The following is a 56,060-nucleotide window of genomic DNA, read 5'->3' as shown; positions in this document are numbered from 1 at the left end:
ACTTGCCAACGAGAGGACTTCATGACTGACGCCGACGTGTCGCGCCGACGCAGGTTGGAGCCCGACGCGCGACGTGAGGAAATCCTCGAATGCGCGATCACCATGTTCGGTCAACGACCGTACGCCGCGGTCTCCACCTCCGAACTCGCACAAGAAGCGGGTGTCGCTCGTGGGCTGATCAACCACTATTTCGGGACCAAGCGCGACCTCTACCTCGAAGTTGTGAAGCGAATGGTCGGCATCCCCGCCGTCGATTCGGTGGAGCCGTACCGGGGGTCACTCCGTGAGCGGGTCGAGCAGGGTGTCGACTGGTTGTTGGATTCCATCGAGGCGCACGGCGCGACCTGGGTTGCAGTGACGGGCTCCGAAGGCATCGGCGACGACCCCGAGGTACAGCACATCCTCGACGCCGCAGACACCGACGCTGCTGAACGTGTGCTGATGATTCTCGGCATGAATTCGGGGGAGCGGACCGAGCACACCCGAGCGATGGTCCGCGCGTACGGAGGCATGGTGAAAGCCGCCGGGCGAGAGTGGATTCAGCGTGGCACGCTTACCCGCCCGCAGGTCGCGGCGCTGCTCACCGACTGCCTGGTGACGTTGGCGCAGGAGACTTTTCCGAGGATCGCCGCGATCTGAGGTCGTGGCTACAGTGGAACTGTGGCCGCGCTGATTTGGCTGGTGGCCGGTGTATTGCTTGCTTCGGCAGAGGCGCTGACCGGCGATTTCTTCCTGCTCATGCTGGCGGGCGGAGCGCTCGCGACTGCAGGGGTCAGTGCGTTGACCGACTTTCCACTCTGGCTCGACGCCGTCGTCTTCGGCGTGTTGTCCGTGGCGTTACTAGCCGTGGTCCGGCCAGTTCTGTTGCGCCGCTTCGCCTCCGCAGCCCCTGTTGCGACCAACGCTGCGGCGTTGAGCGGCAAGCATGCCCTGGTGCTGGAGCTGGTCGGTGAACACGGCGGGCGGGTGAAGCTCGACGGCGAGATCTGGACGGCGCGTCCGCTCGACGCCGCGGATGTCTACGAGCCCGGCACGACGGTGACCGTGTTGGAGATCGACGGCGCAACCGCCGTTGTGTGGAAGGGGCTGTGATGGAGGCGCTTATCGCGTTGGGTGTGATCGTCTTGTTCGTCTGTGTCGTGGTCTTCAAGTCGATCGCGCTTGTGCCACAGGCGGAAGCGGCCGTGATCGAGCGGCTCGGCAGGTACGCGCGGACCGCGTCGGGGCAACTGACCTTTCTTATTCCGTTCGCCGATCGGATCCGCGCGAAGGTCGATCTGCGCGAGCGTGTCGTGTCCTTTCCGCCGCAACCCGTGATCACTCAGGACAACCTGACCCTGCACATCGATACCGTCGTGTACTTCCAGGTCACGAACCCGAAGGCTGCGGTGTACGAGATCAGCGACTACATCGCCGCCGTCGAGCAGCTGACCGTGACGACCTTGCGCAACGTCGTCGGCGGCATGACGTTGGAGGAGACGTTGACGTCGCGTGATTCGATCAACGGCCAGCTGCGCGGGGTCTTGGACGAGGCCACGGGACGGTGGGGTCTGCGGGTGGCTCGTGTCGAGTTGAAGAGTATCGATCCGCCTCATTCCATCCAGGAATCGATGGAGAAGCAGATGAAGGCGGACCGGGAGAAGCGTGCCGTGATCCTCAACTCCGAGGGCGTTCGCGAGGCGTCGATCAAGACCGCGGAAGGAAATAAGCAGAGCCAGATCCTAGCCGCGGAGGGTGCCAAACAGGCCGCGATCCTGTCCGCCGAAGGTGAGCGTCAGTCCGCGATTCTGCGTGCGCAAGGCGAACGTGCCGCGCGGTACCTCGAGGCGCAGGGTGAGGCGAAAGCTATCGAAAAGGTTTTCGCCGCAATCAAAGCCGGCAAGCCGACGCCGGAACTGCTCGCCTATCAATACCTGCAGACCTTGCCGACGATGGCCCAGGGTGACGCGAACAAGGTGTGGCTGGTGCCCAGCGATTTCGGTGATGCACTCAAGGGGTTCGCCAAGACCCTGGGCAAACAGGGCGACGACGGGATTTTCCGTTACGAGTCCAGCCGCACCGACGAGGACGTGCCGAAGGTCGACGACGACGAGGTTGCGGACTGGTTCAACACGCGGACCGACCCCGACATCGCCCAAGCGGTCCGGGAGGCGGAAGCGGCGGCGAGGAAGCCGGTGGAACCGAGCCCTGTCACGAACACGCACGAGGTCGGCTGGGCGCCGCACGGGGAGTTGACCGAATAGTCGTCCCATCGCGGTGATCACGGACATAAGTACCGAAAACCGGCCGATTTTGGGTACTTTTCCCCGTGATCAACAAGGTGGGGGGTCAGCGGGGGTCAGCTGAACATCCCCCGACCGATACCGGCGGCGGCGCAGGCCCAGAGGACGCTGGCGAAGGTGCCGATGATGAATTGCTCGGAGGCCGTGGGTTCGCGGAGTTCGGGGTAGCGGGCGAGGCCTTTGACCGCCATGACGATGGCGATGCCTTCGGGACCTTTGGCGGTCAGGATGGCTGCGGCGACTGCGGCGCGTTCGAGGATGCCGATGATGAGGCCACCGCGCAGCGGGCCGCTACCGACCGGGCCAGAGGTGGATCCCGCCGTTCCTTGGCGCCGCGCGATCCGGAAAGCCAATGGGGGAATGGATATTCCACCGGTTGCCGCAGCGCCGACAGCAAGGACCGCTGTGGCGGCCACGCCGAACCCCTTCACCGGTTGGCCGGCTGCTGCGAAGACGGCTGCGGCGGCGAGAGCGGTGATGGCAACGGCGGGCGCCAGCCATTGCGGAAGCTTTTTCCAACTCAACGCGGGCGGCACGATCGCGGCTATTCCGAGAAACACCAATGCGGCAACGCTCATTCTTCGTCTGCCTCACCCAAGAGTCGTGCAGCGAGCGCCCTTGCGGGACCCTCTGCCTGCCAGCCGGCTGCGGAGAGCCGTTGTGACACGGCCTGTTTGCTGATTCCGAGCTTATCGGCAGCCTCCGACTGACTCAGTCCTTGCCGGACTTGCGCGACCGCGGCGTGTCCTTCGCGGGAGCGGCGCGCGACGAGCATGGCGAGCAGCGTCATTATCGCCTCGGCATCAGCAGCCGCCTGCTCGTCGACGCCGTCGACCGCGATGCCCGCAGGCGTGTTCTTGGCTCGCGTCACCGCAGTGCGGGCCGCCTCGAATGCCGGGCCCCGGCCTGCGCGGGTGGTTTCCGGTAGCGGCTCGTCGACCGGCCCGATGCCGATGCCGACGCTCCAATGACCGTCGCGGACGAGTTCCAATGCGATGTCGACGACCACGCTGGGGTCGTCGGCGACGCCCTGGATCTCGTCGCCTGCGGTCCGCTCGAACCGGCGGACGAGGGGGTGCTGCGCGAGGTCGGCAATCAGTCCGTCGACACGATCGACATCGCGTCGACTGTGTCGCTGATCGACCGTCATGACGTACATCAGTCAAGGTTAAAGAATTGACTCTTAAGAATCAAGTGCTCAAGCTTGTCTAGCCGTTATCAAGTTCTATCGCTTGACGCGACTGGCATGCGTGCATCGAGTACCAAACCGATGATGCCGAGGGTGACACCAACTCCGGACACGATGAGCAATGCGGGGTTCGTTTGCCCCGTCAGCGCATCGCCGAGGATCACGACGGAGACTGTGCCCGGAATCACACCGACGACTGTGGCCAGGGTGTACGGGAGCGTCCGAACGGCCGAAATCCCACTGCAGTAGTTGATGACGGAGAAGGGCAACGGCGCGATCAGGCGCAGCGAGCCGACCGCCAGCCACCCGCGCCGTTCGAGCCTGGCATCGATCGATCGAACCGCCGGGTGGGTCATTCGCTCTGCGAACCATTCACGGCCGATCGCGCGGACCGCCAGAAACGCGAGCACCGCACTGACCGTCGTAGCGGAAATCGCAATAACGATGCCGGTCAGAGACCCGAAAAGCACGCCGCAACTCAACGTGAAGAAGGTCCTCGGGATGGGAAAGACGGTAATCAGCGCATACGCCAGAAAGAACAAGAATGGGAACGTCGGTCCCACCGAGTCGGCCCAGGCGCGGACCTGATCGATGCTCGGCAGCGGCAGCAACGTTGCGGCGACGAAAATGGCGACACATGCGAGACCGACGGCGAGCAATCGTGGATCTCGAAGGCGCCTGCTCACAAGGTCAAAGGCTACCCGCCAGTAGCCCGTTCCGCGGTCAAGGCCGTCCGCGACGGCAGTTAGCATCATGTCAACAGTGACCGGCTCGATCATCGATTTGCTCGAGCGAAAGAGGACGTCAGACGTGTCGAATACAGCAGAAACCGGCTACACCGAGTGGCAGCGCGGGGTCGCGGGTGTGTTGGCCAAGGCCCGGCGAGTTGATCCGAGCGAGCTCCCTGCCAACCCTGAGACCTTGCTCGGTGCCGCGACCTACGACGGGATCACCATCTCGCCGTTGTACAGCAGTCGTGACGATCTGCCTGAGTCGACGTTGCCCGGCGAATTTCCGTTCGTCCGTGGTCGCGATGCGGGTCGAGACGTCAACAGAGGCTGGCTCGTCAGCGGGCGGTTCGGTGGCACCGATGCGGCGCAGACGAATGCGTCGATCCTCGACGGGCTCGAGAACGGCGTCGGCGCGATTTGGCTGACGGTCGGTACGAGTGGCGTCGCAGCGGCCGCGATCCCGGCCGCGCTCGATGGCGTCCTACTCGATCTCGCGCCATTGACCCTCGATGCTGGCACGGACGTCGTCGCTGCCGCCGACGAACTGTTCTCGATCCTCGACGCACGTCCCGCAGACAGTCCTGACGTCACGATCAACCTGGGCGCCGCTGCGCTCACGAGCCGCTTTTCGGGCAAGGCCGATCTCGACTTGGCCGGAACGGTCGAACTCGCCGGACGCGCGGTCCAGCGCGCGGAGACCGTGCGGGCCATCACCGTCGACGGGACCGCGTTTCACAACGCTGGTGCGAGCGATTCCGAGGAACTCGGTGCGGCGGTCGCAGCCGGACTGGAGTACCTCCGCGCCTTGACCGGTGCGGGTGTGGCGATTACCGCGGCGCTGCGGCAGATCGAGTTCAGGTTCGCTGCCACCGACGACCAGTTCCAGACGATCGCGAAGTTCCGTGCAGCACGCACCGTCTGGGCGCGCGTCGCGCAGGTATGCGGCGCATCGGAATTCGGTGGCGCACCACAACACGCGGTCACGTCGGAAGCCATGCTCGCGCAACGTGATCCATGGGTGAACATGCTCCGCACCACGTTGGCAGCCTTCGGCGCAGGTGTCGGTGGAGCCGATTACGTGACGGTCCTGCCGTTCGACGCATCACTGCCTGCCGACGCCGTCGAGGCTTCCCCGGCCTTCAAGGCACGCATGGCGCGGAACACGCAGTTGCTGCTGCTGGAGGAATCGCACCTCGGTCGAGTCCTCGATCCTGGCGCGGGCTCCTGGTACATCGAAAACCTCACTGCCGCAATCGCGGAGAAGGCATGGGAGTTCTTCCAGAAGATCGAGGCGGACGGCGGCTACGTCGCCGCGCTGGAGGCAGGTTCGATCGCAGACGCTATCGCTGCAACGAAGGCGCAGCGCGATTCCGATGTGGCGCATCGACGTAAGTCGATCACCGGCGTGAACGAATTCCCGAACCTGGCGGAGAAGCCGTTGAACACGGTGGGCAGCAACGACGTTGCACGGTACGGCGCCGCGTTCGAGGCGCTGCGCGATCGTTCCGATGCCTACCTCGCAGCGAAGGGTGTGCGGCCGCGGGTGCTGATCGCCGCGCTCGGTCCGGTTGCCGAGCACAACGTTCGCACGACGTTCGCGTCGAACCTGTTGGCGTCGGGCGGAATCGAGACGGTCGTCGACGATTCGGACGCCACTGTCGCCATCTTGTGCGGTACCGACGCTCGCTACACAAGCGAAGGCGAAGCAAAGGTCACCGAATTGCGAGCGGCCGGCATCACGACTGTCCTCGCTGCCGGACCCGAGAAGGCATTCACCGGCGAAACACGGCCGGACCACTACTTCACTGCACGAATCGACGCCGTTGCGGCGTTGTCGCAGTTGCTCGAGACATTGGGAGCGTGACGTGACCACTGACGGCATCAAACACGTGATCGGCAGTTTCGCCGACGTACCGCTGGTCGATTCCAGTTATGCGACGCCGCCGCCGCCGAGCGAAGAGCAGGTGCGCAAACACGTCGAAGCTGGTGCGGCAGCGAACAATTACGCACCGGACCAGGTTGTGTGGCATACGCCGGAGGGCATCGATGTTCGCCCCGTCTACACCGGTGCCGATCGCGCGGAGGTCGTGAAAGAGGGCTACCCCCTCGATTCGTTCCCCGGCGCGGCGCCGTTCGTTCGCGGACCGTACCCGACAATGTACGTCAACCAGCCGTGGACGATTCGTCAGTACGCCGGGTTCTCGACCGCAGCGGATTCGAACGCCTTCTACCGCCGAAACCTGGCCGGTGGGCAGAAGGGTCTGTCGGTCGCATTCGACCTCGCCACCCACCGCGGTTACGACTCCGACCACCCCCGCGTGCAGGGTGACGTCGGAATGGCCGGTGTAGCAATCGATTCCATCCTCGACATGCGCCAGCTGTTCGACCACATTCCGCTCGACCAGGTCAGTGTGTCGATGACGATGAACGGCGCCGTACTGCCGATTCTCGCGCTGTACGTCGTCGCGGCCGAGGAGCAGGGCGTACCGCCGGAAAAGCTGGCGGGGACCATTCAGAACGACATTCTCAAAGAGTTCATGGTCCGCAACACCTACATCTATCCGCCGAAGCCGTCGATGCGCATCATCTCCGACATCTTCGCCTTCACCAGCGCGAAAATGCCCAAGTTCAACTCGATTTCGATCTCGGGCTACCACATCCAGGAAGCCGGAGCGACAGCCGACCTCGAGCTGGCGTACACCCTCGCCGACGGCGTCGAATATCTTCGCGCGGGCATCGAGGCCGGCATGGAGGTCGACAAATTCGCCCCGCGACTGTCCTTCTTCTGGGCGATCGGGATGAACTTCTTCATGGAGGTCGCCAAGCTGCGTGCGGGTCGGTTGTTGTGGGCCGAGCTGGTGGCCAAGTTCGAGCCGAAGAGCGCCAAGTCGCTGTCGCTGCGTACCCATTCGCAGACCTCGGGATGGTCACTCACCGCGCAGGACGCGTTCAACAACGTCGCGCGCACCTGCATCGAGGCGATGGCAGCAACACAGGGTCACACCCAGTCGTTGCACACCAACGCACTCGACGAGGCGCTCGCCCTGCCGACGGACTTCTCCGCCCGCATCGCGCGCAACACCCAGCTGCTGCTGCAGCAGGAGTCGAACACCACGAGGCCGATCGATCCATGGGGCGGTTCGTACTACGTCGAATGGCTGACCCATCAGCTGGCGAATCGGGCGCGCGCGCACATTGCCGAGGTCGAAGAAGCCGGTGGTATGGCTCAAGCCATCGGTGAGGGTATTCCGAAGCTGCGCATCGAGGAGGCCGCGGCGCGGACGCAGGCCCGAATCGACTCGGGCAGGCAGCCGGTCATCGGCGTCAACAAGTATCAGGTCGCCGAGGATCACGAGATCGAGGTCCTCAAGGTCGAGAATTCGCGGGTGCGCAAAGAGCAGATCGACAAGCTCGTGCAGCTGCGCGCGGACCGTGATCCTGCCGCGGTGGAGGGTGCGCTCGCCGAGTTGACCAGGGCCGCAGCGTCATCCGACGGCGGGATGGAAAACAACCTGCTCGCCCTCGCGATCGACGCCGCCCGCGCGAAGGCTACGGTCGGGGAAATTTCCGATGCCCTGGAGAAGGTGTACGGCCGGCACAAGGCCGAGATCCGTACTCTTGCAGGCGTGTACCGGGACGAGGCAGGTGACGTGAGGAATATCAAATCTGCGTCGGAGTTGGTCGAGAAGTTCGCCGAGGACGAGGGTCGTCGCCCCCGCGTCTTGGTCGCGAAGATGGGCCAGGACGGTCACGACCGCGGCCAGAAGGTGATCGCAACGGCGTTCGCCGACATCGGCTTCGACGTCGACGTCGGCCCGCTCTTCCAGACGCCCGAGGAGGTCGCCCAGCAGGCGGCGGACAACGACGTGCACGTCGTCGGTGTGTCCTCGCTGGCGGCGGGTCACCTCACGTTGGTGCCGGCCTTGCGGCAGGCGCTGGCCGATGCCGGCAGGCCCGACATCATGGTGATCGTCGGTGGCGTGATCCCGCCCGGTGACTTCGACGAGTTGTACGCGGCCGGTGCTGCGGCAATCTTCCCGCCGGGCACCGTGATTGCCGATGCTGCGATCGACTTGCTCGGCAAGCTCAGTGCACAGCTGGGCCATGACCGCACCTGACGTCGGAGCCCTCGCGGAGTCGATTCGTCGTAACGAGCGCGCGGCACTCGCGCGCGCCATCACATTGGTCGAGTCGACGCGAGCCGATCACCGCGATGCGGCGCAGCAGTTGCTGCTCGACCTGTTGCCCGATGCGGGCGGCTCGCACCGTGTCGGTATCACCGGCGTTCCGGGCGTGGGGAAGTCGACGTTCATCGATTCGCTCGGGATGCGGCTGATCGATCAGGGGCATCGGGTCGCGGTTCTGGCGGTCGATCCGTCGTCCACGCGGACCGGCGGCTCGATTCTCGGTGACAAGACGCGAATGTCTCGTCTCGCCGTCGAACCCAACGCCTACATTCGGCCGTCTCCGACGTCGGGAACCCTTGGGGGAGTGGCGAAAGCGACACGGGAGACGATCGTGCTCCTGGAAGCTGCGGGCTACGACGTGATCCTCGTCGAGACCGTCGGTGTCGGGCAGTCCGAAGTGACCGTGGCGAACATGGTCGACTGCTTCTGCTTCCTGACTCTGGCACGGACCGGAGATCAGTTGCAGGGCATCAAGAAAGGTGTGCTCGAGCTCGCCGACGTCGTCGCCGTGAACAAGGCCGACGGCAAGCACCTGACCGAGGCCCGCAGTGCGGCAAGGGAACTCCAGGGTGCGTTGCGGCTGATCTATCCGCACGACGCGCTGTGGAAGCCGACAGTGCTGACGATGAGCGGCCTGGAGGAGTCGGGTCTCGACGAGTTCTGGGACACGGTCCTGCGGCACCAGAAGGTGCTCACCGAGGCGGGTGAGTTCGAGGAGAAGCGGCGTCGTCAGCAGATCGACTGGATGTGGACGATGGTCAACGACCAACTGCTGCGCCGACTCGCCGCCAACCCAGAGGTCAAATCGATCCGAAAGTCCGTCGAACAGCAGGTCCGGGAGGGTTCGCTGACTGCCGCCCTTGCGGCGGAACAGATTTTGAAGGCCTTCGACTCCTAGAACTGTGCGCGAGTTTCACCCCTGGCGGGGTAAGACGCGCGCACGGGCGTTGTTGTACAGCACACCGCGCAGCCAGTCGTCACCCAGGTCGAGGCGCGTAAGCGATTCCAGCGCATGGAGATAGCGATGGGGGATGTTCGGGAAGTCGCTACCGAAGACGATGCGGTCACCCAATGCGCGCAGCCGCGGCAACTCGGACCGAGGGAACGGCGTCTTTTCCTCGGTGAAGTCGGTGAACGCCATGGTGGTGTCGAGGCTGATGCCGTCGAATTCTTCGGCGAGGTCGAGGAATTCGGAGTACTCGGGCATGCCCATGTGCGCGACGATCAGCGGCAGTCGCGGGTACCGCAGCAAAACCTCACGGACCGGCCCCGGACCGGTATAGGTTCCCGGCGCCGGTCCGGATCCACAGTGGATGACGGTGGGGATGCCGGAATCCTCCAACATGCCCCAGACCGGATGCAGCAGTGGATCGTTCGGGTGGTAGTCACCGACCTGAATATGTGCCTTGAAGATCTGCGCACCCGATTGGATCGCTTGATCGACGTAGCTGTCCACGAACTCTTCAGGGTAGAACGTGGCTGTGTGCAGGCAATCCGGTGTGCGCGAGGCGAAATCGGCCGCCCACTCGTTCAGCCACGCCGCCATGTCCGGCTTGTGTGGATACACGAGCGACGTGAACGCGCGAACACCGAAGGCGCGCAATTGGTCCAGCCGGGTCTGCTCGTCGGCTCGATACTCGATCGGCCACGCCCGGCCGAGCAGCGGACCGGCGGAATCGAAGTAGTCCCACACTTTGTCCATGACGCGCTTCGGCATGAAATGCGTATGGACGTCGATGATTCCAGGCAGCCCGAGTTCGCGCCAGAACCCTGTGACCTCGTCGGCTTCAGCGCTCACTGCGCGTCGGCCGGGTAGGTATTGCGGGCAAACGTTCCGACGCGCTCGATGAGCCGGTCGAAGAAAACGGCTGGCTCGGTCGTCGTCGCGATCTCGACATTCGGTGGCCTGCCCCACATTCCGGTGAGATCGGCGACTGTCATGCCGCGCGTGAGCGTCCCTGCCAATTCGACGTCGACGGTCGCGGGTCGCGTCGTCACCAGCGACGGGTCGAGCGCCACCGCGGCCGCGAACGGATCGTGCATGTGCGCGATGTAGCCCTGGTTGTGGTCGCGGTGAAATTCCATGTAGAAGCGGATCGCGTCGGATAGATAGCCCACCAACGGATTCGACGCACCACCAGCAATTTCGGCAAGCCGGTCGACGTGCGCGGGGTGCATTTCGATCGTTTCGGTGATGTCGAGTGCGCACACGATCGGTCGGCGATCGGGTGGCGCCGCGGAGAAGGCGTCGAACACGACCTTGGCTGCTTCGGGGTCGACCGAGACGTTCCACTCCGCGGTCGGGGTGGTGTTTCCGGCGTAGTTGAACGCACCGCCCATGATGACCAGACGCTGAAGTAGTTGGGGAAGTGCAGGTTCGCGACGCAACGCGAGAGCGAGGTTGGTCAGGGGCGCGGTACAGAGGCCGATCACCTCGCCGGGGAACTCACGCACGAGGTCGACCCACATGTCACTCGCGGGCCGGACGGACAGTTCGCGCGCCGACTCGGGTAGCACGGCATACCCGATGCCTTGCGGTCCGTGCGTGTCCTCGGTCGTGCGCAACGGAATGACAAGGGGCGCTTCCGATCCCAGCGAGACCTCGATCGGACCTGCCTTGCACACGTCGAGCCAGGCAAGGTTGTTGGCCGCGACCTGCGGCGCAGGCACGTTGCCCGCCGTGCTCGCGATGCCCACAATCTCTGCCTCGGGGCTCGCCAGTAGGTAGAGGAGGGCGAGCGAGTCGTCGATACCGGTATCGACGTCCATGATCAACCGTTGCCGCATGCCACCATCCAACCAGGCTCGTCGCGGCCCCATGGTCGGGCAGGGAACGAGTAGTCGTCGTAGTCGGCCAATGCCGGTCGGGCGGTGACGAGGGTGCCGCGCGTGACGGCGCAGTCGGGTCCGGGTTGGGTGAGTGCGGCGTGGTCCGGGGTGCGTCCGGGCGCCGACAACAACCATGCAGCCGTCCGGGCAAGCGACGCGGTGACCGTGGTGCCGAACCGGTCCGCGACGCGTGCGGCGAGTGCCTCGACAATGCCTGCCGCGAGGTAGTAGCCCGTCGCGTGGTCGAGGGCTTGCGCAGGCAACGCTCCCGGTGTTGCCCCGCCCTCGATGAGCGAGATCCCCGACGCGGCTTGGACGATGCTGTCGAAACCGCGCCGCTTCGCCCACGGACCGCGTTCGCTCCACGCACAGACGCGCGCCCAGACGATGCCCGCAGGCAGTGCGTCGACGTCGATGAACCGCTCCACGGCGCCCGGCCGGTAGCCGCTGACCAATACATCGGCCTTGCTCAGCAGCCCGCGAAAAGCCTCGCTGTCGGTCCGCAGATCCAGCAGCGCGGACCGTTTGCCCTGACCGTTCTCGACGTGCTGCGCCTCGATCTCGGGTAGGTGCGGCGGGTCGATTCGCAGCACGTCGGCGCCGAGCAAGCCCAACGCGCGCGTTGCCGTCGGACCTGCGATGACGCGGGTGAGGTCGAGTACCCGAACGCCGGTCAACGGCCGCGTGCTCGTGGCATCGGCATCCGGCGCCGCCCGGACCCAGTCGCTGCGAACATCGAAACCCACGATCGGACCATCGGCCGCCGCGATTCCTTGCGCGCTCGTCGACCACTCGGATTCGGTCCGTACGCGGACCGCGATGGCGCCGACGTCGTTCGCCCGCTCTTCCACATCCGCGGCGGCGAGCGAACGCATTCGTGCCACGACGGCGTCGCGGTCGGCTGACTCGGGTAGTTCCAACGCCCCCAGCAACCGCTCCCGATGATGGGGATAGTTGCCATGCGTACGGACCCAGCCATCGGCAGCCTCGAAAAACCCTGACAGCTCGGCGAATCCGGAGATCGGCTGCCCATCGATCCGCAGGATCCGGTCACCGGTGAACGAGGCGGCGATCCTGCCGGGGCGCAGTGCCACAGCCTTTTCGGCCAACCCGACCTCGTACCGATACCGGTTGGCTGCCGACGCAAACCGGCCGACCGAATCCTCGGCGAGCGACATGACCGGCAACGTCGCGGCGAGGTAGGTCATGCGGCGACGCGGTTGGCCGACCTACGCGTGACGATTACGCCATAACCAACCCACGAGACGACGACAGCCACCGCGACCAGCAGCCGGACCAGCCCGACTGCGTTTTCGGGGTAGATGACACCGGTCAGGTAGTGGTCGATGAAACCGCTCGACGGCAGCCCTTGCTCACCCGCGCGCAGCCGCGCCCAGTTTTCCAAATGCGTGAGCGGGCATTCGATTCCGACGAGGACTGCGCTGAAACCCCAGGCGACGGCGGCTAGGTGCAGCACGATCGTTTTGCGCCATCGCCACGCGATGTAGCCGCCAACGACGACATACGCGACGAACAGCAGATGCACCACGACGGTGACGTCGGCCAAGATCCGGTATTGCACGCCTTCCATCGTAGGCGCGATTCACCAGGTCCAGGTGTGTGCGGGTTCGCCCTCGTGCATGCGCGTCAGGTAGTCGGCCAACATGCCGGCCAGAGCTTGTTCACGGTCCTCGCCCGCCTTCTCCCGCGCGACGACGGCTTCGCGTTGCCAGCCCGCGCCGGACCGTCGGCTCAGGCAACGACCTTCGATGACACCGAGGTAGCGATCGCGGACGTCGGATTCGACGCCGTACGCGGCCAGGCCTGCGTCGGCAAGCGGGAGAAGCCGGCGCAGCACCAACTCCTGTGGGCTGACCCAGCCGACCTCTGGCCAATACAGATGGGATTCGAAACCGTTGCGCGCGGCAGCGTGCAGGTTCTCTTCGGCGGCGTCGAACGACATCTGCGTCCAGACTGGACGATCAGCATCGACGAACGCCCGGACGACGCCGTAGTAGAACGCTGAATCCGCGAGTATGTCGATGATCGTCGGACCCGCGGGGAGCACGCGATTTTCCAGCCGTAGGTGGTAGCGACCGTCCGCGATGTCATAGATCGGTCGGTTCCAGCGATACACGGTCCCGTTGTGCAGCTTCAGCTCCGACAACGACGGCGCCTCGCCGCGGGCGAGCATCGCGTGCGGATCTTCGTCCGAGCACACCGGAAGCAGCGACGGGAAATACCGCGAGTTCTCTTCGAACAGATCGAAGATCGACGTGATCCACCGTTCGCCGAACCAGACTCGCGGACGCACGCCCTGGTTCTTCAGCTCCAGCGGTCGAGTATCGGTTGCCTGCTCGAACATCGGAATGCGAGTCTCGTGCCACAACGCGCGGCCGGCGAAGAACGGCGAGTTCGCCGCGAGCGCGACCTGCACGCCTGCCAACGCTTGCGCCGCATTCCAATGCGCCGCAAACGCTTCCGGCGCAATTTGGAGATGGAGCTGAACCGACGTGCACGCGGCCTCGGGCAGAATCGTGTCGCAGATGGTATTCAAGTCGTCGCGAGTGTCGTACCCGGGCAACGGCACACCGGAAATCTGTAACTCGATGTCCTCGCCGCGCGCGGCGAAAATCTGCTGGCTGAGCAGGTCGTAACGAGGGTTGGCAGAGATCCATTTCTGTTCGAATTGCTGCTCGGTCAGTGTCGGCAGCATCCCGATCATCGCGAGGCGGCTACCGACCGAGCGTGCCCGTTCGTCTGCCGAATCGAGAGACGCTCGTAGATCTGTTTCGAGTTCGCGAATGTGCCTGCCGCGCAACGGTCGTGGCGCAACGTTGATCTCGATGTTGAACTGGCCCAGCTCGGTCTGGAAGTCCGGATCTGCAATCGCTTCCAGCACTTCCGCATTGGCCATCGCCGGCTGCATCGCCCCGTCGACGAGATTGAGCTCGACTTCCATGCCGATCTTGGGCTCGGAAACCTCGAACTGACCGCCCGCCAACATCTCGGCGAGGGCGTCGAGACAAGCGTGGACTTTCGCGCGGAACCGCTGGCGGTCCTGGCGAGTGAACTTACGTTCCTCGACGTCCTGTCCCATATGTCGACGTTACTGCAACGGCGGCGTCTCGTCCGTAGCGCGTCGGCCGCGTCCGATCCACCGGATCCAGCTGGGCCGAACCCGCTTCTTGATCGAGAACGGCAGCTTCTTCTCGGGTTTGCGGGGTCCGAACTCGTAGGCCAGCAGATACACCCAGATCGCGAACCCGACTGGGATCACGATCCACCAGAACTTCAGGATGAATCCGGTGACGCGAAAGAACTCGAAGATGCCGGCGAGGATCGCGGCGGCTGCGAGTGCGGCGAGAGCGACCATCAGCGAACCCTTCGGTCGAGAAACGGGATACCGGAACGTTACTTGATGTCACAGGTACACCGGATGGGTATCACCAAGGTGACGGCGCGAAATCCTTGAGGAAGCAGCCGTACAGGTCGGTGCCGCGTTCGCCCTGGACGATCGGGTCGTAGACCCGGGCAGCGCCGTCGACGAGGTCGAGCGGAGCATGGAATCCTTCGTCGGCCAAGCGAAGTTTCGTCGGATGGGGGCGCTCGTCGGTGATCCACCCGGTATCGACGGCGGTCATGAGGATGCCATCGGACTCGAGCATCTCCTTCGCGCTGGTTCGGGTCAGCATGTTCAACGCTGCCTTCGCCATGTTGGTGTGCGGATGGCCCGGCCCCTTGTAGGCGCGGCTGAACTGGCCTTCCATCGCCGATACGTTGACGATGTACTTACGATGCGCCTGAGCGGCAGCCATCGTCGGCCGCAATCGGGAGACGAGGATGAACGGCGCGACCGAGTTGCAGAGCTGCACCTCGAGCAATTCGATCGGGTCGACCTCGCCGACCGTCTGGACCCAGCTGTTCGTCTCGGCGAGGTCGGGGACCAGGCCACCGGCGTCGATGGCGATTCCTTGCGAGATACGTTGTGGCGTCGCCGATCCCGCGACGAGTGCCAGGTCGGTGACATCGAGAACAGAAGACAGCGAGCCGGTCAACGAGGTGGGGTGGGCCGCCATCGTCTTGCCGAAGGTCAGCACGTCCGGCAGCGCGCCGATCGGCAGCGGACCGCTCTCGGCGTCGACGAGCGCGCTGTAGGAACCCGCCGACCGCTTCACCGTCTGCGCGGCATTGTTGATCAAGATATCCAGCGGTCCGTGTGCGGCAACAGAATCGGCGAGTGCGACGACCTGTGCTGGATCACGGAGATCGATGCCGACGATGTGGAGCCGGTGAATCCACTCGTCGCTATCGTCCATCGCCTTGAACCGGCGGACCGCGTCGTTCGGGAACCGGGTCGTGATCGTCGTGTGCGCACCGTCGCGCAACAGGCGCAATGCGATGTACATGCCGATTTTCGCGCGACCACCGGTGAGCAACGCTCGACGGCCCGTCAGGTCGGTGCGGGCGTCGCGCTTGTCGTGGCTCTTGGCTGCACAGTCCGGGCAGAGCTGGTGATAGAAGGCGTCGACGTGGGTGTACTTGTTCTTGCAGATGTAGCAAGGCCGGGGGCGGAGCAGTTTCCCCGCGATCGCGCCCGCCGCGTTCGACGACAACGGAATGCCGACGGTTTCGTCGTCTATGCGGTCCGGCGAGCCCGTCGCCGTCGCCGCGACGACCGCGCGGTCCGCAGCGGAGATCGCATCGCGAGCCGCGATTCGGCGACTCCTTTTCAACTTTTTGAACATGTGCCCGACGGCGCGCTGGACGACCTTGGAATCGGGATCGTCAGCGTCGAGTTGACCTGCTTCCTCCAGCACTTTGATGCATATGGCGAGGTCGTCGGGGTCGATAGGCACCCACTAGTTTCTCACGAGCTGCTTGTCGATCAGTGCGGCGACCTCGGGGAGGTGGTCGTCGAGATAAAAATGACCGCCGGTGAACGTGGCCGTGTCGAAACCGCCCGACGTGAACTCGCTCCACTCGGCGGCTTGTTCGGCGCTGACTGTCGGGTCCGCGTCGGAGTACATCGCGACGATCGGCGACTTCAACTCGTGGCCAGGCTGATGGCGATAAGTTTCCACCGCCTTGTAGTCGCTACGGACGAACGGCAGCACCATCTCGGCGAGATCGGGATTCTCGACCAGCATGTCGATCGTCTTCGAATCGGGCCCGCCGAGCAGGCGCATGTCTGCCAGCAATGCCTGATCGTCCTCCAGATGCAGCGTCTTGGGTTCGATGAACGACGGAGACGGTCTGCCCGACACGAACAATGCCGCCACCTCGGTGCCGCGTTGTTCCAATCGCCGAGCCGTCTCATACGCCACCGTTGCGCCCATGCTGTGGCCGAAGACGCCGATTCGGCGAGCGCCAGTAGGCGGGAGACTGGCCGCCACTGCATCCGCGATCGCGGTCATGACGTCGATCATCGGATCGCCGAAGCGGTCCTGCCTGCCTGGGTACTGGACGGCCAGCACCTCGACGCGCGGTGCAAGCACCTCGGACAACGCCTTGTAGGCGGTCGCGGTGCCGCCTGCGTGCGGCAAGCACACCAGGGTGGCCTTTGCAGACGGCGCGGAGTGGAAACGTCGAAGCCACGGCGAGACACGGGTAGGAGCGGTCATGGCTCGAAAGTACCGTTCGAATATGCCGATCATCGATCTCACCCACACCCTGCACCCCGGGTTTCCTCGCTGGCCGGGTGACGAGCCGTTCAGGATGGTCGCGGTCGAGAGGGTCGCCGCCGATGGATTCGCCATCAACGAGCTCCGGTACTGGGAGCACGTCGGCACACACATCGACGCGCCGGCGCACAAGGTGGACGGCGGCGTGACCGTCGAGTTGTTGGATGTCGACGATCTCGTCGCACCGTTGGTCGTGATCGACATAAGAACGCGAGCCGCCCTGACGGTCGATGACATCGCTGCTTGGGAGCAGGTGAACGGCCGGATTCCCGAGCGTGCTTTCGTGGCCATGCTGTCGGGGTCCGAGCAGCGGCTCGGCGAGCCGGATGCTCCGGGATTCGACAGGGGCGCGGTGCAATTCCTCGTCGGCGAACGCAACATCGTCGGAATCGGCGTCGACACGCTCAGCGTGGATCCGGCCGCCAGCACCGACTACGCGGCGCACACGGCGTTGCTCGAGGCAGGGCGTTACGGCGTCGAGGCGCTGGCCAATCTGGGTGCAGTGCCGCCCGCCGGCGCGACGGTCTTCGTGGGCGCACCCAAGCATCGCGGCGGTTCTGGCGGTCCGTGCCGGGTGCTGGCAATCGTGTAGCGCAAGATTGATTCATGTGTTTAGTGCTGACGGCCTGGAAGGCCCACCCCGAGTACGTCCTTGTGGTGGCTGCGAATCGGGACGAGTTCTACAAGCGCGAGTCGTCGCCGATCGGTTGGTGGGCCGACAAACCGGAAATCCTGGCGGGGCGCGACGTGTCGCCGCAGGGTGGCGGCACCTGGCTGGGCGTGTCGATGCAGGGCCGTTTCGCCGCGGTCACCAACGTTCGCGAGCCTGGCAAGGTAATCGAAGGTGCGCGGTCACGTGGTGAGTTGCCCGTGAACTTCGTCGCGGGTGCCGAATCTCCGAGCGAGTACCTTCGGGGTGTCAGCGCACTCGCCGACCGCTACAACGGCTTCAACGTGCTGGTGTCCGACCTGAACGAATTATGGTGGTACAGCAACAGAGCCGGTGAACCCAGTGCGCTCGACCCCGGGCTGCACGGGCTGTCGAACGCGTCGGTCGATACGCAGTGGCCGAAGGTCAGCAACGGAGTCGACGGCCTCGGCAAGCTGTTGGAGGCCGATGCCGACGTCGAGAGCTATCTCGAGTTGCTGGCCGACACCACCCAAGCGCCGGATGAGCTTCTCCCGGCCACCGGGCTGCCCATCGAAATGGAACGGATCGCGTCGGCGGCGTTCTGTGTTTCGCCGGAGTACGGCACTACCGCATCGACGGTGCTGCGGATCAGGCGCGACGGCTCCTTCGACATGACCGAGCGTCGATTCGACGCCGATGGTTCTATCGGAACGACTGAATTACACGGCCAATTCGCTCGATAGGCGCTGGATCGGTCAGGTTCGGGAGACGGACGATCGCCTCGGCGGCGCCGGCGTCGGCGAGTTCGCGAAACCGGCCGATGTGGTCGTCCACCGTGCCGGCGTTCACCGAGGCGGCATAGCGACCGGTCGACCACCTGCGAGGGCGCATTCGCTCGACGATGTCGGTCAAATCGGCGTGGTTGTCGGCGATCAGCGCTGTCGAAAGATGGGTCAGTTCGACGGTGTCGGAGTGTCTGCGCAGGAATTCCGCTTTCGCGCGGACGTTCGCGGCATCGCCGAAGACGTTCGCAGCGTCTGCGTACTTGGCGGCAAGGCGGAGAGTTCGTTCGCCCGACCCGCCGACGATGATCGGCACGTGGTCCTGGAGCGGACGTGGGTAGCACGAGGTGTCGGGCAGGTTCAGCCGCTGGCCGACGAATGGTTTCGCTCCAGGTCCCCAGAGCCGCGGCAAGGTCTGCAGCGCGTCCTCTAGCAGTGCATATCGGTCGCTGACCGGCGGAAAGTCCCACCCGTACGCGTCGTGCTCTTCCTTCCACCACCCGAGCCCGAGCCCGCAGACCGCCCGTCCGCCGCTGAGCACGTCCAAGGTCGCGACGATCTTGCCCAGATGGCCGACGTTGCGATAGGTAATTCCGGTGACCAGTGCGCCGAGCCGTACTCGTTCGGTGTGCGCAGCGAGGTACGCCAGCGTCGTGTAGCTCTCGAGGAAGTCTTCCCACGGCCTCCCGATGAGCGGAATCTGGCGGAAATGGTCCATGACGTAGATCGCGTCGAAACCCGCGGTCTCCGCCGCGCGCGCGATGTCGCGAATGCTTGCGGCGGCGTTCGACGTTGGGAATGTGAACTCGGTCAGGTGCAGTCCGAATCGCAGGCCGGTGGGGTCGGCGCGCTGCCGCTGGGCTGATGAGACGGCGTTGACGAACTGCTTGGCGACAACCCTGACCGGTTCGGGCTCGAGGACTGCGTCGAACCCTTCACCGGCGAGTGCATCGCGGACCGACCGCCAACTGCGCAGCTGCGCGGTCAAGGCTTCCGCGGGGATCCGTTTGTCACGTTCGCGATTGCGGTGGCGCGCCTCGTCGGCGTTGATGTCGAACGCGACTGCGACGCATGGTAATCCGGCTTTGCGCGCGGCTTCACGCCAGATTCTGCGACGGTCCGCGTCGAGCCCGAGGGTGTCGATCACGGTCGTGAGTCGACGCTTGATTCTTTGTGCGACAACGGTATCCAACAGCGCGAACGCATCCGCGCTGGCCGTGATGTCGTCTTGGCCCGCGCCGACGAGGGCGCGTAGTTGATCGCTGGAAACGATCGTGGCAGCCGGGAAATGCGTGGCCGCCCAGGTCGACTTACCTGCGGCTCCGGGCCCGACGAGGACGATGACGCACGGATCTGGCAGGTTTATGGCCTCCATCACCGGATCTTGGCACTAATTCCGGCTCCACACCCGTGATCTCGGCGACCAAGTGCTTCTCGACGTGGCGAATGGCGACCGCGACCGCCGGGTCGATGATCGCCTTGAGCATCTTGCCCGCGATCCCTGGCGGCAAAACGTAATCGACGTCGACGGAAATCGCCGTCGTCTCGTCGTCGATTGCGTCGAAACGCCAGGTCATCGTGCCTTCGACCCCTTGGATCGACTTCATCGAAATCTGCTCGTCCTCGACCCAGTCGGTGATCAAGGAGCGCAGGTAGATGGTCTTGGGTCCGAGGTTGACGGCGACATCGAAGGTCGCACCGACACCCTGGTCCAATTCGCCGATCGGGTCGAACTGGGTGACTCCCCACATCCAGCTGGGAACGTTGCGATGATCGGCAACATAGGCGAACGAATTACCAACGGATGCTTCGCATTTCGTGACATGTGCGATCCGACCGTCAGTCATTCGAGCGCACCTCCAACTTTTTCGACCGATTTGAGTATGAAGTTTCCGATTCTACAGGCGAGTCGGCCTCGACGCCGACTTGGAAACTGTGATTACGCATACGATGGACGCATGCCGACGCTGGGGCCCTTGGGGAAGTTCGTCGTCGTTTTCGCGGTGGTTTCGGCTCTGACCAGCGGTTGCGCAGACACAACGACAACGCCGACAACTACGACCACGGCGGCCACGACCACCGCCGAAGCATTGCCGGATACCCCGGCCGGGACGCAGTTGACCTGGGCACTGCAGCACGGGGGCACCGCCACCGATGACGAACTGCGGCAACACTTTTCTGCCGACGCCCTCGCGGCAATTGCACCGGACAAACTTCGCGAAGTGTTGCAGGGTGGGCCGGACACCACGATCGTGAAGGTCACCAAGTCCGAAGACACCAGCCTCGACGCCATCGTGAAAACCAAGGACGAGACCCAGTTCCGGGTGAGCATCACGGTCGACCCGACGTCGCATCTGATCACCGGGCTTCTGTTCCGTCCAGCCGAGCTGCCTGCCTCGCCGACGACGTGGGACGAGGTCGACCAACGTTTGGCGGAGCTTGCACCGACGACTGCGTTCCTCGCGGCAGAGGTCGGGGCGGACAAGCCGGTGCGGTCGAGCAATGCCGGCGATGCAGGACCCTTGGGGTCGGCTTTCAAGCTGTATGTGCTCGGCGCTGTGGCGAAGGCGGTCCGGGATGGCACGCTCTCGTGGACCGACACGCTCACCATTCGGCCCGATCTGAAGAGTCTGCCGTCGGGGGAGCTGCAGGAACGGGCCGACAATTCGACCGTGACCGTGACTGAGGCGGCGGAGAAGATGATCTCCATCTCCGACAACACCGCCACCGACATACTCATCGATCGCGTCGGCAAGCCTGCTGTCGAAGCCATGTTCACGGAAATGGGGATGTCGCCGAGTTCGCAACAACGCACCTTGCCGCTGCTGACGACTCGTGAGCTCTTCATTCTGAAATGGGGAGTCCCTGCGTCGGTTCGTGACGAGTACGCCACCGGTTCGGTCGATCGGCGCCGCGAACTGCTGGCCGAACACCGCAATGATCCGTTGCCGGACATATCGGCGGTCGACCCGAAGGTTCCTGTCGCGCCCGAGACCGTGGAGTGGTTCGCATCGCCCGAGGAGTTGGCGAAAGCGCATGAATCGCTGGATCCGTTGCAGCTCACGAACATTCTCGGCATCAACCCCGGCATCCCGCTCGACAAAGAGACCTGGCCGTCGGTCAGCTTCAAGGGTGGCAGCGAGCCGGGTGTGTTGACGTTGAGCTGGCTCGCGCATCGCAAGGACGGGCGCGTATTCGTTGTCGTCGTGATGGCTGAAGACGGCGACCACCCACTGGACGAGCTTGACGCAGCGTCGATCGGCAAGGGAATCTTCGCCCTCCTGGCCAACTGATGCTCGCCCTCGTGAGTCTTTTTGGAGTCCAGGGACTCCAAAAAGACTCACGAGCATCAGGTTTTCTTCGCCCGACTGGGGGCGACGCGGGGAGGTTCGTTAGGCATTTTGGGGTACACGGGCGGCCAGGGGGCGTCCATCATGCCGTTGGCCATGTCGCGTTCCGACATCTCCAGAAGCTTTGCGATCGACTGGGGGTTGTCGGCGATACCGGCCCAGGGGTCGCCCAGCTTGGCGACGCGGTCGGGGACTGTGGTGATAGTAAGTTCCTCGGGCACGACGTCTGCTAGTTCGTCCCAACTGATCGGCATCGAGACTTGGGGGTTGACCTTCGGCCGGACGCACCACGCGCCGAAAACCGTTTTGTGCGGAGCGTTCTGGTTGAAGTCGACGAACACCCGTGAGCCGCGCTCTTCCTTCCACCAGGCGGCGGTCATTTTCGTCGGATGCCGACGTTCGAGTTCGCGCGCCAGTGCGACCGCCGCAGCCCGGACCTCGAAGCCATCCCAATTCGGTTGCAGCGTCGCGTAAATGTGCAGACCGCGCGAACCCGACGTCTTGATGTGACTCTGAATGCCCAGCTCGTCCAACAGTTCCCGCGTCAGGACCGCACCCTCGCGGAGTTGTTCGAAGTCGATGCCGGGGGAGGGGTCGAGGTCGATGCGGAGTTCGTCGACGAACTCCGGCGTTTTTGCGTGGTAGGGCCACACGTGAAAACCGATGCAGCCCTGGTTGACTCCCCACACGATGTGGGCGAGATCGGCAGCGACCAACGCGTCGCTGGTGGTGCCATTGGGCGTCTCGACCACAGTCGTTTCGAGCCACGACGGAGCCGTCTTCGGCACCCGTTTCTGAAAGAACGACTTACCGCCTGCCCCTTCGGGGTAGCGCTCGAGCAGTAACGGCCTGCCACCCAGCGCCGCAAGCAGCGGTTCGGCCACGGACTCGTAGTACCGGACCACGTCGAGCTTCGTGTGACCGGTCTTGGGGAAGAAGATCTTGTCCGGACTGGTGACCGTGACGGAATTGCCGCCATCTTCGATGACGACCGGCTCGGTCATTTCGCTTCCTCGAAGATGGTCGCCAACTCGGCGGGCGCGACCTCTTCCAGCTGGCCGTAGGTACACGAATCCGGCTGCCGATCGGGGCGGAAACGTACGAGCCGGCCGCCGTGGCGGAACCGCCCGGACTGCACATGCTCGTACCGAACTTCGGCGACCAACTCCGCTCGAAGTGCTTCCCACGAAAGGTCTTTGGTGCCAGTCCAGCGGCTGACGCCACCGGGCATCTTGCCCTCGGACTTCGCTTGGGCAGCCGCGTCGGCCCATTCTCGCCATGGGTGATTCGCCAAGGCGTTCTCGCGCAGCGGCGCCAGTTCGGTGACCAGTGACTTGCGTTTCGCCGCCGTGAAACTGCTCGCGACACCGACGTGGTGCAGGTTGCCTTCGTCGTCGAACAGCCCGAGCAGCAGGGACCCGACGCCCTCGCCGTCCTTGTGCCAGCGAAAGCCGGCGACGACGCAGTCTGCGGTGCGCTCGTGCTTCACCTTGAGCATCACCCGTTTGTCCTGCATGTAGGCCAAATCGGACGGCTTCACCATCACGCCGTCGAAACCGGCACCCTCGAAGCGCGTGAACCAATCCACGGCGACGTCGGGGTCGTCGGTGACGGGCGTGAGATGAACGCGAGCGAGCTTGGTGTCGACGATCGTCTCCAGCACGCGTCTGCGTTCGCTGAACGGCTCAGGGGTGAGATCGCGATCGCCAAGCGCAAGCAGGTCGAACGCAACGAAGCTGGCGGGAGTCTCTTTGGCCAGCTTGCGAACTCGCGAATCCGCCGGGTGAAGGCGCTGCTGCAAGGTGTCGAAATCGAGGCCGTTGTCGGTGACGATCACGATCTCGCCGTCGACGACACAACGCTCCGGCAGCGCCTCCCGCAGCAGCTCGACGAGCTCCGGAAAGTACCGCGTCAATGGGCGATCGTTGCGCGAGCCGAGCTCGATCTCGTCCCCGTCGCGGAACACGATGCAACGGAAGCCGTCCCACTTCGGCTCGTAACTGAAGCCCGGACCGCGCGGCACTTCAGGGCTGGCTTTGGCGAGCATCGGCTTGACAGGGGGCATCACGGGGAGGTCCACAAGATCGATCGTAGGTCAGTGGTCCGACACTCGGGGGAACCTAGCTTTTCGCTTTCGTCGGCTGGTCGGGCACTGTCAATCCGCGTTCGGCCATCCCGCGCTCCATCGCCTCGACGACCGAGTCGATGACTTTCACTCTCGCCCAACGTTTGTCGTCGGCCTCGACCAGGACCCACGGACCTGCGGGGTGGTCGGTGCGTTCCAGCATCTCTTCGACAGCGGCGTCGTACAGGTCGCGCTTCTCGCGGTTTCGCCAATCCTCGGCGGTCAGTTTCCAGTTCTTCAACGGATCGGCCTCACGCGCCTTGAATCGCTTCAACTGCTCGTCCGGTGAGACATTGAGCCAGAACTTGACGATGATCATGCCTTCGGCCGCCAAGGTCTGTTCGAATTCGACGATCTCGTTGTATGCGCGTTGCCACTGCTCGTCGGTAGCGAAACCTTCGACCCGTTCGACGAGAACACGGCCGTACCAAGACCTGTCGAACACCGCCATCCCGCCCCACCCGGGGAGCCACCGCCAGAATCGCCACAGGAAGTGGTGCCGCTTCTCGTCGTGGGTCGGCGCCGCAAACTGCACGACGCGCACGTGGCGAGCATCGAGTGGGGCGACCAGGCGTTTGATCGCGCCGCCCTTGCCTGCGGCGTCGCTGCCCTCCAGCACAACGCACAGCGGCGGTCCGAGCGTGCCGTCCGGATCCAGTTGACCACCCAGTGCGAGTCGAAGATGGAGGAGGCGGGCCTGCCCGGCTTTGAGGCGCTTCTTCTCTTCCGATTTCGACAGTTTCAACGTCAGGTCGAGGTTGTCGAGTCGGGTGTTCGGCTTCGTCTCGGTCATGCATAACCGCCTTCGGTTCCAGGAACGAGCTACGTCACACCGCGATCGGTCGCATCGCAGTATCAGCTTCAGTTTGGACCCGCAGCACATCCGCCGAGTCCGGAACGGATCGATGTGCCGCTGCGAGAACTCCTTGGATCTGCTCGGCGACACACGCGCGCCGGTCGTCGGTGGTGACGAGTGTGCCGAGGTTTCGCAGCATTCCAGCCAAGGCGCTCAGGACGACGGGTTCGTTGGCGCCGCGGCGGCGAATCTGCCCGACCGCCAGATCGACGTAATCCTCGAACCGTTTGGCAGGAACGACCACCCGGACCGTCCCCTCGGCGTCGGCGTAGGTCTCGGTTCCGAGCGGCTTCGTGCCCAGTTTCGCCAGAATGACCGCCAATTCATTCGTCGACTGGACCGCCGTATGGAAGTCGAAGTTGTGCATCGAGAGCAATGCGATGTCGACGATCTGCTCCATGCCGACTGCGACGTCCTGCCGCATTGTCCGCTCGAATCCGACGCTCACGGCTCGATGAATAGTCGACGACAGCAACTCGGCGTCGACCGCCCGACCCGCCTCGTTCGACCACGCCCACGCCAGTGGCAGCCCGGACACGAGGTGGTCGCCTGCTGCCACCGCGACGCGAATGGTGAGGTTCTGGGCCGTTGCCACCGGCAGGATCAGTTCGGGGTGCACGAACTGCACGTACCCGCAGGCCAGTGCATCGATTTGCACTGCGCTCTCCGGGGGAGTTTCCAGCGACGGCTCGATCGGTTCGCCGGAATTCCCGCCGATTCCGGGCGGCTCCATGGCGATCGTGCGGGTCGTGATGGAGCCGATCTTCCTGAGGACGGTGTCGATCTGGATCGAGTGGACCATGTGGTCGACGTAGTAGATCAACGCCCCGATGCATGCGAACAGCGACGCGAGGCCGGCAGTCACCGCGAGCCGCTGATACTCGCCCGGTTCGATCCCGACGGTGTACAGCCCCGCGGCGTTGTAGGTGAAGCCGCCGACGAAGACGCCGAGCACGAATTGCGTTGGCCGGTCACGCAAGAAGTTGCGCAGCAACCGAGGGGAGTAGCGGTTCGTCGCCATTTGCAGGGCCACCATCGTCAGGCCCACGACCAGCGCGAAGATCCCGACGATGGAGGTCGCGACCGTGAGCAGGAGGCGCCGAGCCTCGTCCGGCGAGCCTTTGAACAACACCGGCGAAAGCCACGAATCGGGCGGTATTTTCACGAGCGAGAACACCGTGCCGCTGACCAGCGCGATGACCATGAAACTCACCGGGAAAACCCAGAGGGCGCCACCAAGATGCTCGCGCCGTTTCTCCCACTGCGCGGCCCGCTTTTGAGCCGAGTCGACTGACAACACACCAACCGTTCATCCGGCATTCATCCGATGTACAGATTGTGCATCGCCGTGGTGACAGTTGCTCGAAGAAGCGACAGATTTACCTCAGCCGCGCGAATCCGAGCGCGCGGTCGAACCTGGCGCGGATGCGGGTGCCCGATTTCGCGAAGCCGAGGACCGCCATGAACTCGCGGTAGAGATCGTCGTCGTCGGGCAGCCTGCGATCGGCCGTCATCCATTGCAACAACGCCACCAACTCGCCGTCGCGGTACTCGGTGATCGGGCGGCCCGGCTCGACCGGGATCGCACTCGGATCGACTGCGATTGCGCGGTAGTACGCAGCCTGGGCTCTGGCAATGCAGCCTGCGGAATCGTTGAACCAGTCGGTCGCCCAAATTCGGTGAAACGACCACCCGAGTCGCCCGAGTTGCTCTTGCCGCAGCCGGTCGCGGTCGCGGGCGGTGGGGGCGGAGTGATAGCTCGGACCGTCGACTTCGATCGCCAGCACCATGCGCGTGAGATCGTCGGGATGGGACGCCGCGAAATCGATCCAGTGCCCGGCGACGCCGTATTTCGCGACGACCGGAATACCCGCGGCGACCAGACGATCACGGACCGAAATGTCGAACGGGGTGAGCGCCGGCCTGCCGACGGCTTCGCCGAGGACCTCGCCACGGCTTGCCGCGTAGTGCAGATAGGCGCGCAACATCGCGACGCCGGGCGCAGTCGACCGCTCGGGATCCATGTCACGATGGCTGAAGGAGCTGACGATCGTCATTCGGCTGCGCGCTCGTGTGATTGCGACATTGAGGCGACGATGGCCGCCCTCTTGGTTGAGCGGTCCGAAGTTGTGACTCAACGTTCCGTCGGGACGTTTGGCGTAGCCGATCGACAGGATGATCGAGTCGCGCTCGTCCCCCTGCACGCGTTCGAGGTTCTTGACGAAAAAGGGTTCGCCCGTAGTCGATTCGTCGAAGAATTCGCGCAGTCGAGGCTTGGCGCGCAGCCGTTCACGCAGCCGGCGGTCGATCCGCTCCATGTGATTGATGCCCATGGTGATGACGCCCAACGACTCGCCAGGCCGATTCGCTGCGTGGTCGAGCACCTTCGCGACGACGCGGTCCACCTCGGCATTCGTGCTTTCTTCCTCCGCCGACTGGTTCCGTGGTTGCCGAACCAGGTCCAGGGACAGGCAATTTCCGCCTGCGACACCAGGAAATGTCGTGAGTGAGTTGTCGTACACCCACGCATTGGAGAAGGCGATCAACCGTTCGTCGCGGCTGCGGTAATGCCACGTCAGCGACCGCGTTCGGTCGCTGCGCAACGCCGCTGTCAGGACGTCGAGGATCGATTCGAAACCGGTGGTGAGCGCGAGGTTTATGCTGCCGTCGTCGTTGACGACGTGCTCGCCCTTGTCGTCGGCATCGACGGCAAAGAATTGCGTGGGCGGCAACTGTTTACGGTCGCCCGCGACGATGACGCGGCGTGCCCGGGAGATGGCCGCAATCGCGTCGGCGGGCACGATCTGGCTGGCCTCGTCGAACACGACGACGTCGAAATAGGGCCGGTCGCCGGGCAGAATGTGGCTCACCACCAGCGGGCTCATCGCCCAGCACGGTTTGAGCGCCGTCATCAGATCCGGTGCGACGGAAAACAATTGGCGCAAGGGCAGGTGGCCGCGTTTGCGCGCAGCTTGTGCGGCGACGATGCGGCTCTGCTCGGGATTCGCTGCGCCGACCGCGGTGAGCCGGTCCGCGACGGCGCTCAGCACACGATCGCGGGTGCGTCGAATGTGTTCGGCGTCGACCGAACGGAATTCTTCGGTGTGACCGTCGTGGAGTACGCCGTCGAAGTTGGCGATCACCGGGTCGTCGAACGCGATCCGGTCCAGCACCGAGCGGTACCAACAGGTTTCGAACATCGCGGCGGCGAGCTCGGGATCGACTCTACGGGATCGCATTTCGGTCAGCAGCGGATCGAGGCCCAAGCGGGCGAAGGTCGCCGCAAGTTCGTTGATGCGGGGGAGTTTGCGCAGGCCGCGCTCGTCGCGCGCGAGCGCTTCCAGTGTTTGCAGCAACTGCGGTCGCGGCATGGCGGCGAAGTCGATCCAGGGCAGTTGGGCGCCGAGCGCAGTGAGGTCAGCGGTCAACCGTTGCAGGCGCGCGCTGATACCTGGCAGGCTCGCCGGTACCCGCGGTGCACCGCCGTCGACGGCGGACTCGGTCCAGGCTTCGCGGACTTCGAGTGCCTTGCGTAACACGGCATTCAGCTGCTTGAGCTTCGGTTTCTCGGTGCCGATCCACAGTTTCCGCGCGGCGGTGCGGGTTTCGCTGCGTAACGTCCGGGGAGCGGTCGCTGCGATCAGATTCTCCAACGGAGCGTCGAACACCGACGGGTCGAGCTTGCTCGCAACATCGCCGACCGCCTCGAGCAGCGACAGCCGGACCGCCCACCCCGCAAGGGTTTTCGGGCCGACCAGGCCGGTCTGCGCACCGATTTCGTCGAGCGCGCGCCACGTCTCCGGTGCTGCCTTGGTGTGCAGCCGCGCCGCGATGATCAGTGCTTCTTCCGCCTGGGGTGCGGTCGTGATGACCGCGCCGACCCACGGGCTGTCGGAGAAGCTCGACGTGAGACCGCCGAGCCCTGCGTATTCGGTGAGCTCTTCGCGCACTCGTCGCATCGTCGCCGCGTCGAGTGCGGCAACTTCCGCGCCGCCGAGACGCACCGAACTCTCTGCCGCCGTGCCGAATCGCGCCGTCAGACCCAGCAGCGCGCTCTGCACCTGAAACACACTCAACGACCAGGGTTCGCGGGATCGGTTCATCGCGGCGTCGTGGGCGTTGAGCTGATCCCGACGGACTGCCAGGCGTTCGAGCAGGACCGTGTCGTCCGGACCGCGCGCGTCGGGGTCGGCCCGAAGTCCGCTGGTCAGCGTCTGGATCAGCGCTGCTCGAGAACCGCCGCCGTCGTGAACGTCGAAGACGAGGTCGCCAAGTCCGAGCTTGGTGAGCCGGTCGAGCACAGCCGAGATGGCCGCGCGCTTCTCCGCGACGAACAAGACGCTTTCGCCCCGCGCCACGAGTGTCGTGATCATGTTCGCGATCGTTTGGCTCTTGCCCGTACCGGGCGGTCCCGAAATGACCATCGACTGGCCTGCCGCAGCTGCGTTGATCGCATAACTCTGCGACGAATCCGCATCCAGCACAAGAAATTCGTCACTCGGGGGGTGCAGGTCCGGATCGGTCATCGCCACGTCGGCACCCGCTGTGGCGAGTGCGAGAGCGGCAGGCTGATGCCCCGCGATAGCAGCGACGACGTCGTGACGCGTCAGAGCCTCGACGTTCGCTGCAAGGTCTTCGACCATGGGCAGCTTCGTGTACGAGAACGTGCCGAGAACCCGACGGTTGGCGATCGAGAACCCTGGAATGGCAGCACATTTGGCAGTCAGACGGTCGTAGACGGTTTGCGGGTCGACGACGGTGCCCTCCATCGACGACACCAACTCGTCACCGTCGACATCGACTCTGAACTGCTCCGCCAGCAGGTGCAACAACGCTGGGTTCACCACTGAATCGCCGGTGAGGGACAGCTCGAAATCGTCTTCGGCGGCGCCGGTCGCATCGATGACAGCTTCGTGCAGCAGGACCGGCGCGGCGGGTGTCGCAGCACCCTGGGCGTTGCGCCACGTGCAGATGCCGAGCGCGACAAAGCAAATGGCGATACCACGCTCTTCGGATGCCTCGCGCGCCTTGTTCCGGATGGCGCGGACGCGTTTCATCCGATCAGGAAGCAGGGTCTTTCGATACAACCGCGACAGCCGGACCGCCCGTTTGGCGAACAGCGCCTCGACCGCAAGGTAGTCGGCGTCGGCGAAATCGAGGGTGCCGAAGCGCAGGTCACGGTAGAAGAGCAGCTGGTTTCGCCAGCTGAGGTCGATGAGTTGTCCGCGCCACGTGTCGACCGCACTCTTGACCTGGCGTGAACGTTGGACTGCCACATCGGCATCACTCGCCACCCGATTACCGTACGGTGCGTCGATGGCCTAGGCGATCGATTCAGCTGTGACGGGGTGTTCGCGGGCAGGTTCAGCCACGGTCGCAGGCTCTTGCCGTTCGGCTTTGGCGGCGAAGAAATCGCCACCTTTCGTCAGCGGATTGTCGGTGCCCCACGCCCGTTGGCGCGGCGCAGGGACCATCCGCGGAATGTGCTTGCGGCAGTGAATGTATGCCTCTTCGACATGCACGAGCACCCAGCGTTCCGGCGTGCGACCGACTGGGCTGTCACCCGCAGTGTTCCCGACGATCTCGGCGGTTCCGTTGATGTGCAGACCGATGAGATCGGACACGAAGTCGATCAACAGAATCGCGACGTGAGGATTCTCACTGATGTTGCCGAGGCTGGCGAGGACGCCGTTGCCGCGGTACTCGGGATAGGCCACCGTGCGCTCGTCGATGACCTGAATGAACCCTGGCGTTCCCGCGCGAAAGGTGGAATCGCACTCGCCTGCGGCATCGGCGGTGGCAATGAACGCCATGTCCTGGCGGCCGACGAACTCGATCATTCGGTCGTTGAGGTGGTCGAGCAACTGGTCGGCGTAGAAGCGGTCTGCGCGCTCGGTGGTCCCGAAGCTGTTTTGGAGGTGATGCTCGCCGGCGCTGCCGGGGCGTAGGTCTGCCGTGGGGGACGATCGCTCGGTCATTTCGCGCTTGCGGTGTGCGATCCGGTTTCGTTCGCCGCGGTAGCGCCGATCATCTGCGCCGACGACGTCTGTGCTCAACCTCTTCCACCACGCCATGACAAATCCTCGAATTTCGGTCCATCGCGAATGGCTGCGCCTGCAGAGTAGTGTGACACGCCCGTGATTGCAATGTGATCAAACCGAGACATATCGCGCGGTGGTAGATTTTCCCACTGGGGACGAACGCGGGATGGAACCGATACGTGCGCTGGGGCGTCCAAGCATTCGAGGGCGAGCGCAGTTTCGAAGAGCGAGCACAGCAGGGGGAATTCGATGACCGGTGCAATCGATGTGACGGCGCTTGCACAGCCGATCGTGCAACTACTGAACAGTTTCGGGGACGGCACGTTTCCGACGGACGGTCCGGCAGCCGTGCTGAAGGCAACCTCTGCGACGCTCGAGTCGGTGCATGCACTCGGGAAAACCGGCCTCGGTGTGCTGGAAAGCGCATGGAGCGGTCGAACTGCCGACAACGCGACGAATGTTGCGGTCGAGGCACAGAACTCGACTGCCAACATCTCCGATCGGGGCAACTCCATTGCCGACGTCGTCACCACCGCCGCTGCTGACGTCACCGCCGGAATGGCGGAAATCGAGGGGATCTTGCAGTCGTTCGTCTCGATAGCCGTTGCCTCGGCACCGACGCTGACCACTCCGACAGGGGTGGCGATGATCGTCGAGGTCGCGACCGAGCACCTGGGGCGCGCGCTCGCGGTGGTGGCCAAGGTGCGGGCCCAGCTCACGACCCATGCGACGCAGATGGCCGAACTCACCCCGCAGGTCAGCGTGCCGACCGCCCTCGCGTCGGCGGTCACCGCGCCGGCCATGTCGAACATTGCCGACACGACCACCACCCAGCCGGCGAAGATTTCGACCGAAAATCCGGTGAGTAGCGCGGTTCCCATCACCACCAGCCGTCCCACGACGAGCAGCCGTCCGCACATTCAAAACGCCGTCAGCGCGAGTCACGGCACCACCAACTCGGCGCCGAGCGGTCCGGCGCCGACGGGTGAGGTTGCCGACTGGATTCAGCAAGCACTCGCGGTGTTGCGCGAGAACGGTGTCGACACGAGTCAGATCGACCCGAGTCACCTCGCAGCCATCATCGCGCACGAATCTGCCGGTGATCCGCACGCGATCAACCTGTGGGATTCGAACTGCGAGGCCGGCCACCCGTCGAAGGGCATCATGCAGACCATCGACAGCACGTTCAACGCGTACTCGGTCGCTGGTCACGGCGATATCTGGAACCCGGTCGACAACATCGTCGCCGCTACCCGGTATGCGATCGATACCTACGGTTCGGTCGCCAATGTGCCGGGCATTCAGGGAGTGCAAAGCGGAACGGGATACGTCGGATACTGAGTGAACTCGACCTTCCTCGGCGACGTATCCCCATGTATGACTGATTTCATGCCGCTTGCTGTCGGAGTAACGCCACTCGAGACACGGCGCGACGTGATAGTTCACGTCGCGACCAGGGCCGAGGAACTGGGCTATTCGTCGTTCTCCGCGGCGGAGGGTTGGGGCCACGATGTGACGGTTCTGCTCGCCGAAGTGGCATTGAAGACCAGTCGAATCCGGATCGGCACCGGCGTGCTGAATGTGTGGGGGAGAAGCGCAGGCACCATCGCGATGGCGGCGACGAGCCTTGCCGAGTTGTCGAACGGTCGATTCTCCCTCGGACTCGGTGCAGGTAGCCCCTCCCTTGCGGAAGGCTTGCACGACAAGGCATTCCGTGATCCGATCGCCCAGCTCGGCGCTATCACCCGTCAGGTCCGCGGCCTGCTCGCAGGTGAGCGCATGACGCCGTCGGAGCCGTTCGAGACTCGCCCGCTCAAGTTGGCCGTTCGGCCGGCCGCGCCGGTGCCGATCAATATCGCCGGGCTCGGTCCGCGATCGATCCGGTTGACCGGTGAGCTCGCCGACGCCTGGTACCCATTCCTCATGCCGCGGTCAGGCCTTACCGACGGCGTCCTTCTGCTGAAAGAGGGTGCCGGGCGGGTGCCGGGTGGTCGGTCGCTGCCGACCATCAGCCCAGGAATTCCGGTCGGGATCAGCCCGGACCCGGCCGTGGCCCGGACGGTCGCGGCGTGGTGGGTGTCGTTCTATTTGACGAGCATGGGGCCGCTGTACGCCGGCGAGTTGCGCAAGCGCGGGTTCGGTGCCGCGGTCGACGACGTACTCGCCGCGAATCCAGGCCGCGGGACCGCCGAGGTCCCCGCATCGGCGCAGGTGTTGATCGACGAGCTCACGCTGTGCGGCGACGCCGAGACCGCCCGGGCCGGCCTCGACAGCTGGTACGCCGCTGGCGCGGACGAGCCGACCCTCGTGCTGCCGCCGAATCGGCCGGTCGAAGAACTCGACTACATCTTGGAAGGCATGCGACCGACGGCTCGATAGGCGACGATATCGCGGTGACGTCGTCGAAAGATCACCTATCCGCAGAGCATTCGCGTCTGGCGGAATCGCCGAAGCCAGGCAGTCCGTGGCGGCGGTGGGGTCCGTACGTGTCCTCGCGGCAATGGGGAACCGTCCGCGAGGACTACTCCGCGACCGGCGATGCGTGGTCGTACCTGCCGTTCGAGCAATCGCACCTGCGCGCATACCGCTGGGGTGAAGACGGAATCGGCGGCGTGTGCGACCGGTACGGGTTTCTCAACCTGGCCGTCGCGGTGTGGAACGGCAAGGACCCGATCATCAAGGAACGCCTCTTCGGCCTGGCCAACGAACAAGGCAACCATGGTGAGGATGCCAAAGAGTATTGGTGGGCATTGGATTCCACGCCGACGCACGCTTGGATGCAATTGCTCTACCGCTATCCGCAGGGCGAGTTTCCCTACGCCAAGTTGCGCGAGGAGAACGCGCGCCGCGGCAAAGACGAGCGGGAATACGAGCTCGCCGACACCGGAATCTTCGACGAGGACCGGTTCTTCGACGTCACGGTGAGTTACGCCAAGGCCGGGCCAGACGACCTCTGCATGATCATCGAGGCGACCAACCACGGTCCGGAGGCTGCGCCGCTGCATCTGTTGCCGCAGGTCTGGTTTCGCAACACCTGGACCTGGGGCCGGGACCCGCGCAAGCCGACCTTGCGCTGCTTGGATCCGACCGAACTGCAGTCCACGAATCTGCGCGCCGTCGAGTGCGTGCACGACTACCTCGGCAGGCTCTACGTTTCAGCCGAAGGTGTCGCCTACCGCCCGCCCGAAGTATTGGTGTGCGAGAACGAATCCAACGCCGCAGTCCTCTGGAACGCCGAGAACAAGACGGCCACAACGAAAGACGGCATCAATGCGCGCGTCGTGCACGGTGACGAATCGGCGGTGGCCAGCGATGGTGCGGGAACCAAGGCAGCGTTTTGGTATTCGTTCGACTCCGTTGCGCCGGGGGAGACGGTCCGGGTGCGGCTCCGTATGTCGACCCATGTACCGGACGAGACGACCTTCGACACCGGTTACGACGCGGTCCTCGCCGACCGTCGCGCGGAGGCGGACGAGTTCTATGCGCAGGTCATTCCGCCACGGCTCGACGACGAGGACCGTCTCATCGCCCGTCGTGCGTTCGCAGGTCTGTTGTGGGGCAAGCAGATCTACCGCTACAGCATCGAAAGCTGGATCGGTGGCGACCCCGACGAGCCGCTGCCGCCTGCCGAGCGCGCCGACCGGCACGCGCGAAACGCGACGTGGCGGCACCTCTCGCTCGCCGACGTCATCTCGATGCCCGACGACTGGGAGTACCCCTGGTTCGCCGCCTGGGACTTGGCCTTTCACTGCGTTGCGCTCGCGCACGTCGACCCGGACTTCGCGAAAGAACAGCTGTTGCTGCTGTGTCGGGAATGGGCGATGCACCCCAATGGTCAACTGCCCGCATACGAATGGTCGTTCGGCGATGCGAACCCGCCGGTCCATGCGTGGGCGGCGTGGCAGGTCTACGTCATCGACGGGCTACGCGACCGCGACTTCCTCATCCGAATTTTCACCAAGCTGCTCCTCAATTTCGGCTGGTGGGTCAACCGGAAAGACCTCGACGGGTCCTCGGTATTCGAGGGCGGTTTCCTCGGGATGGACAACGTCGGACTATTCGACCGGTCCGCACCGCTGCCCGTCGGCTTCCGGCTCGAACAATCGGACGCGACGAGTTGGATGGCGTTCTATTGCCTGCAGATGCTGAAGATTTCGGTTGCATTGGCGATCGAAGTCAAGGCGTGGGACGAGTGCGCGACCAAATTCCTGGAACATTTCCTGTCCATCGCGCAGGCGATGCGCCGGTTCGGCAGCAACGACGTCGTGCTGTGGGACGAGGAGGACGGCTTCTTCTACGACGTTCTGTTGCGGCCCGACGGTTCATACCAACGGCTGCGGGTGCGGTCGATGGTCGGGCTACTGCCGCTGCTGGCGGTCGCCCATGCCCCGGCGTGGACGGCCGACCATCTTCCCGACTTCACCGCGAGGCTGCGCTGGCTGCAGTCGCGTCGGCCCGACCTCGTCGAAGGACTGCTGGACCGGGATACCGAGGATGGCAACCATGCCTTGCTCTCGCTCATGGATCCCGCGCGTGTGACGCGGGTGCTGTCGCGGATGTTCGATGAGGACGAGTTTCTGTCCCCGAACGGAATTCGCTCGCTGTCGGCCTCCTACCGCGAGCCGTACGCGACCGAAATCGACGGGCAATGGATGGAAATCGACTATGAGCCGGGCGAATCACACAGCGGACTGTTCGGCGGAAACTCCAACTGGCGTGGGCCGATCTGGTTCCCCGTCAACGTCCTGCTCGCCGACTCGCTTCGCATCTATGCCGACTACCTCGGCGCCACAACGACGTTCGAGGTGCCGACCGGCTCGGGCAATTCCATGACCGCCGCCGAGGCCGCCGACGACATCGACCGCCGACTGATCGACCTCTTCCGCAAAGGTCCCGACGGCAAGCGACCCAGCGACGGCGATCGCATCGAATCCACCGGCGCTCCGCATTGGGACCACATCACCTTTTCCGAATACTTCGACGGCGACACCGGCGAGGGGCTCGGCGCAACTCACCAAACCGGCTGGACCGCCCTGGTCGCCCACCTCCTCTGCCGTCGCAGGTCGGGTGACCCTTCCCGCCACCCGCCGCGGGTGTGAACGGCTCGCTCCGCTCGCGGGCGGCCGCATGAATGTCACATTCAGCCGCTTAGATCGGTTGAATGTCGCATTGATGTGGGACTGAGCGGCGGATTCACCGTATGGCACCCTTGGTCCGTGAACCTCGTGTACGACCTTTTCGTGATTGCGCATCTGCTCGGCATGGCTGCGATTGTCGGCGGCTATGGTGCCGTCTACTTCGGGAGCGGTGAGGCGCGAGTGTCAGAGGTGATGGTGTGGGGCGCCCGCGCCCAGATCATCACCGGCATCATTCTCGTCGGGATGGCCGAGTCGATCGATTCGCTCGGCAAGGATCCCGACCACGCCAAGCTTGGCGTCAAACTCGTTGTCGCCCTTGCGGTTGCGGCGGCGGCCGAGATAGGGCGCGGAAAAGCGAAGCGTGGCGAATTCGTCCCCGCGCTGACTCATGTCGCGGGCTTGCTCGCCATCCTCAACGTCGTCGTCGCAGCGGCCTGGAACTGACCGCGACTACCACGTCACGACGACGGGGTCGCCGTAGTGGGAGTTGTTGAAGTACCACTGCGCGTTGCTCGGGCTGAGATTGATGCAGCCGTGGCTGACGTTCTCGTAGCCCTGCGAGTCGACGGACCACGGTGCGGAGTGCACGAAGATGCCACCGATAATCCGCTGCGCCCAATCGACATTGAGCTTGTAGCCCTCCGGCGAATTGACCGGCACACCATAGGTGGACGAATCCATCACGATGGTGCGGTATTTGTCGATGATCGAGAACTGCCCGGTCGGTGTCTCGTGGCCGGGTTTGCCCATCGAGGCAGGCATTTCGCGGACCAGGTCGCCGTTGATGCTGACGTTGAACACATGCGCCGACAAATCTGCGACCGCGTACAACGCTGCGCCGACCTTGAAGTCCGTCTTCAGTCCGCCAGCCACGACCATCACGTCCGTATAGGCCGGCCAGTAGCCGTCCGGACTCCAGCGGACTTCGGTGTCGTTCGTCCACGTGAAGTGTCCGCTCACCGGGCGTGACGGAACTATCGCGATCGTCCGTTCGGCCAGTGCGCGGTCGACCACCGGCGTGGCGAAACCGATTGTGATCGGCGCCGCGACGCCAACGACGTCGCCGCCTGCCGGACCGACCGAGCGAACGGCCGCCGAGCTCACCGATGGACTCGCGGCGCCCGCGGCGGCAACGCTGCACAGACCGAGGCCGGGCAACACCGCCATAATGGAAACGAGCACGAAACGTGCTGATAGCTGGGCGTTCCGCATGACGTGCCCCCTTTGGGAAGACGCGGATAGCTATCTCAAGTGAAGCACTACAAGATCACTTGGGCCAGTGGAAATGGGAAAAATTACGGCTCGATCAGCCCTGCGCGGATGGCGTATCGGGTGAGGTCGAGACGATCACGCAAACCGAGCTTCTGCAGCAGGTTTGCACGATGGCGCTCAACGGTTTTCGGGCTGATGACGAGTAGGTCCGCGATCTCCTTCGTCGAATTGCCCTCGGCGACGAGTTTGAGGATTTCTTCTTCGCGATCGGTGATGGCTTTCGCGGGTAGGTCCTCGCCTTGTTTGGCGCGATCGAGGTAGTTGCGGATCAACGCGGTCACGGCGCCCGGGTAGAGAAACGGCTCGTCGCGCATCGCTGCGTGACATGCTTCGACGAGGTCGCGATCGGCGACGGACTTCAGGACATAGCCGCACGCACCCGCCCGAAGGGCTTCGAAGAAGAACTGCTCGTTGTCGTACATCGTCAAGATCAGGATCCGCATGTCCGGGTGCTGGCGCGACAGTTCCCGCGCAGCCTGCAGCCCGGTCAGTCGCGGCATTGCGATGTCGAGAATCGCGAGGTCGGGAAGGTGTGCCTTCGCGAGTTCCAAGGCTTCGGCGCCGTCGCCCGCCTCGGCGACGACCGTGAGGTCCGGTTCGTTGTCGAGGATGTATCGCACGCCGCGCCGGACGAGTTGGTGATCGTCCGCGAGCAGAATTCGCGTCACGGCCGGCTCCCCAGCGGCGGCACCGAGAGCGACAGCTCGGTTCCGCCTTCCTGCACAGTCCGCAGGGTCAGTTTGGCGCCGACGAGCAGAGCACGTTCACGCATCCCACGGATTCCGGCACCTTCTGCTGCGCCGTTCACGCCAACGCCGTCGTCGCGAATCAACAGGTCGATCCCTCCATCGTGTGCCGCCCGGACCGTGACGTCGACGTTGTGCGCCGACGCGTGCCGGGCGACGTTGGTAAGCCCTTCTTGCGCAACCCGATACAGCACGAGTTCGCCGTCGTGCCCGATGTCGGGGAGTGCGGGATCGAACGTGCGCCGAACCGCGAAGCCGGCATGCGCCGACACCTCCGACGCCAACGCCTTCAGCGCGCTGACCAGTCCCAATTCCTCGAGCACGCCTGGGCGCAGCCGGCGCGCAATCCGCCGAATCTCGTCGAGGCTGCCGCGCGTGATCTCCTGCACTTGGCGTACGTCGGCGCGCAACGGCTCAGGTACCTGGTCGCCGACCCGTTTCAGTTCCAGCAGCACAGCCGTGAGCGTCTGACCGACCTCGTCGTGCAGCTCCTGCGCAATCCGGTGGCGCTCGGACTCTTGGGCCGACAACGCTCGCGCATTGCTCGTCGCACGCTCGGTCTCCAGCCGATCGAGCATGGTGTTGAACGCGGTGAACAGGTCCGCGATTCCGGCATGACCTGCGACTTCAGGTCGGGGCTCCGGTCGAAGAAGGTCGATGGTCGTCATCGCGCGAGTCAGTCGGTGCAGCGGCGCGAGGCCCACACGCAGCAGGATCGCGTTCGCGACCAGCATTGCGACCAACCCAGCCGACAGAATCATCGCCTCGGTGAGGACCACCGGCGTCGACACCGTCACCGGACCGACCAGCAGCAAGACCGTCGCGGCAATGAGTACGGCCGCGTTCAACACGAAAATCCGCCAGAACAGGGACACCTGGCTATCGCCTCCTAGAAGTAGCGCAGCCACACGTAGCACCATGCGAGGACCGAACTGGCGAACGTGACGACGATTCCGTACTTCGTGAACTGCCAGAACGATATCGGGTGCCCGTTTCGCCGGGCGATGTCGATTGCGACGACGTTGGCGCTCGCGGCCACTGCGGTGCCGTTGCCGCCGAAGTCTGCGCCGAATGCGAAGGCCCACCACAGCGATTGCCCGGTCTGCGGATCGGGGATTTCGGCGACCATCCCTTCGACGACAGGAGTCATCGTCGCGACGTAGGGGATGTTGTCGACGAACGCGCCGATCACTGCCGACCCGAACAACAGCGCTGTTGCCGCCATGAAGTAGTCGGACCCGAAGACCCCGATCGACCAGTTTCCGATCGCCTCGATGACGCCGGTGTGGCCCAGCCCGGCGACCATGACGAACAAGCCCATGAAGAACGCCAACGTGGCCCACTCGACTTCTTGCAGGACTTCACCGACGTCGAGGCCGGACACGAGAACCATGACGCCCGCACCGACCAGCGCGACGATCGATGGTGCGACGTGCACGATGGAATGGATGGCGAACCCGGTGATCACGCACGCCAGCACACTCAGCGATCGGACCAGCAGCTTCGGATCGGTAATCGCGCGCCGTTCGTTGAGCGCCATCACCGCTTCGACATGGTCCGGGTTGTAGTGCAACGCCTTGCGAAACAGGAACCGGGCGAACAGCACGAAGAGGATGAAGATCACGATGACGGCGGGCGCCATGTGCACGAGGAAGTCGTTGAACGACAGGCCGGCTCGCAAGCCGATGATGATGTTCGGCGGATCGCCGATCAGCGTCGCCGCGCCACCGATGTTGGACGCGAGGATCTCGGCGATCAAGTACGGCTGAGCCCCAATACGGAGCCGATTGCAGACGACGACAGTGACCGGCGCGACCAACATGATGGTCGTGACATTGTCGAGCACAGGCGACGCGACCGCGGTGATCAGCATCAGCATCACCATCAACCGATACGGTCGGCCCGCCGACTTCTTGGCTGCCCAAATGGCAAGGAAGTCGAACAGCCCGGTCTGCTTGACGATCCCAACGATGATCATCATCCCGAGCAACAGGAAGATGACGTTCCAGTCGATGCCGTCATGCTCGGAGTAAAAGACCTCGTCGCCCGGCGCCAGGCCGAGTACCACCATGGCACCGGCAGCGATCAAGACGGTCTTGACCTTGTCTGCGCGCTCGGTGGCGATGAAGAAGAACGCCACGGCAAAGATGACAAGCGCAGCAAACGGTTTCATCGAAATTGCGAACCCGAGTGCGGTATCCATCGCCGACCCCATCGGCTCAGCCGCCCAGTCCGGAGACGGCGAGGCTGGTCAGCAGACGTTCGAGCGTGATGCCGCCGATCAGTTCGCCCGCGCGATCGACGACGGCAACCAGCGGACTGTGATGGCGGGCCATGAGGGTGGCTATGTCGAGTAACGTCGCTTGCGGCAGCACGGTCAGCGGTTTGGCAACCGGCGTAGGCAGGCAATCGCCGACGGTCAAGCTGCGGAGTTCCTGCCAGAACTGATCGGCATGGACCTCGTCGATCGTCCGCGCGAGAGCCGGATCCGACTGGTAGGACTGCGGAATCGCCAGCCGGAGCACCTGGGTCCCGGGCAGTACGGCGACCGGCTTCGATCGATCGTCCACGACGATCAACCCTGGTAGGCGGCGTACAACCATCAGCTGGACTGCCTGCGCGACCGGGTCGCGCATGGTGACGGTCGGCAGAGTCGCCGCGATATCACGCGCTCGCATGGCCACCTCGGCAGCGGCAGTGCAGCATCTCGGCAAGTTGGTCCGCTTCGTCCGGGTCAAGCACGATCACCCGAAGCGGCACGTCATGATCGTCGCCGTCGTAAACAAAGAGCTGACGACGCCCGGAGTTGTCGGCAAGCACACCGAGTTCGATACCGGAACGAGGGCAACAGAGGTGTAGCACCCCCGTGCCGGGAACTGTCGTGCGCTCGATCTCCATGGTGCACAAGTCTGTTCAACGAACGGCGCCACGACTATCCGGCGGCACACCCATCTTCGGGTGGTAGTGGCACCCATCCGTTCGGTTGAATGTTGCCTCGCGGACATCCGGGATTGGCAGGCTCGCGTCGTGGCGGTGGACGAGGACGTGACGCGGGCGAGCTTCGTCGACCGGTTCGCAGCCTTCTGTTCGGCGGTCGTTCGTGTGCTGCCGTTCGGGCTGAATCGCATCGTCGCGCCGACACTGTTGGGGTTCGCGATCATCAACGGGTTCACGTTCGCTGTCGATCTCGCGCTGCTGACCGTCTTCCACGGGTGGCTGAATTGGCCGGTGCCAGTGGCTGTTACGACGGCCTACGTGCTGGCCTTCGGCCTCAGCTTCGTGCTGAACCGCACCTTCAATTTCCGCTCCCACGCGCCGGTCGGTCGGCAGGCAGAGCTCTACGCGGTGGTGGTCGCGATCAACTACGCGGCATTCATTCTTGGGATCGGCAGCGGACTCGCGGCAGTGGGTGTCGAGTACCACGTCGCCCGACTGATCGCAGGCGCATGCGAGGCGGTGTTCATGTACTCGGCGATGCGGTGGGTGGTGTTTCGGGTGCGCAGCACCGCCGAGCGAGGGTGACTACTTCTTCCGACGCTTGCGCTCGGGTTCCGGTGCGGGTTCAGGGCGCGCGCTGGCAATGAGCTTTTTGAACTGCCCGGTGTTGGGGGTGGCGAAGCTGTTGCCGAGGTCGAGGACATTGCGCATGCCGCCTTCGATCTGGGCGGCGCGCTCGTCGATTCGCTTGTCGTCGTTACGCACGCCACTGGAGGCGAGCAGGAAGTCGATATGCCGAATCACCGCCGCCGACACGACGGAATCCAATCGTGCATTACCCACGATCATCCGTCTGATGCCCGCGATGAACGCGGCTTGATCCAGACCATCGTCCCCGACGATGAAAACGCTTCCTTGACTGCTGCTCACGGCAGACCACCTTCCCAACCCGTTCGAGGCTACCCCCGCTACTGCGGGTTGCGCCGCGTGTCGCTGCTCTCATTGCGCACCAAAGCGTTCAATTAGTCAGTGACGCTATGTGTTTCATCACGGCCTCGAGGCGCGGCACATTAGTGAGCCAGAGTGGCTTGCCATGGCACCATAATGGTGCCATGATGGTGCCATGGAATTGAGAGATTACGTCGACACGCTCCAGCACGAACTTGCAGTAGCTGCCCAAGCGGGCGGCGACGAAGCCCGTGAACTGGCCGAGCGATTGGCGACACCCCTCGAGTCGGCCGTCCGGCTCGTCCTGCTCGAAGCGTTGTCCGCCGCTGCAGCAGAGATCACCCGTGATCTCGCTCCAGGGTCGGTCGACGTACGGCTGCGTGGCCGCGAGCCGAGCTTTGTGGTCACGTTGCCCCAGCTCTCGCCCCCGGCAGCGCCGCCCGTGACGGAAATTGCCGTTCGCCCGGCACCGGAAGCCGACGAGGGTGCGATGGCCCGAATCAATCTGCGCCTCAGCGAGGACCTCAAAGGTCGAGTCGAGGAGGCGGCACGCCAGGCGGGACTGTCGGTCAACGCCTGGCTGGTGCGGTCGGCTGCGGCAGCGCTGGAGCCGGACGGTCACGGTCAATCGGCGGGTAGGGGAGTCGCGCGCGGCGGCGAGCATTTCACCGGGTGGGTCCGCTAGCGCAGCGCCCCGCAGCACACACAAAACACGAGTAACGACACGAAGGGATTTGCCATGCCCAATTTCAAGACACCAGAACCGATTTCGGCCACCATCGAGATCGCGTGGGGCGAGGTCACCGTACGAGCCAGCGACCGCGACGACACCGTTGTGACCGTCACGCCCAGCGATGCCACAAACGATGTCGACGTCCGCGCCGCCGAGCAGACGCGCGCTGAGTACGCATCAGGACGGCTGTTGGTGAAGGGGCCCAAGCCGCGCGGCTTCGGCATCTTCTCCAAGCCAGGATCGATCGACGTGGCGATCGAACTCCCGGAAGGGTCGCACGTGCAGGGTGATCTTGGTGCGGGGGCGTTCCGGTCCGCGGGTCGGCTGGGCGATTGCCGAGTCAAGACCGGCGCCGGTGACATCGAATTCGATCAGGCGAAGTCCGCGGACCTCACGACCGGCGCCGGCCGAATCGTCGTCGACCTCGTTCAAGGCAACGCCGAAATCACGACCGGCTCAGGGAAGCTGCGGGTCCGCGAGATCGACGGCAATGCGGTGATCAAGAACTCCAATGGCGACATCTGGGTTGGCGGTGTGACCGGAAGTCTGCGGGTCAACACGGCCAATGGCGATATCACCGTCGATCACGCGGCCGGCGATATCACCGGCAACACCGCGAACGGTGACATTCGAATCGGCGCGGCGGTCCGCGGATCGGCAACGGTCAAGACCGGTTTCGGCCAGATCGAGGTCGGTATTCGTTCCGGCACAGCCGCTCGGCTCGACGTCCACACCGGGTTCGGTCGGGTGCACAACTACATGGACGCATCCCAGGCCCCGGCCGCCACGGAGGAGACGGTCGAGGTCCACGCAAACACCAGCTACGGCGACATCCTGATCCGCCGTTCGTGAATCCAGTCAGCAACCGTGCGTGAATTTCACCCCTCTGAGGGTGAGACGCGCGCACAGAACCAAGGAGGAGCAATGCACGCAACGACAACCCAACGCATCGCCATTTCGACGTCCGGATTGCGAAAGTCCTACGGCGACAAAGTCGTGCTCGACGGCATCGACCTCGAAGTGGCCGAAGGAACGATCTTCGCGCTGCTCGGTCCGAACGGCGCGGGCAAGACGACGATCGTGCAGATCCTGTCGACGCTCATCGCAGCCGACTCCGGCGACGGTGTCGTCGGCGGCCACGACGTCGCTCGTGACGGCGACGCTGTTCGACGGACCATCGGCGTGACGGGACAGTTCTCGGCTGTCGACGATCTGCTGACCGGTCTCGAGAACCTCAACCTCATGGCCGACCTCAACCACCTTGGGCGCGCCGAGGGTAAGCGTCGCGTCGCGGAGCTGATCGAGCAGTTCGACCTGGTCGGCGCCGCAAAGAAGCCCGCATCGACCTACTCGGGAGGCATGCGCCGCCGGCTGGACCTGGCGATGACTCTCGTCGGCAGTCCTCGCGTCATCTTCCTCGACGAACCCACGACCGGCCTCGATCCGCGCAGCCGTCGGACCATGTGGCAGATCATCCGCAAACTCGTCGGCGACGGCGTCACGATCTTCCTCACCACGCAGTACCTGGAGGAGGCCGACCAACTCGCCGACCGAATCGCGGTGCTCGACCACGGCCGACTGGTCGCACAGGGGACCGCCGCAGAACTGAAACGGCGCATTCCCGGCGGGCACATCAAGCTGCAGTTCACCGACGCCACCGAACTCGACGCCGCAGCTCACGCGCTGGCGGGGTCGTCGCGCGACGATGCGGAGCTGACTTTGCAGGTCCCGAGCGACGGCGGTGTGCAGTCCTTGCGCACGCTGCTCGACCGCTTGGACAGCGAATCGATCACGGTCGAAGAACTGTCCGTTCACACACCCGATCTCGACGACGTATTCCTGGCGCTCACCGGCCAGGTCGACAACACAAGGAGCGCAGTGCGATGACCGCCACCCTTACTCTGCCCACCCCTTCGAAGTCGTATGTCCTGGCCGATTCGGTCACGATGCTGCGGCGCAGTATTCGGCGCATCATTCGATATCCGTCGATGACACTGTTGCTCGTCGGGATGCCCGTCGTCTTCCTGTTGCTCTTCGTCTACGTCTTCGGCGGGACGCTCGGTGCGGGAATCGGGGGAGCATCCGGCGGCCGCGCGGAGTACGTCAACTATGTCGCGCCAGGCATCATCTTGATGACCGTTGCCAGCTCTGCCCAGGGGACCGCGATCTCGGTTGCCATGGACATGACGGCGGGAATCATCGCCCGCTTCCGCACGATGGCGATTGCCCGGTCAGCGGTCCTGACCGGCCATGTCATCGGCAGTCTGCTACAGACGATGTTCTCCATCGTCCTCGTCATCGGCGTCGCGGTTGCTGTCGGCTTTCGGCCGAACGCCGGACCGCTCGAATGGTTGGCCGCCTTCGGCATCCTGGCCTTCATCACCTTGGCGTTGACGTGGCTGTCTGTTGCGATGGGACTGGTCAGCAAAAGTGTCGAAACGGCGAGCAACACGCCGATGATCTTGATGCTCCTGCCGTTCGTCGGCAGTGCCTTCGTCCCGACCGACTCGTTGCCGACGGCACTGCGCTGGTTCGCCGAGTATCAACCGTTCACCCCGGTCACCGAGACCCTGCGCGGACTGCTCCTCGGTGGTCCGATCGGCAACAATGCCGTCATCGCGGTGGCATGGTGTGTGGCACTCACCCTGGTGGGCTACTTCTGGGCGATGAGTTTGTTCAATCGCCGTGCGTCACACTGAGTTCGAGCCGGCGATGGCGCCGAACGAGAATGCTCGGTAGCCATTGCGCCGAATGGAACTCGAAGCGGGTCGTGTTGTCCAGCAGAGTCTGGATCGCGGCCCGCGCTTCCATGCGCGCAAGCGCTGCGCCGACGCAGAAGTGCGTCCCCTTTCCGAAGGCAAGATGGGTTTTGAGGTTCGGACGGTCCAGCCGGACCTGGTCGGGGTCGTCGAAGACCGCTGGATCACGGTTCGCAGCACCCCACGACAGCAGCAGATGGCTACCAGCGGGCAGCTCGACACCGCCAAGTGTCGTATCGGCGACGACGTGGCGGTGGTGTGCCCGAAATGGCGACTCCAACCGGAGCGACTCCTCGAGCAATGGAACGAGAAGGTTGCGGTCGGCGCGGACCTGCTCCTGTAAGACTGCATTTTCGGCCAGCAGTCGCGCCGCGTTGCCGATCAACCCAGCGGTGGACTCGCCGCCGGCGCCGACGAGTTGCACCAACATCAGGACCGCCACATCGCGGTCGAGTTCGCCCGCGACGCAGGCACGTACGAGGTCGCCGAGAAGGTCGTCGCCGGGCGAGGCGCTGGCACGCTCGAACCGGTCGTACAAATACCCGGCAAGCGCGACCGCAGCCGCGACCGTGTCGCCGACATTGTCGACAGTCACGACGCCGCCCAGCATTTCGGTGCTGCCGTAGCCCCAGGCGACCAACTGCTCGGCGTCCTCGGCAGGCAGCCCGATCAGGCGAGCCACCATCGTCATCGGCAATCGATCGGCCATCGCCGCCATCCACTCGATTCGATCGTCACGCGCGTGCGTCTGCCACATCGCTCGCGTTGCGACCTGGACCTGCGGTTCCAGCGCCCGGATCCGCCGCGCCACCAGGGTTGGCAGGACCAGCTTCCGGTGCCGCAGATGGACCGGATCGTCTGCGGTCGCCAGTACATGCACAGCGTGCCCGCCGCCATCCATGTCGAAAATCGTCGGCCGACCAGCGGCGTCTTGGATCAGGGCCGAAGTGAGGTGCGACGAGAAATCCTCGACTCTGCGCGTCGCCTCCAGGACGAGTTCCCAACTCGAGACGATGTAGAAATCGGTGCCAGCGATGCGATGGACCGGTTCGATCCGCCGAAGCCGGTCGTAGCCGGGGTAAGGATCGTCGAGGGTGGCCGGATCGAAGACGTCGAACTCGCGCACTGAAACCTGCTCCATCGCTTAAGTTTTCGTCTGTTCGCCGGGGCCGGTCAAGCGAATCCGGAAATTGAGAATCCGCGCAGCGCGCTGTGCGCAGCGGATGTCTCGCTCGACGCGCGCGACCTGGCAGTACGCCGTAGAATCCCATTTCAGACGTCTCACAGTGAGACAAATTTGTTAGGTCGTATCTACGCGAAACGGACACGCGATGGCACAGGCCGATTGGCTCACAGGAGGGAACCGCCGGGCGCTCGCCGTGGAGCGGATCTACTCGGTGACCGCGGACCTCGTTTCGCGCGCTGGTTTCGACGCAGTCAGCATCGACGATGTCGCCGAACGGGCCGGGTGCTCACGCGCCACCGTGTACCGCTACGTCGGCGGCAAATCAGGACTCCGCACCGGCGTGCTCACACGGTCGTCGGCGCGCATCGCGGAAGCGGTCCAACGCGAGATCGGCGAACTCCAAGGTTCCGAACGCGTAGTCGCCGCGATCACCGAGTCCCTTCGTGCGGTCCGGGCGGATGCCGTGGCGAGCAAGTTTCTCGCCGAGGCGGCGCCCGACGAGATTCGGCGATTCCTGGCTGGCTCACCCCAACTAGCGCAGACCGCAACAGTGTTGACCGGGTTGGACACGGCGCAGCCGCTTGCGGCGCAGTGGACGGTTCGGGTCGTGCTCTCGCTGCTGATTTGGCCGGCAGACAGTCCAGCGACCGAGCGTCAGCTCATCGAGCAGTTCGTGGCACCCGCATTTGCCAGCGGGGAAAGGTAGGCGTCATGTGGGTTGTCGGTGATGCATACGAGGCGTTCATGGGTCGGTGGAGCCGCCCTGTCGCAGAGGTGTTCGTCGGCGGATTGGCGGTACCTGTTCGGCGCCGGTGGCTCGACGTCGGTTGCGGCACAGGGGCGCTCACCGATGCGGTCCTCGCGGCCGCGGATCCCACCGAGGTCACCGGTGTCGACCCGTCCGGGACTTTCGTGGTCCGCGCTGCGACAACTGTCACCGATCCGCGTGCCCGTTTCGAGCGTGCCGAGGCGTCGTCGTTGCCGTACACCGATGGGCGCTTCGATGCTGCCGTCAGTGGACTCGTACTCAACTTCGTCCCTGAACCCGAGAAAGCGATCCGGGAACTGGTCCGCGTAACCGTTCCCGGCGGCACTGTCGCCGGCTACGTGTGGGACTACCCGAACATGGCAATGCTCCGATATTTCTGGGAAGCCGCGACCAGCCTCGACACCGACGCCGCGGGTCTGAACGAAATGTCGAAATACCCGCTGTGTGCCGCCGATCAGCTAGCCAAGCTGTGGACGGTCGGTGGGCTCGCCGACGTGACTGTCGAACCGATCGAGATCCTGACCGTCTTTCGCAGTTTCGACGACTACTGGACGCCGTTTCTGGGTGGGCAGGGACCGGGACCGGCGTACGTCGCGACGCTGGCCGACGGCCAACGCAGTGCCCTACGCGACCTGCTGCATGCGCGCCTACCCTGCCAGCCCGACGGCACGATTGGACTCACCGCCCGTGCGTGGACCGTGCGAGGGCAGCGGCGTGCGAACATCTGAACTGTGACCATCGCTGTTCGCCTCGCCCGCATCGGCTTTGCCCTGCTCGGCGCAGTTGCGCTCGTGTGGATTCCGGCCAGGAATCTCGATGTCGATTCGTTCTCGATCGCGAACTACTTCAGCTACTTCACCATTCTCAGCAACGTGCTCAGCGTGATCGTGCTGCTCGTCGGCGGCCTGCTGGATCCGCAGGACCCGCGATGGCAGAACCTCCGCGGCGCAGTGACCGTCTACATGGTGATCACCTGCGTCGTCTACGCGGTCCTGCTCGCCGATGTCGACGTGACCTTGAACGACAAGTGGATCAACGACACGATGCACCGGCTGATTCCTATTGTGGTGCTGGCGGATTGGCTCATATCGCCGCCTCGCACACGCATCGACGACAAGCAATGCCTGACGTGGCTGGCGTTTCCGGCCGTGTACGCGGTCTATTCGCTGATCCGCGGTCCGATCGTCGATTGGTACCCATACCCGTTCATCGATCCACGACAGCAGGGCTACCTCGAGCTTGCCTTCAGCGCCGTCGTATTGACGGTCGCGATGGTGCTACTCGCGCTCGCCGTCGGGGCGGTAGGCCGACTCGCGGCGCGGTGGCGATACCGCTAGCTCAGATGTGAGTCGATGTCGAAATTGACGTTGTCGCCATCGACCTTCGTGATCTTCATGTTCACCGTGTACGGCTTGCCTTCGGGTCCGGTGAAATGGCAATCGAATTCGACGCCTTCCTTCGCGTCGACGTCCGATGGGCACTTCACGTCGGTCGGCTTGAATCCAGTCTTCGAGGAGACGAAATCGGCGATCGTCTTCTCGGCTCCGTCCGCTTTGATCTTGGAGCCACAGCCGGTGAGCGACACAGCGAGGGCGCAGGCAATCGCAGCTGCGGCAATGCTCTTTTTGATCACCGGCGAATACTAACCCTCTACAAACGCTGCACGGCCGACGTTGGCCTCGTCGACGATGTGTTCGACGAACAATTGCGCGGTCGGGGTCGGCGTCTTCGTCGTGATCGCGTGCCACGGACGGTCCAGGGGAGTGCCTCGGACCTTCAATACCTCCAGCAGTCCGCCCGCGAGGTCGCGCTCGACGGCGTCGTTATGGGTCAGCGTCACCCCGAGTCCTTCGCGGGCGCCTGCGACAACGGCACCGTGCGCGCCGAGCGTGAGCGTCGGCGGGCTGATCTGTAGCTGATCCAGCAGGCTCAAGGTGGTGTCACGCGTGCCCGAGCCTGGACCGCGCAGCAGCCAGGTTGCGGTCATCGGATTCATCGGGTGCGCGGGAGAGCCGATCACGACCAGGCTGCTCGGTCGACGCGCTCGGACGACCAGACCCGCGCCGCGGGGTGGCCGTCCGGCGATGACGAGGTCGGTTTCGTGGTGGCGCAATTCGAGAAACAGTTCGTCGCGCGGATGTATGGAGAGACTGAGGTCGACGTCGGGGTAGCGCTCCCGAAACGATGCGAGCAAGGCAAGGACGACGCTTTCGCCCGCGGTTGCCACGACTCCGACTCGTAACCGCCCTTTTTCCGCCTTCTGTACCGCAGTTTTGGCCTCGTCCATGAGGCCGAGGATGGTCCGGCAGTACTCGGCATAGACGTGGCCGGCGTCGGTCAATTCGATGCCTCTGCCCGACTTTGCGATGAGGTCCGCGCCGAGTTGCTTCTCGATGTAAGTGATGGCGGCCGACACAGCCGCTTCGGTGATATGAAGCTGGGCAGCGGCGCGCCGCACACTGCTCTGACCTGCGACGACGAGAAATGTCTCCATCCGCGTCGAGCTGATGCTGCCCATGTCGCGACCCTACCAAACCCAACTTTTCGATTAAGCAAGACTATAAACATTTAAATTGTGCGTAGAGGTTCGCCAGGACATGCTCTCTTCCATGACCGAAGATGCTGTGAAAGACCGCTGGGATCCAGGCGTCCAATCGTATGCAGGGATGGGCTACTACGCCCCGGACTACATTCCCAAAGACACCGACGTCCTCGCAGTATTCCGGGTAACGCCGCAGGACGGCGTGGATCCGATCGAGGCAGCAGCCGCCGTTGCAGGCGAATCGTCCACCGCCACGTGGACCGTGGTGTGGACCGACCGCCTCACCGCGAACTCCCACTACCAGGCCAAGGCCTACCGGGTGGATCCCGTTCCCGGCCGCGAGGGCGAGTACTTCGCCTACATCGCGTATGACATCGACCTCTTCGAAGAGGGTTCGATCGCGAACCTGACGTCGTCGATCATCGGCAACGTCTTCGGCTTCAAGCCGCTCAAGGCGCTGCGCCTGGAAGACATGCGCATCCCCGTCGCCTACGTGAAGACGTTCCAGGGTCCGGCGCACGGCATCGTGATGGAGCGCGAGTACCTCAACAAGTACGGCCGCCCGTTGCTCGGCGCGACGATCAAGCCGAAGCTCGGACTGTCCGCCCGCAACTACGGCCGCGTTGTCTACGAGGCTTGCAAGGGCGGTCTCGACTTCACCAAGGACGACGAGAACATCAACAGCCAGCCGTTCATGCGCTGGCGCGATCGCTTCCTGTTCGGCATGGAAGGCGTCAACAAGGCGATGGCGGAGACCGGCGAGATCAAGGGCCACTACCTGAACGTCACCGCCGGCAGCATGGAGCAAATGTACGAGCGTGCCGATTTCGCCAAGGAAATCGGCAGCACGATCGTGATGATCGACCTCACTATCGGGTACACGGCCATGCAGTCGATGGCGACCTGGGCACGAAAGAACGGTGTGCTGCTGCACCTGCACCGCGCCGGACACTCGACGTTTACTCGCCAGAAGACGCACGGCGTCAGCTTCCGCGTTCTCGCCAAGTGGTGCCGCCTGATCGGTGTGGACCACGTGCACGCAGGCACCGTCGTCGGCAAGCTCGAAGGCGACCCGGCCACCACCGCGGGGTACTACGACACGCTGCGGGACGACTTCATCCCGACCAACCCAGCGAACGGCATCTTCTTCGACCAGAGCTGGGCGAGCATGCCCGGCGTGATGCCGGTGGCCTCGGGCGGCATTCACGCCGGCCAGATGCACCAGCTCGTCGACCTGTTCGGCGACGACGTCATCTTGCAATTCGGTGGCGGAACGATCGGCCACCCGCTCGGCATCTCGGCAGGTGCCGAGTCGAACCGTGTTGCGCTCGAAGCGATCATCAAGGCTCGAAACGAGGGCAAGGACTTGCTTCGCGAGGGCCCCGACGTGCTGCGCAAGGCTGCCGAGACGTGCCGTCCGCTCGAGGTAGCTCTCGCGACCTGGGGCGATGTCACCTTCGACTACACCTCGACCGACGCCCCCGACGCCGTTCCCACGGCAAGCATCTAAGGAGAGATCACCATGGTTTTGCGTCACGGAGCCTTCTCCTACCTGCCGGACCTGACCGACGAAGAAATCGCCGCGCAAGTCAGGTATGCCCTGCTCAACAACTGGCCGGTGTCGATCGAGTACACCGACGACCCGCACCCGCGCAACGTCTACTGGGAGATGTGGGGCCTGCCGCTCTTCGACCTCGATGAGCCGGACGGCGTACTCGTCGAGATCAACGAGTGCCGCGCGACGTTCCCGAATCACTACGTGCGCGTTCTCGCATACGACGCGCGCCTCGGACGGCAGACCACAGCACTGAGCTTCCTCGTTCAGCGGCCTGCCGAAGAGCCGGGCTTCCTGCTCACTCGCACCGAAGGATCGGACCGCAGGCAGACCTACGGCATCAAGTCCTATGCGACCAACGCGCCGTCCGGCAACCGATACGGCGCCGAGCACCGATGACGTCGTCCGGTTTCAAGTTGCACAGGCCGGGCACTGCAGCTGCGAAAACCGCGACGGAACCCGAAGTCGTCGAGCTCGAGATTCTCGACGACAACGCCGAACTAGATCTGTCGCACGATTCTGCGCGGATCGATGTCGAGGACACACTCGCCAAGCTCGATTCCGAGCTTGTCGGCCTCGCCAATGTGAAGCGTCGGGTCCGCGAAATCGCCGCGTTGCTCCTTATCGATCGGGCGCGCAGCCAGTTCGGTCTGGCGTCGTCGCGTCCGACGATGCACATGAGCTTTACCGGCGGTCCAGGCACAGGCAAGACAACTGTCGCGTTGCGGATGGCCGAGATGCTGCATGCGCTCGGCTACATCCGGAAGCCGAAGGTGCATACGGTCACGCGCGACGACCTGGTCGGTCAGTTCATCGGGCACACCGCGCCGAAGACCAAGGAGGCGCTCGCCAAGGCCGCGGGCGGCGTGCTGTTCATCGACGAGGCGTACTACCTGTTCCGTCCCGAGAACGAGCGGGACTACGGGCAGGAGGTCATCGAGATTCTGCTGACCGAGATGGAAAGTGAGCGGTCCAGCTTGGTGGTGATCTTCGCTGGGTATGCCGACCGGATGGACACGTTCTTCTCGGCCAATCCTGGTCTGTCGTCACGCGTCGCGCATCACGTCGAATTCGAGGACTACACCCGCGACGAGCTGCTCGAGATCTCCGAGCTGATGGTCGCGAAGGAGAACTTCGCCTTCGACGCCGCGGCAAAGAAAGCGTTCGGGGAGTATCTCGAAATTCGAATGCAGCGTCCGCGGTTCTCGAATGCGCGTAGCGTGCGTAACGCTGTGGAGCGATGCCGGCTGCGACAAGCTAATCGGCTCGTCGAACTCGACCGTCCGCTGACCAAGCAGGACTTGATGACGCTCACCGATGCGGACGTGTACGGGAGCAGTATGTTCGCAGACCAGCAAGAGGAAACTGACCCTGCGTGACGGAGAACGAGACGCCATGCCCACCCGCCTGAAAACCCTGACCCGCTACACCATCGAGGAGGAGCATCGGCATCCCGGTTCGACGGGCGACTTCTCGGCATTGGTGAACGTCCTCGCGACGGCGGCGAAGTACATCGCGAACCACGTAACCCGTGGCGCGATCATCGGGTTGGTCGACGGGGTGGACGCGTCGCGCGAGGTCCAGCACAAACTGGATTCGATCAGCAACGACGTCATGCTGGAGGAGATGCACGCCGGTCATCTGACGGCGATGCTGTCGCAGCAGATGGACAGCTTCTACCCGATTCCGCGTGAGTATCGGCGTGGCAAGTATTTGCTGGCTTTCGATGCGCTCGACGGGTCGAGCAACATCGACGTCAACCTGCCGCTCGGCAGCGTGTTCAGTGTGTTGCGTGCCCCCGAGGGGAATCCGGAGCCGTCCGCCGAGGACTTTCTGCAACCCGGAGTGCGGCAGGTATGTGCAGGCTTCGCCATGTACGGTCCGGCGACGATGCTCGTCCTCACGACAGGCAATGGTGTCGATGGGTTCACCCTCGACCGTGACATCGGCGCTTTCGTGTTGACCCACCCCCAGATGCGGATCCCGGAGAATACGTCGGGATTCGCCATCAATGCTGCAAACGAACGGTTCTGGGAGCAGCCGGTCCGGCGTTATGTGCAGGACTGTCTCGACGGTGCCGCCGGCCCGCGCGGCAAGGACTACAACATGCGCTGGGTCGCGTCGCTGGTGGCGGAAACGTTCCACATCCTGACCCGCGGCGGTCTCTACCTGTATCCACGTGACACCAAAGACCCGGCACGGCAAGGCCGGGTCGCATTGCTGTACGGGGCGAACCCGATTGCATTCATCGTGGAGCAGGCCGGTGGACTGGCGAGCACTGGTCGCGAACGGATCATGGACATCGTTCCGGACAGCCTCCATCAGCGCGTGCCGTTGATCTGCGGCTCACGCAACGAGGTGATGCGGCTCGAGAACTACCACCTGGATCCGGCCGCGGAGACGATCGGCTTCAACACGTCCTTGTTTTCCACGCGTTCGCTATTTCGGTAGTACGAAGAGGAGCCATGTCGGTCAAGCACCCTGTCGTCGCCATTACCGGTTCTTCCGGTGCCGGCACGACCTCTGTCACGAAGACTTTCCAGCACATCTTTCGACGCGAAGGAATTACTCCGGCGATCGTCGAAGGCGATTCGTTTCACCGGTACGACCGCGAAGAAATGAAGCTGGCGTCGGCGAAGGCCGAGGGCGGCGTCTCGCACTTCGGTGAGGAGGCGAATCTGCTGAAGGAACTCGAGACGCTGTTCCGCGACTACGGCAACTCGGGCGTCGGTTCGGTGCGCAAGTACTTGCACGACGAAGACGAGGCGAAACCATACGGGCAGAAGCCGGGAACGTTCACGCCGTGGGTGGACCTCGCGCCCGGCACGGACCTGCTCTACTACGAGGGCCTACACGGCGCGGCGGTGACGCCCACGGTCAACATTGCCAAGTACGCAGACCTCGTCGTCGGCGTGGTGCCGATCGTGAACCTCGAGTGGATTCAGAAGGTCCATCGCGACAAGACGACGCGCGGCTATTCGGACGAGGCGATCATCGATACGATCCTGCGTCGAATGCCCGATTACGTCACCTACATCTGTCCGCAGTTCTCGCGCACCTACATCAACTTCCAACGGGTTCCGACCGTCGACACTTCGAATCCCTTTGCGGCACGGACTATTCCGACTGCCGACGAAAGTTTCGTTATCATTAAGTTCTCCGACCCGAAGGGCATCGACTTTCCGTATCTGCTGTCGATGTTGCACGACTCCTTCATGTCGCGGGCCAACAGCATCGTCGTCCCCGGCGGGAAGATGGAGCTGGCAATGCAATTGATTTTCACCCCGCTCATCCTGCGATTGATGGACAAGCGGCCACGGCGGACGCGGTGACCGAGAATGGAGTCGGCCTTATGCACACGGATTCGCACGGCAATCGAATCGACCCGAACACCACAGGATGGCGCTCCGATCTAGGTCGGCTCATCGACGACATGGAGCAGCGCGCCTCGGCCGAACTCGACGCCGAGGGCGAAGCGGTCCACCGTTATCGCGACCGGTCCGGCGGGTAGTTCTTCCGCTTGAGCACCCACCCAGGTACCCAATGGGTGACGGTGTCCTTCTTCGACCCGTGCACGATGTCGTAGGTGACGCGTCCGTACCAGCCGCCTTGCTCGCACAGTGCCCACCAGGTCAATCGGCCTTCGACGACCTTGTGCATCTGCAGCCCGTTCGGGGTGTAGCGCCCGGTTCGGTGCGGCTGGTTCGGAAACAGGGTGGTCAGGTCGATCAGCACGATGATCGGCGGATCGACTCGTCGAAACGGATCCCGGGACGGTTGCCCGTTGTAGCCGATCGACTGGAGTGCCACCTATCGATCATACGTTCGATAGGTGGCCTATCCTATGGCGCGCGTTGTTAGGAGTTGCTCAGAGCGACGGCGGCCTCTGCGGTGTGGACGAGGAACGTAAAGGTCTGCTGGAAATACAGCTCGACACTGGTCGCGTCGTGGGAGAGGTACCCGATCGAAAGGTCTTGTCCAAGCTGGAGATCGAAGTCGCCGCCGCGTGTGGTCAGCACGAATGCGCCGTCGATCGCGGGGGCCCAGATGATGTCGCCCTCGATGAGCCGCTTGATCTGCTCGCGGACCGGGTAGCCATGGTCGGAAGTCTCACTGACCAGCGTGTACAGGTCGGCGCTCAGCAACACCGAGTACGGACCGTCGACGCCGGCAAGGCGCAATTGGCTCAGTGCCTGCGCGATGGCCTCGGGCACGAGCTTCACATCTGCCGGAATCGCCACGGCGCCATTGGATGACGCGGCACGGATGCCGGTGATTCCGGCGGCTGCGTAGCTCTCGAAAATGGCGCGATCCTCGGCGAACGCGATCTTCTTCGCCGCATCCTTGACTGGGTCCAAGTCGGCGTCCTGAGCGCCGCGCTCGACGTTGTCGAGTTCGGCACGCGACAACGTGAACGGCACGCGCAGTTCGACCAACGGTGCAACGATGCGCTGGCTCGCGGAGACGCCGTCGCCGGGGGAGTCGATGACGGTGGTGCGGCCGAGGCCGACAGCGGAGAAGTCGACGCCGTGTGGTCCGGCGACGTCAACGACCCGTCGACCGGCGATGTGGCGCTTGAAGGTTCGCGTCGCTTCCTCCTCGATCGCCTGCCATGCGGCCGAGGTGATGGGCGCGAGTTCCTTGTGCAGATTGTTCATGATCGGACCCTAAGGTTGTTGGTGTCTGGGGTTGGTGCCCTGGATGCCCAGGGCGGTGGGGTGTAGCTGATGATCGGATGCCGCTTTTGTGGCTCGAAAGGAGTGGCTGCCCCGCCGTGCTGGACGCTCC

At 64.1% G+C, this 56,060-nt stretch carries 58 protein-coding genes; 27 read left to right on the top strand and 31 right to left on the bottom strand.

Annotated elements, in window-relative coordinates:
- Window positions 1-21: 21 nt before the first annotated feature.
- Genes FGL95_RS00290 through FGL95_RS00280 form a run of 3 tightly spaced genes read left to right on the top strand, consistent with a single transcriptional unit; the run spans window position 22 to window position 2,243 of the window.
- Window positions 22-639 (top strand): TetR/AcrR family transcriptional regulator, encoded by a 618-nt coding sequence (locus FGL95_RS00290; RefSeq protein WP_169584185.1) that lies wholly within the window; start codon window positions 22-24, stop codon window positions 637-639.
- Between the two features lie 21 nt (window positions 640-660).
- Window positions 661-1,092, top strand: coding sequence for an NfeD family protein (locus tag FGL95_RS00285; RefSeq protein WP_169584184.1), 432 nt, complete (start codon window positions 661-663; stop codon window positions 1,090-1,092).
- Window positions 1,092-2,243 (top strand): SPFH domain-containing protein, encoded by a 1,152-nt coding sequence (locus FGL95_RS00280; RefSeq protein ID WP_169584183.1) that lies wholly within the window; start codon window positions 1,092-1,094, stop codon window positions 2,241-2,243. The genes FGL95_RS00285 and FGL95_RS00280 overlap by 1 nt, the downstream gene beginning before the upstream one ends.
- 95 nt (window positions 2,244-2,338) lie before the next feature.
- On the opposite strand, the gene FGL95_RS00275 is transcribed toward FGL95_RS00280, so the two are convergent.
- From FGL95_RS00275 to FGL95_RS00265, 3 genes are read right to left on the bottom strand one after another with little or no spacing between them, the layout of a single operon-like run.
- Window positions 2,339-2,860: a hypothetical protein gene (locus FGL95_RS00275; RefSeq protein ID WP_169584182.1), complete on the bottom strand. Its 522-nt coding sequence runs from the start codon at window positions 2,858-2,860 to the stop codon at window positions 2,339-2,341.
- Window positions 2,857-3,441, bottom strand: coding sequence for a helix-turn-helix domain-containing protein (locus FGL95_RS00270; RefSeq protein WP_169584181.1), 585 nt, complete (start codon window positions 3,439-3,441; stop codon window positions 2,857-2,859). Before FGL95_RS00270 ends, FGL95_RS00275 begins: the two co-directional genes overlap by 4 nt.
- 59 nt (window positions 3,442-3,500) lie before the next feature.
- Entirely contained in the window at window positions 3,501-4,157 is a 657-nt protein-coding gene (locus tag FGL95_RS00265; protein WP_338079658.1) for a TVP38/TMEM64 family protein, read from the bottom strand.
- 67 nt (window positions 4,158-4,224) lie between these two features.
- Here FGL95_RS00265 and FGL95_RS00260 point away from each other — a divergent pair, with 67 nt between their 5' ends.
- Genes FGL95_RS00260 through meaB form a run of 3 tightly spaced genes read left to right on the top strand, consistent with a single transcriptional unit; the run spans window position 4,225 to window position 9,287 of the window.
- A complete protein-coding gene (locus FGL95_RS00260) occupies window positions 4,225-6,066 on the top strand; it encodes a methylmalonyl-CoA mutase family protein (protein WP_169584180.1) in 1,842 nt (613 codons plus the stop codon).
- 1 nt (window position 6,067) lies between these two features.
- The gene (gene scpA, locus FGL95_RS00255; protein WP_169584179.1) at window positions 6,068-8,320 is read left to right on the top strand and encodes a methylmalonyl-CoA mutase; all 2,253 of its coding nucleotides are present in this window, start codon (window positions 6,068-6,070) and stop codon (window positions 8,318-8,320) included.
- Window positions 8,307-9,287 (top strand): methylmalonyl Co-A mutase-associated GTPase MeaB, encoded by a 981-nt coding sequence (gene meaB, locus FGL95_RS00250; RefSeq protein WP_169584178.1) that lies wholly within the window; start codon window positions 8,307-8,309, stop codon window positions 9,285-9,287. The genes scpA and meaB overlap by 14 nt, the downstream gene beginning before the upstream one ends.
- 15 nt (window positions 9,288-9,302) lie before the next feature.
- On the opposite strand, the gene FGL95_RS00245 is transcribed toward meaB, so the two are convergent.
- From FGL95_RS00245 to FGL95_RS00210, 8 genes are all read right to left on the bottom strand, one after another.
- Window positions 9,303-10,187, bottom strand: coding sequence for an amidohydrolase family protein (locus FGL95_RS00245; protein WP_169584177.1), 885 nt, complete (start codon window positions 10,185-10,187; stop codon window positions 9,303-9,305).
- The gene (locus FGL95_RS00240) at window positions 10,184-11,176 is read right to left on the bottom strand and encodes a nucleoside hydrolase (RefSeq protein ID WP_169584176.1); all 993 of its coding nucleotides are present in this window, start codon (window positions 11,174-11,176) and stop codon (window positions 10,184-10,186) included. The genes FGL95_RS00245 and FGL95_RS00240 overlap by 4 nt, the downstream gene beginning before the upstream one ends.
- Window positions 11,161-12,426 (bottom strand): CoA transferase, encoded by a 1,266-nt coding sequence (locus FGL95_RS00235; protein ID WP_169584175.1) that lies wholly within the window; start codon window positions 12,424-12,426, stop codon window positions 11,161-11,163. The genes FGL95_RS00240 and FGL95_RS00235 overlap by 16 nt, the downstream gene beginning before the upstream one ends.
- Window positions 12,423-12,809, bottom strand: a complete 387-nt coding sequence (locus tag FGL95_RS00230; RefSeq protein WP_206071358.1) for a DUF2784 domain-containing protein — start codon at window positions 12,807-12,809, stop codon at window positions 12,423-12,425. The genes FGL95_RS00235 and FGL95_RS00230 overlap by 4 nt, the downstream gene beginning before the upstream one ends.
- Before the next feature lie 12 nt (window positions 12,810-12,821).
- Window positions 12,822-14,318, bottom strand: a complete 1,497-nt coding sequence (locus tag FGL95_RS00225) for a glutamate-cysteine ligase family protein (RefSeq protein ID WP_169584173.1) — start codon at window positions 14,316-14,318, stop codon at window positions 12,822-12,824.
- Window positions 14,319-14,327: 9 nt separating this feature from the next.
- Window positions 14,328-14,594: a hypothetical protein gene (locus FGL95_RS00220; RefSeq protein WP_169584172.1), complete on the bottom strand. Its 267-nt coding sequence runs from the start codon at window positions 14,592-14,594 to the stop codon at window positions 14,328-14,330.
- A gap of 70 nt (window positions 14,595-14,664) precedes the next feature.
- Window positions 14,665-16,077, bottom strand: a complete 1,413-nt coding sequence (locus FGL95_RS00215) for an SDR family NAD(P)-dependent oxidoreductase (RefSeq protein ID WP_169584171.1) — start codon at window positions 16,075-16,077, stop codon at window positions 14,665-14,667.
- 3 nt (window positions 16,078-16,080) lie between these two features.
- Window positions 16,081-16,842 carry a thioesterase II family protein gene (locus tag FGL95_RS00210; RefSeq protein ID WP_169584170.1) on the bottom strand — a complete coding sequence of 254 codons (762 nt, stop codon included), beginning with the start codon at window positions 16,840-16,842 and terminating at the stop codon, window positions 16,081-16,083.
- Window positions 16,843-16,864: 22 nt separating this feature from the next.
- On the opposite strand from FGL95_RS00210, the gene FGL95_RS00205 reads away from it, so the two are divergent.
- Together FGL95_RS00205 and FGL95_RS00200 are read left to right on the top strand one after the other, a co-directional pair.
- Window positions 16,865-17,494 (top strand): cyclase family protein, encoded by a 630-nt coding sequence (locus FGL95_RS00205; RefSeq protein ID WP_240962623.1) that lies wholly within the window; start codon window positions 16,865-16,867, stop codon window positions 17,492-17,494.
- 14 nt (window positions 17,495-17,508) lie between these two features.
- Window positions 17,509-18,276 carry an NRDE family protein gene (locus tag FGL95_RS00200; RefSeq protein ID WP_169584168.1) on the top strand — a complete coding sequence of 256 codons (768 nt, stop codon included), beginning with the start codon at window positions 17,509-17,511 and terminating at the stop codon, window positions 18,274-18,276.
- On the opposite strand, the gene FGL95_RS00195 is transcribed toward FGL95_RS00200, so the two are convergent.
- Together FGL95_RS00195 and FGL95_RS00190 are read right to left on the bottom strand one after the other, a co-directional pair.
- Window positions 18,236-19,690, bottom strand: a complete 1,455-nt coding sequence (locus tag FGL95_RS00195) for an LLM class flavin-dependent oxidoreductase (protein ID WP_206071357.1) — start codon at window positions 19,688-19,690, stop codon at window positions 18,236-18,238. The genes FGL95_RS00200 and FGL95_RS00195 overlap by 41 nt on opposite strands.
- Window positions 19,626-20,162: an SRPBCC family protein gene (locus tag FGL95_RS00190; RefSeq protein ID WP_206071356.1), complete on the bottom strand. Its 537-nt coding sequence runs from the start codon at window positions 20,160-20,162 to the stop codon at window positions 19,626-19,628. The genes FGL95_RS00195 and FGL95_RS00190 overlap by 65 nt, the downstream gene beginning before the upstream one ends.
- Window positions 20,163-20,273: 111 nt before the next feature.
- Between FGL95_RS00190 and FGL95_RS00185 the strand changes: the two genes are divergently transcribed.
- Window positions 20,274-21,608, top strand: a complete 1,335-nt coding sequence (locus FGL95_RS00185; RefSeq protein WP_169584167.1) for a serine hydrolase — start codon at window positions 20,274-20,276, stop codon at window positions 21,606-21,608.
- 56 nt (window positions 21,609-21,664) lie between these two features.
- Here FGL95_RS00185 and ligD read toward each other — a convergent pair whose 3' ends face one another.
- From ligD to FGL95_RS00155, 6 genes are all read right to left on the bottom strand, one after another.
- Window positions 21,665-22,669, bottom strand: coding sequence for a non-homologous end-joining DNA ligase (gene ligD, locus FGL95_RS00180; protein ID WP_169584166.1), 1,005 nt, complete (start codon window positions 22,667-22,669; stop codon window positions 21,665-21,667).
- Window positions 22,666-23,745, bottom strand: coding sequence for an ATP-dependent DNA ligase (locus FGL95_RS00175; RefSeq protein WP_338079656.1), 1,080 nt, complete (start codon window positions 23,743-23,745; stop codon window positions 22,666-22,668). Before FGL95_RS00175 ends, ligD begins: the two co-directional genes overlap by 4 nt.
- Window positions 23,746-23,785: 40 nt before the next feature.
- Entirely contained in the window at window positions 23,786-24,583 is a 798-nt protein-coding gene (locus FGL95_RS00170) for a polyphosphate kinase 2 family protein (RefSeq protein ID WP_169584165.1), read from the bottom strand.
- A 34-nt stretch (window positions 24,584-24,617) separates the two neighbouring features.
- Entirely contained in the window at window positions 24,618-25,946 is a 1,329-nt protein-coding gene (locus FGL95_RS00165) for a DUF2254 domain-containing protein (RefSeq protein ID WP_338079655.1), read from the bottom strand.
- A 79-nt stretch (window positions 25,947-26,025) separates the two neighbouring features.
- Window positions 26,026-29,940: an AAA domain-containing protein gene (locus tag FGL95_RS00160; RefSeq protein ID WP_169584163.1), complete on the bottom strand. Its 3,915-nt coding sequence runs from the start codon at window positions 29,938-29,940 to the stop codon at window positions 26,026-26,028.
- 27 nt (window positions 29,941-29,967) lie between these two features.
- Window positions 29,968-30,624 carry a pyridoxamine 5'-phosphate oxidase family protein gene (locus FGL95_RS00155; RefSeq protein WP_169585163.1) on the bottom strand — a complete coding sequence of 219 codons (657 nt, stop codon included), beginning with the start codon at window positions 30,622-30,624 and terminating at the stop codon, window positions 29,968-29,970.
- A gap of 312 nt (window positions 30,625-30,936) precedes the next feature.
- Between FGL95_RS00155 and FGL95_RS32105 the strand changes: the two genes are divergently transcribed.
- The 4 genes from FGL95_RS32105 (at window position 30,937) to FGL95_RS00135 (ending at window position 36,269) form a co-directional block, all read left to right on the top strand.
- Entirely contained in the window at window positions 30,937-32,028 is a 1,092-nt protein-coding gene (locus FGL95_RS32105; protein ID WP_240962622.1) for a transglycosylase SLT domain-containing protein, read from the top strand.
- Window positions 32,029-32,064: 36 nt separating this feature from the next.
- The gene (locus tag FGL95_RS00145; RefSeq protein WP_169584162.1) at window positions 32,065-33,066 is read left to right on the top strand and encodes an LLM class flavin-dependent oxidoreductase; all 1,002 of its coding nucleotides are present in this window, start codon (window positions 32,065-32,067) and stop codon (window positions 33,064-33,066) included.
- A gap of 14 nt (window positions 33,067-33,080) precedes the next feature.
- Window positions 33,081-35,786 carry an MGH1-like glycoside hydrolase domain-containing protein gene (locus FGL95_RS00140; protein WP_169584161.1) on the top strand — a complete coding sequence of 902 codons (2,706 nt, stop codon included), beginning with the start codon at window positions 33,081-33,083 and terminating at the stop codon, window positions 35,784-35,786.
- A 117-nt stretch (window positions 35,787-35,903) separates the two neighbouring features.
- Window positions 35,904-36,269, top strand: coding sequence for a hypothetical protein (locus tag FGL95_RS00135; protein WP_169584160.1), 366 nt, complete (start codon window positions 35,904-35,906; stop codon window positions 36,267-36,269).
- A 6-nt stretch (window positions 36,270-36,275) separates the two neighbouring features.
- Here the strand turns inward: FGL95_RS00135 and FGL95_RS00130 are convergent, their stop codons facing one another.
- From FGL95_RS00130 to FGL95_RS33250, 6 genes are all read right to left on the bottom strand, one after another.
- Entirely contained in the window at window positions 36,276-37,037 is a 762-nt protein-coding gene (locus tag FGL95_RS00130; RefSeq protein ID WP_169584159.1) for a L,D-transpeptidase, read from the bottom strand.
- Window positions 37,038-37,120: 83 nt separating this feature from the next.
- The gene (locus FGL95_RS00125; protein ID WP_169584158.1) at window positions 37,121-37,765 is read right to left on the bottom strand and encodes a response regulator; all 645 of its coding nucleotides are present in this window, start codon (window positions 37,763-37,765) and stop codon (window positions 37,121-37,123) included.
- Window positions 37,762-38,718: a histidine kinase gene (locus FGL95_RS00120; protein ID WP_169584157.1), complete on the bottom strand. Its 957-nt coding sequence runs from the start codon at window positions 38,716-38,718 to the stop codon at window positions 37,762-37,764. The genes FGL95_RS00125 and FGL95_RS00120 overlap by 4 nt, the downstream gene beginning before the upstream one ends.
- Window positions 38,719-38,732: 14 nt before the next feature.
- Window positions 38,733-40,046 (bottom strand): ArsB/NhaD family transporter, encoded by a 1,314-nt coding sequence (locus tag FGL95_RS00115; protein ID WP_240962621.1) that lies wholly within the window; start codon window positions 40,044-40,046, stop codon window positions 38,733-38,735.
- A 16-nt stretch (window positions 40,047-40,062) separates the two neighbouring features.
- Window positions 40,063-40,521 (bottom strand): CBS domain-containing protein, encoded by a 459-nt coding sequence (locus FGL95_RS00110; protein WP_169584156.1) that lies wholly within the window; start codon window positions 40,519-40,521, stop codon window positions 40,063-40,065.
- Complete coding sequence (locus tag FGL95_RS33250; protein ID WP_476726930.1) at window positions 40,508-40,741, bottom strand: cation:proton antiporter regulatory subunit; 234 nt, start codon at window positions 40,739-40,741, stop codon at window positions 40,508-40,510. The genes FGL95_RS00110 and FGL95_RS33250 overlap by 14 nt, the downstream gene beginning before the upstream one ends.
- A gap of 129 nt (window positions 40,742-40,870) precedes the next feature.
- On the opposite strand from FGL95_RS33250, the gene FGL95_RS00100 reads away from it, so the two are divergent.
- A complete protein-coding gene (locus FGL95_RS00100; protein ID WP_338079654.1) occupies window positions 40,871-41,365 on the top strand; it encodes a GtrA family protein in 495 nt (164 codons plus the stop codon).
- Here the strand turns inward: FGL95_RS00100 and FGL95_RS00095 are convergent, their stop codons facing one another.
- A complete protein-coding gene (locus FGL95_RS00095) occupies window positions 41,366-41,710 on the bottom strand; it encodes a hypothetical protein (RefSeq protein ID WP_169584154.1) in 345 nt (114 codons plus the stop codon).
- A 193-nt stretch (window positions 41,711-41,903) separates the two neighbouring features.
- On the opposite strand from FGL95_RS00095, the gene FGL95_RS00090 reads away from it, so the two are divergent.
- The 4 genes from FGL95_RS00090 to FGL95_RS00075 all read left to right on the top strand — a co-directional run bounded on the left by FGL95_RS00090 (window position 41,904) and on the right by FGL95_RS00075 (window position 45,160).
- Entirely contained in the window at window positions 41,904-42,413 is a 510-nt protein-coding gene (locus FGL95_RS00090; protein ID WP_169584153.1) for a toxin-antitoxin system HicB family antitoxin, read from the top strand.
- 54 nt (window positions 42,414-42,467) lie between these two features.
- Entirely contained in the window at window positions 42,468-43,313 is an 846-nt protein-coding gene (locus tag FGL95_RS00085) for a DUF4097 family beta strand repeat-containing protein (protein WP_169584152.1), read from the top strand.
- 72 nt (window positions 43,314-43,385) lie between these two features.
- Window positions 43,386-44,348 (top strand): ATP-binding cassette domain-containing protein, encoded by a 963-nt coding sequence (locus FGL95_RS00080; protein WP_169584151.1) that lies wholly within the window; start codon window positions 43,386-43,388, stop codon window positions 44,346-44,348.
- A complete protein-coding gene (locus FGL95_RS00075; protein ID WP_169584150.1) occupies window positions 44,345-45,160 on the top strand; it encodes an ABC transporter permease in 816 nt (271 codons plus the stop codon). Before FGL95_RS00080 ends, FGL95_RS00075 begins: the two co-directional genes overlap by 4 nt.
- Here the strand turns inward: FGL95_RS00075 and FGL95_RS00070 are convergent.
- Window positions 45,138-46,361: a cytochrome P450 gene (locus tag FGL95_RS00070; protein ID WP_169584149.1), complete on the bottom strand. Its 1,224-nt coding sequence runs from the start codon at window positions 46,359-46,361 to the stop codon at window positions 45,138-45,140. The genes FGL95_RS00075 and FGL95_RS00070 overlap by 23 nt on opposite strands.
- 190 nt (window positions 46,362-46,551) lie before the next feature.
- On the opposite strand from FGL95_RS00070, the gene FGL95_RS00065 reads away from it, so the two are divergent.
- Genes FGL95_RS00065 through FGL95_RS00055 form a run of 3 tightly spaced genes read left to right on the top strand, consistent with a single transcriptional unit; the run spans window position 46,552 to window position 48,512 of the window.
- On the top strand, window positions 46,552-47,112 hold the full coding sequence (locus FGL95_RS00065; RefSeq protein ID WP_169584148.1) for a TetR/AcrR family transcriptional regulator: 561 nt from the start codon (window positions 46,552-46,554) through the stop codon (window positions 47,110-47,112).
- Window positions 47,113-47,117: 5 nt separating this feature from the next.
- Window positions 47,118-47,903: a class I SAM-dependent methyltransferase gene (locus FGL95_RS00060; RefSeq protein WP_169584147.1), complete on the top strand. Its 786-nt coding sequence runs from the start codon at window positions 47,118-47,120 to the stop codon at window positions 47,901-47,903.
- Between the two features lie 3 nt (window positions 47,904-47,906).
- Entirely contained in the window at window positions 47,907-48,512 is a 606-nt protein-coding gene (locus FGL95_RS00055; RefSeq protein WP_169584146.1) for a Pr6Pr family membrane protein, read from the top strand.
- On the opposite strand, the gene FGL95_RS00050 is transcribed toward FGL95_RS00055, so the two are convergent.
- Both FGL95_RS00050 and FGL95_RS00045 read right to left on the bottom strand, forming a co-directional pair.
- Window positions 48,509-48,808, bottom strand: a complete 300-nt coding sequence (locus FGL95_RS00050) for a DUF4333 domain-containing protein (protein ID WP_338079653.1) — start codon at window positions 48,806-48,808, stop codon at window positions 48,509-48,511. The two genes, FGL95_RS00055 and FGL95_RS00050, sit on opposite strands and share 4 nt — an antisense overlap.
- Window positions 48,809-48,817: 9 nt before the next feature.
- Window positions 48,818-49,693 carry a LysR family transcriptional regulator gene (locus FGL95_RS00045; RefSeq protein ID WP_240962620.1) on the bottom strand — a complete coding sequence of 292 codons (876 nt, stop codon included), beginning with the start codon at window positions 49,691-49,693 and terminating at the stop codon, window positions 48,818-48,820.
- A gap of 91 nt (window positions 49,694-49,784) precedes the next feature.
- On the opposite strand from FGL95_RS00045, the gene FGL95_RS00040 reads away from it, so the two are divergent.
- From FGL95_RS00040 to FGL95_RS00015, 6 genes are read left to right on the top strand one after another with little or no spacing between them, the layout of a single operon-like run.
- Window positions 49,785-51,227, top strand: a complete 1,443-nt coding sequence (locus FGL95_RS00040; RefSeq protein WP_206071354.1) for a form I ribulose bisphosphate carboxylase large subunit — start codon at window positions 49,785-49,787, stop codon at window positions 51,225-51,227.
- Window positions 51,228-51,239: 12 nt separating this feature from the next.
- Complete coding sequence (locus FGL95_RS00035) at window positions 51,240-51,671, top strand: ribulose bisphosphate carboxylase small subunit (RefSeq protein WP_169584145.1); 432 nt, start codon at window positions 51,240-51,242, stop codon at window positions 51,669-51,671.
- Window positions 51,668-52,651, top strand: coding sequence for an AAA family ATPase (locus tag FGL95_RS00030; RefSeq protein WP_169584144.1), 984 nt, complete (start codon window positions 51,668-51,670; stop codon window positions 52,649-52,651). The genes FGL95_RS00035 and FGL95_RS00030 overlap by 4 nt, the downstream gene beginning before the upstream one ends.
- A gap of 16 nt (window positions 52,652-52,667) precedes the next feature.
- The gene (locus tag FGL95_RS00025; RefSeq protein ID WP_169584143.1) at window positions 52,668-53,723 is read left to right on the top strand and encodes a class 1 fructose-bisphosphatase; all 1,056 of its coding nucleotides are present in this window, start codon (window positions 52,668-52,670) and stop codon (window positions 53,721-53,723) included.
- Between the two features lie 14 nt (window positions 53,724-53,737).
- The gene (locus tag FGL95_RS00020; protein WP_169584142.1) at window positions 53,738-54,604 is read left to right on the top strand and encodes a phosphoribulokinase; all 867 of its coding nucleotides are present in this window, start codon (window positions 53,738-53,740) and stop codon (window positions 54,602-54,604) included.
- On the top strand, window positions 54,601-54,783 hold the full coding sequence (locus FGL95_RS00015) for a hypothetical protein (RefSeq protein WP_169584141.1): 183 nt from the start codon (window positions 54,601-54,603) through the stop codon (window positions 54,781-54,783). Before FGL95_RS00020 ends, FGL95_RS00015 begins: the two co-directional genes overlap by 4 nt.
- On the opposite strand, the gene FGL95_RS00010 is transcribed toward FGL95_RS00015, so the two are convergent.
- Both FGL95_RS00010 and FGL95_RS00005 read right to left on the bottom strand, forming a co-directional pair.
- Entirely contained in the window at window positions 54,759-55,082 is a 324-nt protein-coding gene (locus tag FGL95_RS00010) for a hypothetical protein (RefSeq protein ID WP_169584140.1), read from the bottom strand. The two genes, FGL95_RS00015 and FGL95_RS00010, sit on opposite strands and share 25 nt — an antisense overlap.
- A gap of 47 nt (window positions 55,083-55,129) precedes the next feature.
- A complete protein-coding gene (locus tag FGL95_RS00005; protein WP_169584139.1) occupies window positions 55,130-55,930 on the bottom strand; it encodes a family 1 encapsulin nanocompartment shell protein in 801 nt (266 codons plus the stop codon).
- Window positions 55,931-56,060 lie beyond the last annotated feature (130 nt).

The organism is Antrihabitans stalactiti (assembly GCF_012932915.1).
Lineage (GTDB): Bacteria > Actinomycetota > Actinomycetes > Mycobacteriales > Mycobacteriaceae > Antrihabitans > Antrihabitans stalactiti.
This window is presented reverse-complemented; position numbering and strand designations above follow the sequence as displayed.

Coding starts and splice junctions, on each gene's coding strand:
- FGL95_RS00290 (WP_169584185.1), top strand. CDS start 22: ATGACTGACGCCGACGTGTCGCGCCGACGCAGGTTGGAGCCCGACGCG.
- FGL95_RS00280 (WP_169584183.1), top strand. CDS start 1,092: ATGGAGGCGCTTATCGCGTTGGGTGTGATCGTCTTGTTCGTCTGTGTC.
- FGL95_RS00275 (WP_169584182.1), bottom strand. CDS start 2,860: ATGAGCGTTGCCGCATTGGTGTTTCTCGGAATAGCCGCGATCGTGCCG.
- FGL95_RS00270 (WP_169584181.1), bottom strand. CDS start 3,441: ATGTACGTCATGACGGTCGATCAGCGACACAGTCGACGCGATGTCGAT.
- FGL95_RS00260 (WP_169584180.1), top strand. CDS start 4,225: ATGTCAACAGTGACCGGCTCGATCATCGATTTGCTCGAGCGAAAGAGG.
- meaB (WP_169584178.1), top strand. CDS start 8,307: ATGACCGCACCTGACGTCGGAGCCCTCGCGGAGTCGATTCGTCGTAAC.
- FGL95_RS00240 (WP_169584176.1), bottom strand. CDS start 11,176: ATGCGGCAACGGTTGATCATGGACGTCGATACCGGTATCGACGACTCG.
- FGL95_RS00235 (WP_169584175.1), bottom strand. CDS start 12,426: ATGACCTACCTCGCCGCGACGTTGCCGGTCATGTCGCTCGCCGAGGAT.
- FGL95_RS00230 (WP_206071358.1), bottom strand. CDS start 12,809: ATGGAAGGCGTGCAATACCGGATCTTGGCCGACGTCACCGTCGTGGTG.
- FGL95_RS00225 (WP_169584173.1), bottom strand. CDS start 14,318: ATGGGACAGGACGTCGAGGAACGTAAGTTCACTCGCCAGGACCGCCAG.
- FGL95_RS00220 (WP_169584172.1), bottom strand. CDS start 14,594: ATGGTCGCTCTCGCCGCACTCGCAGCCGCCGCGATCCTCGCCGGCATC.
- FGL95_RS00210 (WP_169584170.1), bottom strand. CDS start 16,842: ATGACCGCTCCTACCCGTGTCTCGCCGTGGCTTCGACGTTTCCACTCC.
- FGL95_RS00205 (WP_240962623.1), top strand. CDS start 16,865: ATGCCGATCATCGATCTCACCCACACCCTGCACCCCGGGTTTCCTCGC.
- FGL95_RS00200 (WP_169584168.1), top strand. CDS start 17,509: ATGTGTTTAGTGCTGACGGCCTGGAAGGCCCACCCCGAGTACGTCCTT.
- FGL95_RS00195 (WP_206071357.1), bottom strand. CDS start 19,690: ATGGAGGCCATAAACCTGCCAGATCCGTGCGTCATCGTCCTCGTCGGG.
- FGL95_RS00190 (WP_206071356.1), bottom strand. CDS start 20,162: ATGACTGACGGTCGGATCGCACATGTCACGAAATGCGAAGCATCCGTT.
- FGL95_RS00185 (WP_169584167.1), top strand. CDS start 20,274: ATGCCGACGCTGGGGCCCTTGGGGAAGTTCGTCGTCGTTTTCGCGGTG.
- ligD (WP_169584166.1), bottom strand. CDS start 22,669: ATGACCGAGCCGGTCGTCATCGAAGATGGCGGCAATTCCGTCACGGTC.
- FGL95_RS00170 (WP_169584165.1), bottom strand. CDS start 24,583: ATGACCGAGACGAAGCCGAACACCCGACTCGACAACCTCGACCTGACG.
- FGL95_RS00155 (WP_169585163.1), bottom strand. CDS start 30,624: ATGACCGAGCGATCGTCCCCCACGGCAGACCTACGCCCCGGCAGCGCC.
- FGL95_RS32105 (WP_240962622.1), top strand. CDS start 30,937: ATGACCGGTGCAATCGATGTGACGGCGCTTGCACAGCCGATCGTGCAA.
- FGL95_RS00145 (WP_169584162.1), top strand. CDS start 32,065: ATGACTGATTTCATGCCGCTTGCTGTCGGAGTAACGCCACTCGAGACA.
- FGL95_RS00130 (WP_169584159.1), bottom strand. CDS start 37,037: ATGCGGAACGCCCAGCTATCAGCACGTTTCGTGCTCGTTTCCATTATG.
- FGL95_RS00115 (WP_240962621.1), bottom strand. CDS start 40,046: ATGGATACCGCACTCGGGTTCGCAATTTCGATGAAACCGTTTGCTGCG.
- FGL95_RS00110 (WP_169584156.1), bottom strand. CDS start 40,521: ATGCGAGCGCGTGATATCGCGGCGACTCTGCCGACCGTCACCATGCGC.
- FGL95_RS33250 (WP_476726930.1), bottom strand. CDS start 40,741: ATGGAGATCGAGCGCACGACAGTTCCCGGCACGGGGGTGCTACACCTC.
- FGL95_RS00090 (WP_169584153.1), top strand. CDS start 41,904: ATGGAATTGAGAGATTACGTCGACACGCTCCAGCACGAACTTGCAGTA.
- FGL95_RS00085 (WP_169584152.1), top strand. CDS start 42,468: ATGCCCAATTTCAAGACACCAGAACCGATTTCGGCCACCATCGAGATC.
- FGL95_RS00080 (WP_169584151.1), top strand. CDS start 43,386: ATGCACGCAACGACAACCCAACGCATCGCCATTTCGACGTCCGGATTG.
- FGL95_RS00075 (WP_169584150.1), top strand. CDS start 44,345: ATGACCGCCACCCTTACTCTGCCCACCCCTTCGAAGTCGTATGTCCTG.
- FGL95_RS00070 (WP_169584149.1), bottom strand. CDS start 46,361: ATGGAGCAGGTTTCAGTGCGCGAGTTCGACGTCTTCGATCCGGCCACC.
- FGL95_RS00065 (WP_169584148.1), top strand. CDS start 46,552: ATGGCACAGGCCGATTGGCTCACAGGAGGGAACCGCCGGGCGCTCGCC.
- FGL95_RS00060 (WP_169584147.1), top strand. CDS start 47,118: ATGTGGGTTGTCGGTGATGCATACGAGGCGTTCATGGGTCGGTGGAGC.
- FGL95_RS00045 (WP_240962620.1), bottom strand. CDS start 49,693: ATGGGCAGCATCAGCTCGACGCGGATGGAGACATTTCTCGTCGTCGCA.
- FGL95_RS00040 (WP_206071354.1), top strand. CDS start 49,785: ATGACCGAAGATGCTGTGAAAGACCGCTGGGATCCAGGCGTCCAATCG.
- FGL95_RS00035 (WP_169584145.1), top strand. CDS start 51,240: ATGGTTTTGCGTCACGGAGCCTTCTCCTACCTGCCGGACCTGACCGAC.
- FGL95_RS00030 (WP_169584144.1), top strand. CDS start 51,668: ATGACGTCGTCCGGTTTCAAGTTGCACAGGCCGGGCACTGCAGCTGCG.
- FGL95_RS00025 (WP_169584143.1), top strand. CDS start 52,668: ATGCCCACCCGCCTGAAAACCCTGACCCGCTACACCATCGAGGAGGAG.
- FGL95_RS00020 (WP_169584142.1), top strand. CDS start 53,738: ATGTCGGTCAAGCACCCTGTCGTCGCCATTACCGGTTCTTCCGGTGCC.
- FGL95_RS00005 (WP_169584139.1), bottom strand. CDS start 55,930: ATGAACAATCTGCACAAGGAACTCGCGCCCATCACCTCGGCCGCATGG.